Source organism: Amycolatopsis suaedae (genome assembly GCF_004214935.1).
GTDB lineage: Bacteria > Actinomycetota > Actinomycetes > Mycobacteriales > Pseudonocardiaceae > Amycolatopsis > Amycolatopsis suaedae.
This window is the reverse complement of sequence record NZ_SFCC01000016.1, coordinates 1-56387: the sequence shown is the minus strand read 5'-3', so window position 1 is coordinate 56387 and position 56387 is coordinate 1. Positions and strand designations below refer to the sequence as shown.

Annotated in this window: 55 protein-coding genes (1 of these 55 running past the window's edge); 37 read left to right on the top strand and 18 right to left on the bottom strand. The window is 72.5% G+C overall.

Features of this window, described 5'->3' with window-relative positions:
* Positions 1-194 carry the 5' portion of an NAD(P)H-binding protein gene (locus EWH70_RS28065; protein ID WP_130478542.1) on the bottom strand. Its footprint begins 649 nt before the window's first position, so only the first 194 of its 843 coding nucleotides appear in the window; its start codon is at positions 192-194; the stop codon falls past the left edge of the window.
* Positions 195-287: 93 nt separating this feature from the next.
* Entirely contained in the window at positions 288-545 is a 258-nt protein-coding gene (locus EWH70_RS28060; RefSeq protein WP_130478541.1) for a WhiB family transcriptional regulator, read from the bottom strand.
* Positions 546-1026: 481 nt separating this feature from the next.
* Here EWH70_RS28060 and EWH70_RS28055 point away from each other — a divergent pair, with 481 nt between their 5' ends.
* Positions 1027-6489 carry an ATP-binding protein gene (locus EWH70_RS28055; RefSeq protein ID WP_130478540.1) on the top strand — a complete coding sequence of 1821 codons (5463 nt, stop codon included), beginning with the start codon at positions 1027-1029 and terminating at the stop codon, positions 6487-6489.
* A 65-nt stretch (positions 6490-6554) separates the two neighbouring features.
* On the opposite strand, the gene EWH70_RS28050 is transcribed toward EWH70_RS28055, so the two are convergent.
* The gene (locus EWH70_RS28050; protein WP_130478539.1) at positions 6555-7388 is read right to left on the bottom strand and encodes an ABC transporter permease; all 834 of its coding nucleotides are present in this window, start codon (positions 7386-7388) and stop codon (positions 6555-6557) included.
* Positions 7385-8341, bottom strand: coding sequence for an ATP-binding cassette domain-containing protein (locus tag EWH70_RS28045; protein WP_130478538.1), 957 nt, complete (start codon positions 8339-8341; stop codon positions 7385-7387). The genes EWH70_RS28050 and EWH70_RS28045 overlap by 4 nt, the downstream gene beginning before the upstream one ends.
* A gap of 74 nt (positions 8342-8415) precedes the next feature.
* Here EWH70_RS28045 and EWH70_RS28040 point away from each other — a divergent pair, with 74 nt between their 5' ends.
* From EWH70_RS28040 to EWH70_RS28025, 4 genes are all read left to right on the top strand, one after another.
* On the top strand, positions 8416-9012 hold the full coding sequence (locus EWH70_RS28040; RefSeq protein ID WP_240687271.1) for a TetR/AcrR family transcriptional regulator: 597 nt from the start codon (positions 8416-8418) through the stop codon (positions 9010-9012).
* Positions 9013-9083: 71 nt separating this feature from the next.
* The gene (locus EWH70_RS28035; protein WP_420809100.1) at positions 9084-10100 is read left to right on the top strand and encodes a fatty acid desaturase family protein; all 1017 of its coding nucleotides are present in this window, start codon (positions 9084-9086) and stop codon (positions 10098-10100) included.
* Between the two features lie 52 nt (positions 10101-10152).
* Positions 10153-10677, top strand: a complete 525-nt coding sequence (locus EWH70_RS28030; protein ID WP_130478686.1) for a helix-turn-helix domain-containing protein — start codon at positions 10153-10155, stop codon at positions 10675-10677.
* Between the two features lie 14 nt (positions 10678-10691).
* Complete coding sequence (locus EWH70_RS28025; protein WP_130478537.1) at positions 10692-11270, top strand: PIN domain-containing protein; 579 nt, start codon at positions 10692-10694, stop codon at positions 11268-11270.
* A gap of 8 nt (positions 11271-11278) precedes the next feature.
* On the opposite strand, the gene EWH70_RS28020 is transcribed toward EWH70_RS28025, so the two are convergent.
* The 4 genes from EWH70_RS28020 to EWH70_RS28005 are packed head-to-tail and all read right to left on the bottom strand — an operon-like array spanning position 11279 to position 16442.
* Positions 11279-13033, bottom strand: a complete 1755-nt coding sequence (locus EWH70_RS28020; protein WP_130478536.1) for an ArnT family glycosyltransferase — start codon at positions 13031-13033, stop codon at positions 11279-11281.
* A complete protein-coding gene (locus EWH70_RS28015; RefSeq protein ID WP_130478535.1) occupies positions 13030-14244 on the bottom strand; it encodes a bifunctional glycosyltransferase family 2/GtrA family protein in 1215 nt (404 codons plus the stop codon). Before EWH70_RS28015 ends, EWH70_RS28020 begins: the two co-directional genes overlap by 4 nt.
* Positions 14213-15742, bottom strand: coding sequence for a sensor histidine kinase (locus tag EWH70_RS28010; RefSeq protein ID WP_130478534.1), 1530 nt, complete (start codon positions 15740-15742; stop codon positions 14213-14215). The genes EWH70_RS28015 and EWH70_RS28010 overlap by 32 nt, the downstream gene beginning before the upstream one ends.
* Complete coding sequence (locus EWH70_RS28005) at positions 15723-16442, bottom strand: response regulator transcription factor (RefSeq protein WP_130478533.1); 720 nt, start codon at positions 16440-16442, stop codon at positions 15723-15725. The genes EWH70_RS28010 and EWH70_RS28005 overlap by 20 nt, the downstream gene beginning before the upstream one ends.
* Positions 16443-16574: 132 nt before the next feature.
* Here EWH70_RS28005 and EWH70_RS28000 point away from each other — a divergent pair, with 132 nt between their 5' ends.
* The 6 genes from EWH70_RS28000 to EWH70_RS27975 all read left to right on the top strand — a co-directional run bounded on the left by EWH70_RS28000 (position 16575) and on the right by EWH70_RS27975 (position 23514).
* Positions 16575-16835, top strand: a complete 261-nt coding sequence (locus EWH70_RS28000; RefSeq protein ID WP_130478532.1) for a hypothetical protein — start codon at positions 16575-16577, stop codon at positions 16833-16835.
* Between the two features lie 67 nt (positions 16836-16902).
* Positions 16903-20484, top strand: coding sequence for a GH116 family glycosyl hydrolase (locus EWH70_RS27995; RefSeq protein ID WP_130478531.1), 3582 nt, complete (start codon positions 16903-16905; stop codon positions 20482-20484).
* Between the two features lie 11 nt (positions 20485-20495).
* A complete protein-coding gene (ligD, locus tag EWH70_RS27990) occupies positions 20496-21431 on the top strand; it encodes a non-homologous end-joining DNA ligase (RefSeq protein ID WP_130478530.1) in 936 nt (311 codons plus the stop codon).
* A gap of 70 nt (positions 21432-21501) precedes the next feature.
* A complete protein-coding gene (locus EWH70_RS27985) occupies positions 21502-22341 on the top strand; it encodes a MerR family transcriptional regulator (RefSeq protein WP_130478529.1) in 840 nt (279 codons plus the stop codon).
* 26 nt (positions 22342-22367) lie between these two features.
* Positions 22368-22907 carry a PadR family transcriptional regulator gene (locus EWH70_RS27980; RefSeq protein WP_240687270.1) on the top strand — a complete coding sequence of 180 codons (540 nt, stop codon included), beginning with the start codon at positions 22368-22370 and terminating at the stop codon, positions 22905-22907.
* On the top strand, positions 22894-23514 hold the full coding sequence (locus tag EWH70_RS27975; RefSeq protein WP_130478528.1) for a GyrI-like domain-containing protein: 621 nt from the start codon (positions 22894-22896) through the stop codon (positions 23512-23514). The genes EWH70_RS27980 and EWH70_RS27975 overlap by 14 nt, the downstream gene beginning before the upstream one ends.
* Before the next feature lie 10 nt (positions 23515-23524).
* On the opposite strand, the gene EWH70_RS27970 is transcribed toward EWH70_RS27975, so the two are convergent.
* Entirely contained in the window at positions 23525-24610 is a 1086-nt protein-coding gene (locus EWH70_RS27970; protein ID WP_130478527.1) for a GTP-binding protein, read from the bottom strand.
* A gap of 64 nt (positions 24611-24674) precedes the next feature.
* Here EWH70_RS27970 and EWH70_RS27965 point away from each other — a divergent pair, with 64 nt between their 5' ends.
* Complete coding sequence (locus EWH70_RS27965; RefSeq protein ID WP_130478526.1) at positions 24675-25313, top strand: class I SAM-dependent methyltransferase; 639 nt, start codon at positions 24675-24677, stop codon at positions 25311-25313.
* On the opposite strand, the gene EWH70_RS27960 is transcribed toward EWH70_RS27965, so the two are convergent.
* Positions 25299-26288, bottom strand: a complete 990-nt coding sequence (locus tag EWH70_RS27960; protein WP_130478525.1) for a PHP domain-containing protein — start codon at positions 26286-26288, stop codon at positions 25299-25301. The two genes, EWH70_RS27965 and EWH70_RS27960, sit on opposite strands and share 15 nt — an antisense overlap.
* Before the next feature lie 70 nt (positions 26289-26358).
* On the opposite strand from EWH70_RS27960, the gene EWH70_RS27955 reads away from it, so the two are divergent.
* The 8 genes from EWH70_RS27955 to EWH70_RS27920 all read left to right on the top strand — a co-directional run bounded on the left by EWH70_RS27955 (position 26359) and on the right by EWH70_RS27920 (position 34898).
* Positions 26359-27063, top strand: a complete 705-nt coding sequence (locus EWH70_RS27955) for an alpha/beta fold hydrolase (protein WP_130478524.1) — start codon at positions 26359-26361, stop codon at positions 27061-27063.
* Positions 27064-27151: 88 nt separating this feature from the next.
* On the top strand, positions 27152-28324 hold the full coding sequence (locus EWH70_RS27950; RefSeq protein ID WP_130478523.1) for an alginate lyase family protein: 1173 nt from the start codon (positions 27152-27154) through the stop codon (positions 28322-28324).
* A 661-nt stretch (positions 28325-28985) separates the two neighbouring features.
* Positions 28986-30401 (top strand): carotenoid oxygenase family protein, encoded by a 1416-nt coding sequence (locus tag EWH70_RS27945; RefSeq protein ID WP_130478522.1) that lies wholly within the window; start codon positions 28986-28988, stop codon positions 30399-30401.
* A 19-nt stretch (positions 30402-30420) separates the two neighbouring features.
* The gene (locus tag EWH70_RS27940; protein ID WP_130478521.1) at positions 30421-31473 is read left to right on the top strand and encodes an NAD-dependent epimerase/dehydratase family protein; all 1053 of its coding nucleotides are present in this window, start codon (positions 30421-30423) and stop codon (positions 31471-31473) included.
* Positions 31474-31479: 6 nt separating this feature from the next.
* A complete protein-coding gene (locus tag EWH70_RS27935; protein WP_130478520.1) occupies positions 31480-32487 on the top strand; it encodes a DNA topoisomerase IB in 1008 nt (335 codons plus the stop codon).
* Between the two features lie 54 nt (positions 32488-32541).
* Positions 32542-33189, top strand: a complete 648-nt coding sequence (locus EWH70_RS27930) for a response regulator transcription factor (RefSeq protein WP_130478519.1) — start codon at positions 32542-32544, stop codon at positions 33187-33189.
* A gap of 72 nt (positions 33190-33261) precedes the next feature.
* Complete coding sequence (locus EWH70_RS27925; RefSeq protein ID WP_240687269.1) at positions 33262-33666, top strand: ATP-binding protein; 405 nt, start codon at positions 33262-33264, stop codon at positions 33664-33666.
* Between the two features lie 86 nt (positions 33667-33752).
* Positions 33753-34898: a PP2C family protein-serine/threonine phosphatase gene (locus EWH70_RS27920; protein ID WP_130478518.1), complete on the top strand. Its 1146-nt coding sequence runs from the start codon at positions 33753-33755 to the stop codon at positions 34896-34898.
* On the opposite strand, the gene EWH70_RS27915 is transcribed toward EWH70_RS27920, so the two are convergent.
* Positions 34869-35282 carry an ATP-binding protein gene (locus EWH70_RS27915; RefSeq protein WP_130478517.1) on the bottom strand — a complete coding sequence of 138 codons (414 nt, stop codon included), beginning with the start codon at positions 35280-35282 and terminating at the stop codon, positions 34869-34871. The two genes, EWH70_RS27920 and EWH70_RS27915, sit on opposite strands and share 30 nt — an antisense overlap.
* Entirely contained in the window at positions 35279-35653 is a 375-nt protein-coding gene (locus EWH70_RS27910; protein WP_130478516.1) for an STAS domain-containing protein, read from the bottom strand. Before EWH70_RS27910 ends, EWH70_RS27915 begins: the two co-directional genes overlap by 4 nt.
* Before the next feature lie 149 nt (positions 35654-35802).
* Here EWH70_RS27910 and EWH70_RS27905 point away from each other — a divergent pair, with 149 nt between their 5' ends.
* Genes EWH70_RS27905 through EWH70_RS27885 form a run of 5 tightly spaced genes read left to right on the top strand, consistent with a single transcriptional unit; the run spans position 35803 to position 39802 of the window.
* Positions 35803-36630: an STAS domain-containing protein gene (locus EWH70_RS27905; RefSeq protein WP_130478515.1), complete on the top strand. Its 828-nt coding sequence runs from the start codon at positions 35803-35805 to the stop codon at positions 36628-36630.
* Between the two features lie 7 nt (positions 36631-36637).
* Positions 36638-36988 carry an STAS domain-containing protein gene (locus EWH70_RS27900; RefSeq protein WP_130478514.1) on the top strand — a complete coding sequence of 117 codons (351 nt, stop codon included), beginning with the start codon at positions 36638-36640 and terminating at the stop codon, positions 36986-36988.
* Positions 36985-37413, top strand: a complete 429-nt coding sequence (locus tag EWH70_RS27895) for an ATP-binding protein (RefSeq protein WP_130478513.1) — start codon at positions 36985-36987, stop codon at positions 37411-37413. Before EWH70_RS27900 ends, EWH70_RS27895 begins: the two co-directional genes overlap by 4 nt.
* Positions 37410-38408: a SpoIIE family protein phosphatase gene (locus EWH70_RS27890; RefSeq protein ID WP_130478512.1), complete on the top strand. Its 999-nt coding sequence runs from the start codon at positions 37410-37412 to the stop codon at positions 38406-38408. The genes EWH70_RS27895 and EWH70_RS27890 overlap by 4 nt, the downstream gene beginning before the upstream one ends.
* Positions 38405-39802, top strand: coding sequence for a PP2C family protein-serine/threonine phosphatase (locus EWH70_RS27885; protein WP_130478511.1), 1398 nt, complete (start codon positions 38405-38407; stop codon positions 39800-39802). The genes EWH70_RS27890 and EWH70_RS27885 overlap by 4 nt, the downstream gene beginning before the upstream one ends.
* On the opposite strand, the gene EWH70_RS27880 is transcribed toward EWH70_RS27885, so the two are convergent.
* Together EWH70_RS27880 and EWH70_RS27875 are read right to left on the bottom strand one after the other, a co-directional pair.
* A complete protein-coding gene (locus EWH70_RS27880) occupies positions 39789-40238 on the bottom strand; it encodes a MarR family winged helix-turn-helix transcriptional regulator (protein WP_205669290.1) in 450 nt (149 codons plus the stop codon). The two genes, EWH70_RS27885 and EWH70_RS27880, sit on opposite strands and share 14 nt — an antisense overlap.
* A gap of 5 nt (positions 40239-40243) precedes the next feature.
* Positions 40244-40702 (bottom strand): MarR family winged helix-turn-helix transcriptional regulator, encoded by a 459-nt coding sequence (locus EWH70_RS27875; RefSeq protein WP_130478510.1) that lies wholly within the window; start codon positions 40700-40702, stop codon positions 40244-40246.
* 154 nt (positions 40703-40856) lie between these two features.
* On the opposite strand from EWH70_RS27875, the gene EWH70_RS27870 reads away from it, so the two are divergent.
* Positions 40857-41429, top strand: coding sequence for a hypothetical protein (locus tag EWH70_RS27870; RefSeq protein ID WP_130478509.1), 573 nt, complete (start codon positions 40857-40859; stop codon positions 41427-41429).
* A gap of 104 nt (positions 41430-41533) precedes the next feature.
* Here the strand turns inward: EWH70_RS27870 and EWH70_RS27865 are convergent, their stop codons facing one another.
* Positions 41534-42439 (bottom strand): LysR family transcriptional regulator, encoded by a 906-nt coding sequence (locus EWH70_RS27865; RefSeq protein ID WP_130478508.1) that lies wholly within the window; start codon positions 42437-42439, stop codon positions 41534-41536.
* A 73-nt stretch (positions 42440-42512) separates the two neighbouring features.
* On the opposite strand from EWH70_RS27865, the gene EWH70_RS27860 reads away from it, so the two are divergent.
* A complete protein-coding gene (locus EWH70_RS27860; protein ID WP_130478507.1) occupies positions 42513-43400 on the top strand; it encodes an EamA family transporter in 888 nt (295 codons plus the stop codon).
* The gene (locus EWH70_RS27855; RefSeq protein ID WP_240687268.1) at positions 43357-44103 is read left to right on the top strand and encodes a GAF and ANTAR domain-containing protein; all 747 of its coding nucleotides are present in this window, start codon (positions 43357-43359) and stop codon (positions 44101-44103) included. The genes EWH70_RS27860 and EWH70_RS27855 overlap by 44 nt, the downstream gene beginning before the upstream one ends.
* Here EWH70_RS27855 and EWH70_RS27850 read toward each other — a convergent pair.
* Positions 44069-45190, bottom strand: coding sequence for an epoxide hydrolase family protein (locus EWH70_RS27850; RefSeq protein WP_205669289.1), 1122 nt, complete (start codon positions 45188-45190; stop codon positions 44069-44071). The two genes, EWH70_RS27855 and EWH70_RS27850, sit on opposite strands and share 35 nt — an antisense overlap.
* A 134-nt stretch (positions 45191-45324) precedes the next feature.
* On the opposite strand from EWH70_RS27850, the gene EWH70_RS27845 reads away from it, so the two are divergent.
* Together EWH70_RS27845 and EWH70_RS27840 are read left to right on the top strand one after the other, a co-directional pair.
* Positions 45325-45693, top strand: a complete 369-nt coding sequence (locus EWH70_RS27845; protein WP_130478505.1) for a YciI family protein — start codon at positions 45325-45327, stop codon at positions 45691-45693.
* A gap of 5 nt (positions 45694-45698) precedes the next feature.
* A complete protein-coding gene (locus EWH70_RS27840; RefSeq protein WP_130478504.1) occupies positions 45699-46904 on the top strand; it encodes an RNA polymerase sigma factor in 1206 nt (401 codons plus the stop codon).
* A 63-nt stretch (positions 46905-46967) separates the two neighbouring features.
* On the opposite strand, the gene EWH70_RS27835 is transcribed toward EWH70_RS27840, so the two are convergent.
* A complete protein-coding gene (locus EWH70_RS27835; protein ID WP_130478503.1) occupies positions 46968-47417 on the bottom strand; it encodes an Hsp20/alpha crystallin family protein in 450 nt (149 codons plus the stop codon).
* 104 nt (positions 47418-47521) lie between these two features.
* Between EWH70_RS27835 and EWH70_RS27830 the strand changes: the two genes are divergently transcribed.
* Both EWH70_RS27830 and EWH70_RS27825 read left to right on the top strand, forming a co-directional pair.
* Entirely contained in the window at positions 47522-48112 is a 591-nt protein-coding gene (locus EWH70_RS27830) for an HSP18 transcriptional regulator (RefSeq protein ID WP_130478502.1), read from the top strand.
* Positions 48113-48172: 60 nt separating this feature from the next.
* Positions 48173-48448 (top strand): DUF3040 domain-containing protein, encoded by a 276-nt coding sequence (locus tag EWH70_RS27825; protein WP_130478501.1) that lies wholly within the window; start codon positions 48173-48175, stop codon positions 48446-48448.
* Here EWH70_RS27825 and EWH70_RS27820 read toward each other — a convergent pair whose 3' ends face one another.
* Positions 48449-49450 carry a ferric reductase-like transmembrane domain-containing protein gene (locus EWH70_RS27820; protein ID WP_130478500.1) on the bottom strand — a complete coding sequence of 334 codons (1002 nt, stop codon included), beginning with the start codon at positions 49448-49450 and terminating at the stop codon, positions 48449-48451. It abuts the gene before it with no gap.
* Between the two features lie 301 nt (positions 49451-49751).
* Here EWH70_RS27820 and EWH70_RS27815 point away from each other — a divergent pair, with 301 nt between their 5' ends.
* From EWH70_RS27815 to EWH70_RS27795, 5 genes are read left to right on the top strand one after another with little or no spacing between them, the layout of a single operon-like run.
* The gene (locus EWH70_RS27815; protein ID WP_130478499.1) at positions 49752-50855 is read left to right on the top strand and encodes a serine/threonine-protein kinase; all 1104 of its coding nucleotides are present in this window, start codon (positions 49752-49754) and stop codon (positions 50853-50855) included.
* Entirely contained in the window at positions 50852-52417 is a 1566-nt protein-coding gene (locus EWH70_RS27810; RefSeq protein ID WP_130478498.1) for a hypothetical protein, read from the top strand. Before EWH70_RS27815 ends, EWH70_RS27810 begins: the two co-directional genes overlap by 4 nt.
* A gap of 2 nt (positions 52418-52419) precedes the next feature.
* Positions 52420-52878, top strand: a complete 459-nt coding sequence (locus EWH70_RS27805) for a hypothetical protein (protein ID WP_130478497.1) — start codon at positions 52420-52422, stop codon at positions 52876-52878.
* Positions 52875-55379, top strand: a complete 2505-nt coding sequence (locus tag EWH70_RS27800) for an Hsp70 family protein (protein ID WP_130478496.1) — start codon at positions 52875-52877, stop codon at positions 55377-55379. The genes EWH70_RS27805 and EWH70_RS27800 overlap by 4 nt, the downstream gene beginning before the upstream one ends.
* Entirely contained in the window at positions 55366-56247 is an 882-nt protein-coding gene (locus EWH70_RS27795; protein ID WP_130478495.1) for a hypothetical protein, read from the top strand. The genes EWH70_RS27800 and EWH70_RS27795 overlap by 14 nt, the downstream gene beginning before the upstream one ends.
* The last annotated feature ends 140 nt before the right edge of the window (positions 56248-56387 follow it).

Sequence of the window (56387 nt, the reverse complement as noted above, 5' to 3'; positions counted from 1 at the left end):
CCGAGCGTGGCGGGATCGGCGAGGTCGCCCGCGGCCACCTCGACGCCATCGGGGACACCGGTGGCGGTGGCCGGATTTCTCGTCAGCGCCCGCACCCGCTGCCCGCGATCGGCCAGTCCGCGTACCACCTGCCTGCCGACCGTGCCGGTCGCACCGGTCACCAGCACAATTCCGCTTACGTCGTAAACATTCATGCTTACATCGTAAACCGATCATCAGAACACGTGAAGGCCACCTTCATTACGTCACACGTGCTGAAGGTGGCCTTCACGTGCTTGTGCCGGGACTCAGGCCGCCGGGCGGTCCTGACGCGCGCGGCGCTGCAGAACCCGGCGTTCCCGCTGGGTCGTACCGCCGAAGACACCGTGGTCCAGCCCGTTGTCCAGGGCGTAGTCCAGGCACTGCGCCCGTACCGGGCAGCCGGCGCAGATGCTCTTGGCCTGGGCGACCTGACGCGCGCCCGGCCCCATGTCGGTCAACGGGAAGAAAAGCTCGGGATCGATGTCGCGACAGGCGGCCCGGTTCCGCCAATTCTCGTAGGTCATGGTGTGCCGCCTCCTTCACGTGGAAAAGGAATGGATGAGGTGAGCCCCGCCGATTGTGCGCTACGCGCGCACGCGTACGCAGGCCATTTTCGGCCATCCGGTCGGGGTCCACACCACCCAACGCCACCCGCCGGGCGAATGTTCCCTGACGTCCAGCTGCTCCGGGATGGGCTACCAACAACCCGCGGGCGCCAAACCCGGGTGCGCCCGTTATGGCGGGTTACGACAACTCGCCGGGTGTTCACCTTGCGAGAAAGCTCACAGGCTGGACGTCGAAGACGGACGCCAGCGCGCCGCGGCGAATGCGCAGGCCACCAGCGGTGACCACGCCGGTTTTGGAGGGTTCCTACAACTGCCGCCACGTCGCATGGGGTGCGCCCGACATTTCGCTACCCGGCGGTACACGAGAGTGTTCGATCTGAGGTCGCGTGCGCGCGCAAACCAGAAAAACGGTCAGTCGCAGCTGTGGGAGGCTCGCTCGGTGTTCAGTCGTGTCGCCATCGTCAACCGTGGTGAGGCCGCCATGCGGCTCATCCACGCCGTCCGGGAACTGGCCGCCGAGACCGGCAACCCGATCGAGACGGTCGCCCTGTACACCGACGCCGACCGCGCGGCGACCTTCGTGCGTGAGGCGGACGTGGCCCACTACCTCGGTGCCGCCGCCGACCGGCCCTACCTCGACCTCGCCGTCCTGGAACGTGCCCTGCGCGAGACCGGGGCCGACGCGGCCTGGGTCGGCTGGGGCTTCGTCGCCGAGGACCCGGCCTTCCCCGAGCTGTGCGAGAAACTGGGGATCACGTTCGTCGGCCCGAGCGCGGAGGCCATGCGCAAGCTCGGCGACAAGATCGGCGCGAAGCTGATCGCCGAGGAGGTCGGCGTCCCGGTGGCGCCGTGGAGCCGCGGTTCCGTCGACAGCCTGGAGGCGGCCACCGCCGCGGCCGAGCGGATCGGTTACCCGCTGATGCTCAAGGCCACCGCGGGCGGTGGCGGCCGGGGCATCCGGGTCATCACCAGCCCGGAGGAACTGGCCGACGCCTACGAGCGCACCAGCCAGGAGGCGCTGCGGGCGTTCGGCAGCGGCGTGGTCTTCCTGGAGCGCCTGGTCACCGGCGCCCGGCACGTCGAGGTGCAGGTGATCGCCGACGGGCAGGGCACGGCGTGGGCACTGGGCGTGCGGGACTGCTCGGTGCAGCGGCGCAACCAGAAGATCATCGAGGAGTCCGCCTCCCCGGTGCTGGCGCCCGAGCAGGCCCAGGAGCTGAAGGCGGCCGCGGAACGGCTGGCGCTCGCGGTGGACTATCGCGGTGCGGGCACCGTCGAGTTCCTCTACCACCCGGGCGAGAAGCTGTTCGCGTTCCTCGAGGTGAACACCCGGCTGCAGGTGGAGCACCCGATCACCGAGGCCACCACCGGTGTCGACCTGGTGAAGGCGCAGCTGCACGTCGCGGGCGGCGGGAAGCTGACCGGCCAGCCGCCCGCCGAGCTGGGCCACGCCGTGGAGGCACGGCTCAACGCCGAGGACCCGGACCGCGACTTCGCCCCTTCCCCCGGCCGCATCGCGCGGCTGGACCTGCCCGCGGGCCCGGGCATCCGGGTCGACACCGGGGTCAGCGAGGGCGACACCATCCCCGCCGACTTCGACTCGATGATCGCCAAGATCATCGCCTACGGCCGCGACCGGGACGAGGCGCTCGGCAGGCTGCGCAGGGCGATGGCCCAGACCACCGTGCTGATCGAGGGCGGCGCCACCAACAAGAGCTTCGTGCTGGACCTGCTCGACCGGCCCGAGGTGATCGACGGCTCCGCCGACACCGGCTGGATCGACCGGGTCCGGGCGCGCGGTGAGCTGGTCAGCCACCGGCACTCGGCCGTCGCGCTGGCCGCCGCCGCGATCGAGGCCTACCAGGACGAGGAGTCGATCGCGCTGCAGCGGCTGCTGGCCTCCGCCCACGGCGGACGGCCGCAGGTGCAGCACGAGGCGGGCCGACCGCTGGAGCTGAAGCTGCGCGGCGTCGGTTACCGGGTGCAGGTTGCCAGGGTGGACGGCAACCGCTACCGGGTGGCGATCTCCGCGGGCTCGGACGAGCCGGCGACCGCCGACGTCACCGTGGACCGCTTCGACTCGCACACCGGCCAGATCACCGTCAACGGCAGGCGGTTCCGCCTGGTGACCGGGACCCACGGCCCGATCCACCTGGTCGAGGTCGACGGCGTGACGCACCGGGTCAGCCGCGACGAGGGCGGCGTGGTCCGCTCCCCCGCGCCCGCGCTGGTCGTCGCGACGCCGCTGGAGGTCGGCGCGGAGGTCGAGGCCGGAGCGCCGGTGCTGGTGCTCGAGTCGATGAAGATGGAGACGGTGCTGCGGGCGCCGTTCAACGCCCGGCTGAAGGAATGTGTGGTCGCGGTCGGCAGCCAGGTGGAGACCGGCGCGCCGCTGCTGCGGCTGGAGCCGGTCGGCGACGGCGACGACGCACAGGACACCGACGGCGGCGACGTGGTGGAGCTGGACCTGCCGCGGGCACACCCGCTGCCTGCCAGGGACCGGGCCGAGCGCGGTCTCGCCGACCTGCGTGGCCTGCTGCTCGGCTTCGACGCCGACCCGCTCGACGAGCGCCGCGTGCTCGACGGCTACCTGGCCGCCCGGGCCGAGCTGGCCGAGGCGGGCCAGCGGCCGCTGGCCGACGAGATCGCGCTGCTGGAGGCGTTCGCCGACCTGTCCGAGCTCAGCCGCAACCGCCCGGCAGGCGACGAGCCCGCCCGCAACACCGCGGTGCACAGCCCGCGCGAGTACTTCCACACCTACCTGCAGAGCCTGGACACCGAGCGGGCCGGGCTGTCGGAGACGTTCCAGCAGCGGCTGCTGCGGGCGCTGCGCCACTACGGCGTCACCGACCTGGAGCGCACCCCGGAACTGGAGCACGCGGTGTTCCGGATCTTCCTCGCCCAGCAGCGGGCGGGCGCCGACGCCGGCGTGGTCGCGGCCCTGCTGCGGCAGTGGATCGCCGAGGAGCCGCCCGGCGCCGCGCTGCGCGACACCGCCGGTGTGTCGCTGGAACACCTGGTCGCCGCGACGCAGCTGCGTTTCCCTGCCGTGTCCGACCTGGCTCGGGGCGTGGTGTTCGCCTGGTTCGCCCAGCCGCTGCTGCGGCGCAACCGCGCTCGCGTCTACGCCGGCGTCCGCGCGCACCTGCGTTACCTTGACGCCCACCCGGACGCCCCGGACCGGGCCGAGCGCATCGCCGAGATGGTCGCCAGCGCCGAGCCGCTGGTCCGGCTGCTCGGGCAGCGGTTCGGCCGCAACGGCAACGACCCGGTGCCGATGCTGGAGGTGCTGACCCGCCGCTACTACGGCAACCGCACGCTGCGCGCGGTCACCGGGCAGACCATCGAGGGCTGCTCGGCGGTGGTGGCCGAGCACGACAACGCCGAGCGTGTCGTGGCCACCGCGGTCGACTTCGCCGACCTCGGTGCCGCCGTGCGGGCCATCGCCGGCCTCGCCACCGACGCCGACGTGGTCGCCGACGTCTACGTGAACTGGGCCGGTCAGCCCGGCGATACCGACGCCATGGCCGACCAGCTGCGTTCGGCGCTGACCACGCAGCCGCTGCCCAGCCGCGTCCGCCGGATCACCACCACGGTCGCCGGCCGCAGCGGCGCGGTGATGCACCACCACTTCACGTTCCGGCCGTCGACCGCGGGGCTCGCCGAGGAGCGGCTGATCCGCGGGCTGCACCCGCAGATCGCGCGCCGGATGCAGCTGGAGCGTCTCGGTGCCTTCGACCTCACCCGGCTGCCCTCGGCCGACGAGGAGGTCTACCTGTTCCGCTGCACGGCCCGCAGCAACCCGGCCGACGAGCGGTTCGTCGCCATGGCCCAGATCCGCGACCTGTCGGCACTGCGGGAGCAGGACGGCCGGTTCGTCGCGCTGCCCGCCGTCGAGGGCACGCTGGCCGCCTGTCTGGACGCCATCCGCCGCGCCCGCTCGCAGCAGCCGCCGAAGAAGCGGTCGGACACCAACCGGATCCTGATCTACGTCTGGCCGCCGAGTGAGCTGACCGAGGACGAGCTGCGCACCATCGCCCAGCGCGTCCTGCCGACGACGGCCGGTGCCGGGCTGGAGGAAGTACTGCTGCTCGCCAAGCAGCGGGACCCGCGTACCGGGGAGCTGCGGGAGATCGGCGTGCGCATGGGCGCCGGGCCGGGTTCACCGGTACGGCTGTCCGTCGGCGAGCCGCCGACCGAGCCGATCGAGCCGCTGGACGACTACCGGCAGAAGGTCCTGCGCGCTGCCGCCCGCGGCACCGTCTACCCGTACGAGCTGACCGATCAACTGGGCGAGTTCACCGAGTACGACCTGGACTCCGGCGGTGCCCTGGTGCCGGTCGACCGGCCGAAGGGGCAGAACACCGCGGCCATCGTCGCCGGCGTGGTGCGCACGCCCACCCCGCGGCACCCGGAGGGCGTCACCAGGGTGGTGCTGCTCGGCGACCCGATCAAGGCGCTGGGCGCGCTGTCGGAGCCGGAGTGCTCGCGGGTCATCGCGGCACTCGACCTGGCCGAGAAGATGTCGGTCCCGCTGGAGTGGTTCGCCCTGTCCGCCGGCGCGCGGATCGCCATGGACTCCGGCACGGAGAACATGGACTGGGTCGCGGCCGCGCTCAAGCGGATCGTCGAGTTCACCCAGGCGGGCGGTGAGATCAACGTCGTGGTGGCCGGGATCAACGTCGGCGCGCAGCCGTACTGGAACGCCGAGGCCACGATGCTGATGCACACCAAGGGCATCCTGGTGATGACCCCGGACTCGGCGATGGTGCTGACCGGCAAGCAGGCGCTGGACTTCTCCGGCGGTGTGTCGGCCGAGGACAACTACGGCATCGGCGGCTACGACCGGGTGATGGGCCCGAACGGGCAGGCGCAGTACTGGGCGCCGGACCTGGCCGGGGCACGCGACGTGCTGATGGCGCACTACGACCACACCTACGTGGTGCCCGGCGAGAAGGGACCGCGGCGCGCCGAGACGTCCGACCCGCACGACCGCGACATCAGCGACTTCCCGCACGCGCTGGTGGGCAGCGACTTCACCACGGTCGGCCAGATCTTCTCCGCCGAGCACAACCCGGACCGCAAGAAGCCGTTCGACATCCGGACGGTGATGCGCGCGGTGTCCGACGCCGACCACCCGGTGCTGGAGCGGTGGGCCGGTATGGCCGACGCGGAGACCGCGGCGGTGCAGGACGTGCACATCGGCGGGTGGCCGGTGTGCCTGCTCGGCATCGAGTCGCAGTCGATCCCGCGGCGCGGCTTCCCGCCCACCGACGGGCCGGACGCCTACACGGCGGGCACGTTGTTCCCCCGGTCGTCGAAGAAGGCGGCGCGGGCGATCAACTCGGCCAGCGGCAACCGGCCGCTGGTGGTGCTGGCCAACCTGTCCGGCTTCGACGGCTCGCCGGAGTCGCTGCGCAAGCTGCAGCTGGAGTACGGCGCGGAGATCGGCAGGGCCATCGTCAACTTCGACGGCCCGATCGTGTTCTGCGTGATCTCCCGCTACCACGGCGGTGCGTTCGTGGTGTTCTCCAAGGCGCTCAACCCGAACATGACGGTGCTGGCGCTGGAGGGCTCGTTCGCGTCGGTGCTCGGCGGGGCGCCTGCCGCGGCCGCGGTGTTCGCCGGTGAGGTGAACAAGCGCACCGCGGCCGACAGCCGGGTCGCCGACCTGGAGGCCGCGGCGGCCGCCGCCACCGGGTCGGAGCGGGCGGCGCTGGCGGCGAAGCTGGACGAGACGCGGACGTCGGTGCGGGCGGAGAAGCTGAACGAGGTCGGCGCCGAATTCGACAAGGTGCACAGCATCGAGCGTGCGGTGCGGGTGGGCTCGGTCGACGAGGTGGTCTCCGTGGCGCAGCTGCGCCCGCGGATCATCGAGGCCATCACCAGCCGCCTGGGCTGAGCGGCATCTGCCGTCAAGGGGGCTCTCCCGGCGTCTGCTGCCGTGAGAGCCCCCTTCAACGCACTTCAGCGGCTCAGGTTACGGAAGCGGTGCACCGACAGCGGCGCGAACACGGCGATCATGGCGACCGGCCAGACGACCGCCATCAGCTGAGCGTTGCCTGCGACCCAGGTGTCCCCGCCGAAACCGGGATTGCCGAACAGTTCCCGGATGGCGGCGACCGTCGACGACATCGGGTTGACCTCGGCGAGCCAGCCCAGCCAGTCCGGCATCAGGCCTGGTGCGACGAACGTGTTGGACACCATGGCGAACGGCAGCACCAGCGGGTACAACGCGGACGCGCCCTCGTTGGTGCGCAACAGCAGTCCTATGTAGACACCGACCCAGATCAGGGCGAACCGTAGCAGCAGCAACAGCCCCAGCCCGGCCAGCGTGGCCCACAGCCCGCCGTGACTGCGCCAGCCGACCAGCAGCCCGCAGCCGGCCAGCACCGCGAGGTCGACGGCGGCGCGGACCATGTCCGACACGCTGCGCCCGGTCACCACGGCCGAGGGTGCCATCGGCATGGAGCGGAACCGGTCGGTGGTGCCGCGCGCGGTGTCGGCGACCACCCCGGCGACGGTGAGCGTCAGCCCGAACACCATCGTCATGCCGAACAGGCCGGGCATCAGGAACTCGCGGTAGTTCCCGCCGCCGGGCACGCTCATCGCGCTGCCGAACACGTAGCCGAACAGCAGCACCGACACGACCGGGAACAGCAGCGCGCCGACCACTTCCTCGGGCGAGCGCCACCAGTGGGCCAGGCCCCGCCTGGCCATGACCGCGCTGTCGGCCACCGCCCAGCGCAACCGTTCGCCCGCCGTGGCCGGCACGGTCACGGTCGTCCGTGGCTCGCTCATGCCGCCGCCTGCTGGCCCGCGGGCTGACCGGTGAGCCCGACGAACACCTCGTCGAGCGTGGGACGCCGGATGCCGATGTCGACGATGGTGATCCCGGCGGCGGCGAACGCCGGGACGGTGGCGGTCAGCGCGTCGACGCCGTCGCCCGCCGGCACGGCCAGGCGCAGCACCTCCGGCCGCACCTCGGGTTCCGTCCCCGCGATCGAGGCCAGGATCCGGGCGGCGGCAGGCAGGTCGTCCTGGTGGCCGATGGCGACGTCGAGCTGGTTCCCGCCGAGCCTGGCCTTGAGCTGCGCCGGGGTGCCCTGGGCGATCGCCCTGCCACGGTCGATCACCGTGACCGAGTCGGCCAGCTGGTCGGCTTCGTCGAGGTAGTGCGTGGTCAGCAGCGCGGTCGTGCCCTGGGAGACCAGCTGCCGCACACCGTTCCACACCTCCATGCGGTGCCTCGGGTCCATGCCGGTGGTGGGCTCGTCCAGGAACAGCACCGGCGGGGCCATGATGAAGCTGACCGCGAGGTCCAGCCTGCGGCGCATGCCACCCGAGTAGTGCTTCGGCGGCTTCCCCGCCGCCTCGGTGAGGCCGAACTGCTCCAGCAGCTCGTCGGCCCGGACGCGGGCCTGGCGCTTGCTCAGGTGGTAGAGCCTGCCGAACATCTCCAGGTTGGCCCGCCCGGACAGCATCTCGTCGACCGCGGGCTGCTGCCCGGTCAGCCCGATGCGGTAGCGGACCCGCAGCGGTTCGCGGACCACGTCGAACCCGCCGACCAGCGCCCTGCCGCCGTCCGGCCGCAGCAGCGAGGACAGGATCCGCACCGCGGTGGACTTGCCCGCGCCGTTGGGCCCGAGCAGCCCGCACACCGTGCCGTAGGGAACCCGCAGGTCGAAGCCGTCCAGGGCCTGTGTGGCACCGAACCGCTTGCGCAGGCCCTCGGCGATCACCGCCGCGTCCATCGGCCACCTCCTCCACGTTGTTTACTTTGAAATGTATATCTGAGGATATACATCCTTGTGAGTACACTGCAACGGTGACCGACGATCCGAAGGAGCCCACCCGGCGGATGCCGAGGGCCCAGCGCAGGGAGCAGATCCTGGCGGCGGCCACCCGCGCGTTCGCCCGCGCCGGGGGTTTCGCGCCGACCAGCCTCGACGACGTCGCGGCCGAGGCCGGGGTGACGCGGATGATCCTGTACCGGCACTTCGACTCGAAGGACGCGCTCTACCGCGCGGTGCTCGACCGGGCGGGCACCCGGATGTACGAGGCGACCACCGTCGACGGGGAGATCACCGAGGACACGGTGCCGTACATGCTGCACTGGGCGGCGGCCGAACCGGACGGGTTCCGCCTGCTGTTCCACCACGCCGCCCGCGAACCCGACTACCGGGCCGACATCGACGAGGCACGGGAGGCGATGATCGCCGTGCTGCGGCCGATGATGAGCGAGTACACCGACAGCGAGGCGTGGGCGGGGTGGGGCGCGCGGCTGGCCACCATCATGGTCGTCGAGTCGATCATGGCGTGGCTGGACGCCGGCCAGCCGGACCCCGACCTCGCGGTCGACCGTGTGCTGCTGGCCGTCGACGGGATCTACAACGCACTGCGGGACTCCCCCGGACCGCGGTAGGGCGGGCCCCCGCAACGTGCCGGTGGTGCGCCGCATTCCGGCTGGGTGCCGTCCACACCAGACTCGGTGCGGTGAGCATCGACACCGCACCCGCGACCGGAAGCGACTACGCCCGGCTGTCGCGACGAGTCGCCGACGCCGGACTGATGGACCGCAGGCCCGGCTACTACCTGCTGCGCTCCACCCTGGTGGCCGGGCTGTTCGCCGGCACCTGGGTGGCCTTCTTCCTGATCGGCGACTCGTGGGCCTCGCTCGGCCTCGCCGTGTTGCTGGCCGTCCTGTTCGGACAGATCGCGCTGCTGTCGCACGACATCGCGCACCGCCAGGTGTTCCGCACCAGACGGCCCAGCGAGATCGCCGGCCGGATCGCGGGCAACCTCGGCATCGGGCTGTGTTACGGCTGGTGGATGGACAAGCACACCCGCCACCACGCCAATCCCAACCACACCGAACTCGACCCGGACGTCGACCCGGACATCCTGGTGTGGTCGAAGACGCAGGCGCGGGAGAGCAAGGGGCTACCCCGCTTCATCGGGCGTTACCAGGCGTACCTGTTCTTCCCGCTGATCACCCTTGAAGGCATGAACCTGCACTGGTCGGGTATCCGCGCCGTGGCCAAGCCGGGCCTGCGTGCTCGCGGCCTGGAGGCGGCACTGCTGCTGGCCCACTTCACGCTGTACCTGTCCGCGGTGTTCACCGTGCTGTCCCCGGTGAAGGCGCTGGTGTTCATCGCCGTCCACAAGGGACTGTGGGGGCTGTACCTCGGGTCGGTGTTCGCGCCCAACCACAAGGGAATGCCGCTGCTGTCCGGTGACGAGCGCCCCGACTTCCTGCGCAGGCAGGTGCTGACCTCGCGCAACGTCCGCGGCAGCGTCCTGCTCGACACCGCCATGGGCGGGCTGAATCACCAGATCGAGCACCACCTGTTCCCCAGCATGCCGTCCCCGCACCTGCGCCGCGCCCGGACCGTCGTGCGGGACTACTGCGCCGAGATCGGCGTGCCCTACCACGAAAGCGGCCTGATCGACTCGTGGGCGCAGGCCCTGCGCTCCCTGCACGAGGCAGGCGCACCCCTGCGCGCCCGGTGAGCTGGACGAACAAAACGAAACCTGCTACCTTTTGTTCGAGGAGGTGATCCGGTTGGACGGCACGCTGCGGCAGGAGACCTACCTGCCGGACCACGACGAGGGCACACAGGTGGCGAAGCTTCACGACTTCCTGAAGGCACACGAGAACGCGAGCGAGGACAGGCCGGACATCTGGTTCCTCAGCGGCACGACAGCCGAGGACAGGGTGGAGCTGCCCGGCGAGGTCTATCACGCGCTCCGGCAGGTCGTCGAAGCCATGCGTGAAGGACTCGCCGTCTCCGTCTCGCCGCACACCAGGTCGCTGAGCACGCAGCAGGCAGCCGAACTGCTGGGGGTCAGCAGGCCGACCGTGGTCCGGCTGCTGGACGATCAGGAGATTCCGTACGAGCGGGTGGGCACCCACCGGCGCATCCTGCTTCAGGACCTGCTCGACTATCGCCGGCGCCGCAGGGCGGAGCAGTACGCCGCGTTGGAGGCGACGGCTCTCGACGAGGACGAGGATCTCGACGAGACGCTGGACCGGCTGCGGGAGGCACGTCGCGCGGTATCGGCCCGCAGACGGAGGGAAGCGCACTGACGCGACTGTCCGCCATGGACACGGCGCTACTGGACACGTGCGTCCTGTGGCCCAGCCTGCAACGGGACTTCCTGCTCTCCCTCGCTGTCGAGGGCGCCTACCGTCCGATGTGGAGCTCCGCGATCCTCGACGAGCTGGAGTACGAGGAGGCTCGCAAGCTCGTCCGCCGGGGCGCCGATCCCGCGATGGCGCGGCGGCGGGCGGGCCGGCTCGTCCACACGATGCGCCGGGCGTTCGGCGACGCCGAGGTCCACGGCTGGGAACAGCTGGAGGGAACGTACGGCCTGCCCGACCCGGACGACGAACACGTGCTCGCCGCTGCGGTGACGGGCGGGGCAGGCGTCATCGTCACCCACAACATCAAGGATTTCCCCGCGGAACGACTGCCGGCGTGTCTGGCGGTCACGCTCCCCTCGGAATTCGCTACCGACCTGGTCGCCGCCTACCCCGCGCACGCGATCGCCGCCGTCGGCGCCATCGTCCGGCGGTCGGGCCAAACCGGGCGACGGCTCACCACCGGTGAGATCGTCGACCGGCTCGCCCGGCACTATCGGATGCACGAGGTGACCGAACTGCTCGCACCGATGCTCTGACACACCGGCTAACGCACCAGGACGTAGACGGTCCGGCCGCCGATGGTCTCGGCGGGGAAGTTCGCCGTCACCCAGTCGGTGATCCGGCTGCCGCCACCGGGACCGCCCCTGCCGCCCGGGCCGCCGCCCGGCACGAAGTAGTGGATCCGCCCCTGCGCCACGTACTGCTGGAACTGTTCCAGCGTGGGTGCCGGGTCCCGGCCGCTGAACCCGCCGATCGGCATCACCGGACGCCCGCTGGACAGCTGCAGCCCGCCCGCGCTCTGCGCGCCGTCGGTGGCCGCGGCCCAGTCCTCGGTGGTCGCCCGCAACGCGTCGATCAGCTCCGGTCCGGCCTGCCGGGGACCGGCGCCCTGCCGCTCCGGCAACCGCGGCCCCGACATCGGGATCGTCCCGTCGTGCGAGGTCGCGGCCGTGGCCGCGGCGAACCCGCCGGTGGCACCGGACCCGGCGAGCAACGCGGCCGCCGCCACCACGATCCCTGCCCGGCGGAACTGGTGGGCCCCCACGGCGACGGCGGTGCCCACAGCCAGCCCGGCCACCAGCACCGTCCAGCGGACCCACGGCTGCCAGCCCGGGTACCGGTCCAGCAGCACGTAACCCCACATCGCCGTCGCCCCGATCGCCAGCGCCAGCACCAGCCGCGCCGGGCGGTGGTCGCGGCCGCGCCACAGTTCGGTGGCCCCGATGCCGGTCAGCGCACCGATCGCGGGCGCCAGCGCCACCGCGTAGTACGGGTGCGTGATGCCCCGCATCAGGCTGAACACCAGCCCGGTCACCACCAGCCAGCCGCCCCACAACAGCAACGCCGCCCGGGTGCGGTCGGTCCGCGGCGCCCGCCGGGTGAACCACAGCCCGCCGGCCAGCACGATCAACGCGGCAGGCAGCAGCCAGGAGATCTCGCCGCCGAACGCGTCACCGAACATCCGGCCCAGCCCGGTTTCCCCGCCGAACGCCAGGTTGCCCGGGGCACCGCCACCGCCACCACCACCGCGGCCGAAGATCCGGCCGAGACCGTTGTAGCCCAGCGCCAGGTCGAGCACGGTGTTGTCGGCCGACCCGCCGATGTAGGGCCGGTTCCCGGCCGGCCACAGATCGGCGACCACGACGAACCAGCCAGCCGACACCACCACCGCCGCCCCGGCCGCGGCCAGGTGCGCCAGCCTGCGCCAGATCCCGTGCGGCGCGGCCACCAGGTACACCAGCGCGAACGCCGGCAGCACCAGGAACGCCTGCATCATCTTGGTCAGGAACCCGAAACCGATCGCGGTGCCCGCCAGCAGCAGCCACCCGAGGTGCCCCCGCTCGAGTGCGCGCACCACGCAGTACGCGGCCGCCACCAGCAACAGCACCAGCAGCGCGTCGGGGTTGTTGTAGCGGAACACCACCGCGGCCACCGGGGTCAGCGCCAGCACCGCCCCGGCGATCAGCCCCGCGGCCGGACCCGACCAGCGGCGGACCGCGGCGCAGGTCAGCGCCACCGACGCCACCCCCATCAGCGCCTGCGGCACCAGCATGCTCCAGCTGGAGAAGCCGAACAGCCGCCCGGACAGGCCCATCACCCACAACGCCGCGGGCGGCTTGTCGACGGAGACCGTGTTGCCCGGGTCCAGCGAACCGAAGAACCACGCCGTCCAGTCCTGGCTGCCTGCCTGCGCGGCGGCGGCGTAGAAATCGTTGGCCCAGCCCGAATCGCCCAGGTCCCACAGGTACAGCACGGCGGTCCCGGCCAGCAGTGTCCACAACAGAACGCGGTACCTCATCGGCGGAACACCCAGCCCCGCAGCAGCAGGAACCGCACCACGGTGGCGACCAGGTTGGCGGCCACCAGCACCACCAGCTCGGCGGTCCGCGCCGGCGTGGTGACCGCGTGCAGCACGGCCAGCGACCCGCTGGTCAGGCCCAGCCCGAGCACGAACACCAGCAGTCCCTGGACCTGGTGCCTGCCCGCACCCGCCATGCCCCGCACACCGAAGGTGAACGCGCGGTTGGCCGCGGTGTTGCCGACCGCGGTGAGCAGCAGCGCCACCAGGTTCGCCGCCTGGGCACCGAGCCCGGCCCGCAGCACGACGAACAACAGCAGGTAGGCCAGCGTGCTCAGCACGCCGACGGCGGCGAAGCGCGCCAGCTGCCGCACCAGCCCCGGTGGCACCCCGGGAACCGGCACCGGTTCCCGGCCCAGCTGGTCACGCAGCCTGGCCACCGGAATGGCGCCGGTGGTCAGGCCACGCGCCAGCCGGGCGATCCCCCGCAGGTCGGCCATCGCGGTGGCGACCAGGTCGACCCGGCTGTCCGGGTCGTCCACCCAGTCGACCGGCACCTCGTGGATCCGGGCACCCGCCCGCTGTGCCAGCACGAGCAGTTCGGTGTCGAAGAACCAGCCGGTGTCGGCGACGTGCGGCAGCAGCTCCCGGGCGACGTCGGCGCGGATGGCCTTGAACCCGCACTGCGCGTCGGTGAACCGCACCGCGAGGGTGCCGCGCAGCAGCAGGTTGTAGCAGCGTGACACCAGCTCCCGCCTGGCGCCGCGCACCACCCGGGCACCGCGGGCCAGCCTGCTGCCGATGGCGATGTCGGAGTGCCCGGACAGCAGCGGCGCGATCAGCGGCGGCAGCGCGGCGAGGTCGGTGGACAGGTCCACGTCGAGGTAGGCCAGGACGGCGGCGTCCGACGCCGTCCACGCGGCGTGCAGCGCGTGCCCGCGTCCCTTGTCCTCCAGGCGGAGCACGCTCACCTCGGGCAGCTCGACGGACAGCATCCCGGCGAGCAGCTGCGTCCGGTCGGTGCTGGCGTTGTCGGCGATGGTGATCCGGAAGCGGTACGGCAGCTGCTCGGCCAGGTAGGAGTGCAGCCTGCGCACGCAGGGCACCAGGTCGTCCTCCTCGTTGTGCACCGGCACGACGACGTCGAGCACGGGGCGCGGGCCGGAGATGTCTACCGGGCTACGGCCGGGATGCTGTGCGGTGGCTGTCATGCCCCGACGGTCGCGGCACGCCCTGGGGTGGCGTTGTGCCGCCGCTGTGCGCGGGCTGTGAATGCGGCAGCGCGACGGTGAACGTGGTGCGGCCGGGCACGCTGGCCGCGGTGACGACGCCGCCGTGTGCCTGCACCACGGCGGCCACGATGGCCAGGCCGAGCCCGGTGCTGCCGGCGGCCCGCGAGCGTGACCCGTCGCCCCTGGCGAACCGTTCGAACACCTCGGGCAGCAGGTGCGCGGGAATGCCGGGACCGTCGTCGTTGACCGCCAGCACGATTCCACCGTCCACTGCGGACACCCTGGTGGTGACCGCCGTCCCGGCCGGGGTGTGGGTGCGGGCGTTGGCGAGCAGGTTGGCGACGACCTGGTGCAGCTGCGCCTGGTCACCGAGGACCCGCACCGGCTCGGCGGGCAGTTCCAGCCGCCACCGGTGCTCCGGCCCGGCCACCCGGGCGTCACCCACCGCGTCGGCCACCAGCCGGGTCACGTCGACCGGCGCCCGCTCCACCGGGCGCCCGGCGTCCAGCCTGGCCAGCAACAGCAGATCGGCGACCAGCGTGCCCATCCGGCGCGACTCCGAGGTGATCCGGCCGATGGCGTGGGCGACGTCGGGAGGTACCCGCTCGGCACGGCCGGCCAGCTCCGCGTAGCCCTGGATCGCGGCGAGCGGGGTACGCAGTTCGTGGCTGGCGTCGGCGACGAACTGGCGCACCCTCGTCTCGCTGGCGTGCCGCGCGGCCAGCGCCGTGCCGACGTGTCCGAGCAGGCGGTCCAGCGCGGCCGCAACCTGCCCGACCTCGGTGCGCGGGTCGGGTTCGGCGGTGCCGACCCGGGCGGGCAGCACCACCTCGCCCCGGTGCAGCGGCAGTTCGGTGACCCGGCGCGCGGTGTCGGCGACCTCGTGCAACGGCCGCAGCGTGCGCCGCACCAGCGCCGTCCCGGCCACCGCGGCGATCGCCATGGCGCTCACCATCACCCCGCCCATGATCAGGCCGACGGTGAGCAGGATGTCCTGCGTGTCGCTCATCGGCAGGCCGGTGACCAGGACGTTGCCGCGCACGGTGGTCGACGCGAGCATCCGGTAGGACCCGAGCCCCGGCAGGTCGACCGTCACCGGGACGCCGGTGGCCGGCACGTCCCGCAGCGCCGCGATCTGGGCGCCGTCCAGCACGTGGGCACGCCCGGTCCCCCGGGTGAGCCTGGTCGCGTCGTACACCGAACCGTCGCTGCCGAGCAATCCGGTGACGGTGCCGTCGCGCTGGCCCGGCGCGTTGATCGGCGGCGGTGGCAGCGGACCGTCCCCCGGGTGCTGGACGAACACGATGCCGCGATGGCTGGCCTCGGCGAGCTGGGTGTCCAGCTGGCCGACGAGGAACGCCCGCAGGGCCAGCAGTGTCGCCACGGCGACCACCGCGCACACCAGCGCGACCAGGCCGAGCTGGCCCGCGACCAGCCGGGTCCGCAGCGAGCGACGGTCAGGCCGGTTTGAGGACATAGCCCGCGCCCCGCATGGTGTGGATCATCGGCGGCCGGCCCGCGTCGATCTTCTTGCGCAGGTAGGAAATGTAGAGCTCGACGACGTTGGCCTGGCCGCCGAAGTCGTAGTCCCAGACGCTGTCCAGGATGCGGGCCTTGCTCAGCACCCGGCGCGGGTTGCGCATCAGGTACCGCAGCAGGTCGAACTCCGTCGCGGTCAGCCGGACCGGCTCGCCGGCGCGGTACACCTCCCTGGTGTCCTCGTCCATGGTGAGGTCGCCGACGACCAGCGTCGCGTCGGCGTCACGCGCGGTGACGCCGCTGCGCCGCACCAGCCCGCGCATCCGCAGCACGACCTCCTCGACGCTGAACGGCTTGGTGACGTAGTCGTCCCCGCCGGCGGCGAGCCCCGCGATGCGGTCCTCCACGGCGTCGCGCGCGGTGAGGAACAGCACCGGCAGCACGGGCAGCTCCGCACGCAGCCTGCGCAGCACCTCGAGCCCGTCGATGTCGGGCAGCATCACGTCGAGGACCACCGCGTCCGGCCGGAAATCCCGGGCCTCGCGGACGGCGGACAGGCCGTCCGCCGCCGACCGCACCGACCAGCCCTCGTAACGCAGGGCGAGGGTGACCAGCTCGGCGAGCACGGGCTCGTCGTCGACGACGAGCACTCGGATGGGCTGACCATCTGGACGTCGCAGGGCTGCTGACGAGGGCATGGCCGTGATGCTGACGACCGTTCGTGACGGATTCCTGTGGCCAGGCTGTGGACAACCTGTGGATCGGCGCTCACACGAGCGGCCCAGCCGCGACACAGCCGGTTCACAGCGCCCGCGCCGACGGTGGTGCGCATGGAACAGACGAACGAGCAGCACCACGTGTGGGGTAGCCCGCCTCCTGCGGACCGGCCGCGCTGGTCGGTCCGCAGGACGGTGGCCACGATCGCCGTCGCCGTGGTGGCCGCCGCCGGTGGCGCGGTGGCGGTGTGGGCGGCCTCGGCCGCCGGGCCGGTCACCTCCCCCGGGCCCGGCCCGGTCGTAATGGGCCCCGGTCCCAACGGCGCCGCGTACTGCGCGCCGCCGGACGGTCAGGCTCCCCGTTCTGGCCGATAGACAACGTCGCGCCGCGGTGGGTACGTTCGCGAGTAATCGATTACCCGACCTCGGCGCGGAGGCTCACATGCCGGTTTCGTGCTGCCCGGACGGCGACTGCGGGCACGGCCACACCGGTCCGAGCCGCCGGACGTTTCTCACCCTCGGCCTGGCCGGGCTCGGGCTGGTGGCGGCGCCGGCCGGGGTGGCCCGCGCACTCGGCCTGGATCCCGCCGGCCTGGTCGTCGTCCCGCCGGACAAGGGCCTGTCCGAGGAATCGGTGCGGGCACTGCTGGCCAGGGGCGAGCCCACCGAGTACACCGGGCAGGCGCTGCGGCTGATCGGCATGCCGGTCGGCGGCGGCTGCGGCGGGCAGGTCTACCTCGCCGGCGACGGGCGGCTGTGGGCGTGGGACGTGTTCAACCCGGCCGGGTACCCGTTCGGCGGCGCCACCTGGGACGGCCCGCACTACGCGCACCCGCTGACGGCGAGTTCCCCGTTCCGGCAGGCGTTCACCCTGCGCACCCGCTCGCCGGAGCACGACCGGACGGTCACGGTGGACCAGACGGGGTTCGCGGATGTCCGGTTCGTGGGCCGCTACCCCATCGGCACCACGACCTACCGCGACCCGGCGTGCCCGGTGGCGGTCACGCTCGAGGCGTTCTCGCCGTTCGTCCCGCTGGCCACCGACGACTCCACGCTGCCGGCGACCGTGCTGGCGTTCACCGTGCGCAACACCTCCGGCAGGCCGGTGCGGGTCGACCTGACCGGTACCAGCGAGAACCCGGTGTGCCTGGACACCCGCAAGCGGCAGCCGGTCACCCTCAGCGGGTCGGCGTTCGCCGTCGCGGGCGCACGCGGGGCGGAGTTCGGCGCGGCCGAGGCGGGCCTGCCCAACCCGCAGGACATCGTGTTCGAGGACTGGGAGTCCGGCTTCGGCGACTGGACGGTCACCGGCACGGCCTTCGGCGACGGCCCGGTGACCGCGGACGAGCTGCCCGTTCACGTGCGCCGCTTCGGCGACCTGAACCTGTATGGCGACCGGTTCGTCACCTCCTACGACTTCCGCTCCGGCGCGGGCGACACCGCGCGGGGCACGCTGACCAGCCGGGAGTTCACCATCGAGCGGCGTTACGTCGCCGCGTCGGTCGGCGGCGGCGCGCAGCCGGGCACGGCGTGCCTGAACGTCGTCGTCGACGGCCGGGTGGTCGCCTCGGCCACCGGTGCGAACAGCGAGCCGATGGTCGCCGCCATGCTCGACGTCGGCGCCCACCTCGGGAAACGGGCGCGGATCGAGATCGTCGACACCGCGACCGGCCCGTGGGGGCACGTCAACGTCGACGTCATCGTGTTCACCGACGCTCCGGACATCCTGTTCGAGGACTGGGAGAAGGGCAGCTACGACAACTGGACGGTGACCGGCGAGGCGTTCGGCGACGGCCCGGTGCGCCCGCAGGACACGCCGGACTTCTTCCGCAGGCCGGCCGGCGAGGTGACCGACCTGAACGTGCACGGCACGTACTTCGTCACCTCGCACAACTACCGCCTGCCCGGCAACCCCGACGCGCACCGCGGCCGCATGGTCAGCAGGGAGTTCACGATCGAGCGGGCCTACGTCACGGCCTGGGTCGGCGGCGGCGCGTTCCCGGAGGACAGCTGCCTGAACGTGCTGGTCGACGGTGAGGTCGTCGCGGTGTTCACCGGCAGGGAGATGGAGCCGCTGACCGCGGTCTCGGCCGACGTGCGGGCGTGGCGCGGCCGCACGGCCCGCATCGAGCTGGTCGACACGTCGTCGATTCCGTGGGGACACGTCAACGTCGACCGGATCGTGTTCAGCGACCGGCCCGTTCGCCGGATCCCGGTGGACCGGTGGCCGGATCTGGGCACGTTCGCGCTGGCGGCACTGGAGCCGGAGGCCACCGTCCAGGCAGCGGCGGCCGACTGCGTGGTGAACGTCCCGTTCACTCTCGCACCGGGCGGTGAACGGACCGTTCGCTTCACCCTGTCCTGGTTCTTCCCCACGCCCGACCGGGGCACGGTCGCCTGGGTGAGCGGCGGCGCGGAGCTGAAGCGGCACTACGCGACCCGGTTCGGTTCGGCCCGCGAGGTGACCGCTCACCTGGCCACCGGACGCGAACGGCTGGAGCGGCGCACCCGGGACTGGGTCCGGACCTGGTACGAGGACTCGTCGCTGCCGCACTGGTTCCTGGAGCGGACGCTGTCGACGGCGTCGACGCTGGCCAGCGGTACCTGCCACCGCTTCTCCGACGGCCGGTTCTACGGCTGGGAGGGCATCTACTGCTGCGCGGGGACCTGCGGTCACGTGTGGAACTACGCGCAGGCCGTCGCCAGGCTGTTCCCCGACCTGGAGCGCGACACCAGGGAGCGGGTCGACCTGGGGCTGGCGCTGCTGCCCAGCGGGGAGATCAAGAACCGCGGTGAGATCGCGGGCGAGGGCTGGTTCGCCGACGGGCAGTGCGGCACGATCCTGCGGGTCTACCGCGAGCACCAGATGGCGCCGGACGGGTCGTTCCTGCGGCGGGTCTGGCCCGCCGTGCGCAGGGCACTGGACTGGGTGATCCGCGCGGACGGCGACGGTGACGGCGTCCTGGAGGGCAGCCAGTGGAACACGCTGGACGCCCAGTGGTTCGGCGAGGTGCCGTGGATCAGCGGGCTGTACGTCGCCGCGTTGCGGGCCGGTGCGGCGATGGCCACCGAGCTGGGCGAGCGGGCCGACGCCGCCCGCTACACCCGGCTGGCCGAAGCCGGGTCGCGGTACCTGGCCGACCAGTTATGGAACGATCAGTACAAATACTTCGAGCAGCTGGTCGACCCGGCCCATCCGACGGCGGTCAACTCCAACCGCGGCTGCTTCATCGACCAGATGTACGGCCAGACCTACGCCGCGCAACTGGGCCTGCCCCGGGTGTTCCCCAGGGACAAGGCCCGCACGGCGCTGGCGAACCTGTTCCGTTACAACTTCCTGCCCGACCCGCCCGCCCACCGGCCGCCGGGTATCCCGCCGGGGCGGGTCTACGCCTCGCCCGGCGAGGCGGGCACGCTGATGTGCACCTGGCCGCACGGCGGGTCGACCGAGAGCGGCAAGGACGGCCCGGTCGGCTACTTCAACGAGGTGTGGACCGGGCAGGAGTACCAGTTCGCGGCGCACCTGTTCGCGGAGGGCATGGTGGCCGAGGCACTGGCGGTGACCAAGGCCGTCGACAACCGGTACCGCGGCGAGAAACGCAACCCGTACAACGAGATCGAGTGCAGCGACCACTACGCGCGGGCGATGATGAGCTTCGGCACCTACCTCGCCGCCTGCGGCTACGAGCACCACGGCCCGGCCGGCCACCTCGGGTTCGCTCCCCGGATCACGCCGGAGGACTTCCGTGCCGCGTTCACCGCCTGCACCGGCTGGGGGCTGTACCGGCAACGCCGCGCCGGTGGCAGGCAGCACTGCGCCGTCGAACTGCGGTACGGGACGCTGCGGCTGTCCAGCCTGGCGCTGGAGGTCCCGTCGCCGCCGCGTGCCGTGCGGGCGGCGGGGCGGCCGGCGTTCGCTGTGGAGGGCGAGGGCGTCACCGGTACGCGGATCGTGTTGCGGTTCGGCGAACCGGTCACCCTGACCGAGGGTCGTAGCTTCGAGATCGAGGTGGAGTTCGGCTAGCGTCTGTGGCCATGACCACGTCGTCGGCGGTCGAACTCGAGGTGGGCAGGCGCACCGTCCGGATCTCCAACCCGGACCGGGTGTACTTCCCCGCCACCGGTGAGACCAAGCTGGACCTGGCCCGCTACTACCTGTCGGTGGGCGAGGGCATCGTGCGCGCGCTGCGCGAGCGGCCCTGCATGCTGCACCGGTTCCCGTCCGGTGTCGCGGGCGAGAAGGTGCACCAGAAACGGATCCCGCACGGCGCGCCGCCGTGGCTGGAGACCGTGCGGGTGAAGTTCCCGCGCTACAACCGCTACGCCGACGAGCTGTGCGTCACCGAACTGGGCAGTGTCATCTGGGCGGTGCAGATGTCCACTGTGGAGTTCCATCCGTGGAACTCCCGCCGCGCCGACACCGAGCGTCCCGACGAGTGGCGGATCGACCTCGACCCGATGCCGGAGTGCGGGTTCGGCACGGTCCGCCGGGTCGCGCGGGTGGCGCAGGAGATCCTCGACGAACTGGGCTACACCGGCTGGCCGAAGACCTCCGGCGGCAACGGGCTGCACATCTACGTCCGGATCGAGCCGCGGTGGGGCTTCTCCGAGGTGCGCCGCGCCGCGCTGGCCTTCGCCAGGGAGGTCCAGCGGCGGGCGCCGGACGAGGTGACCACGGCGTGGTGGCGCAAGGACCGTGACCCGAAGACGCTGTTCGTCGACTACAACCAGAACGCCCGCGACCACACCATCGCCAGCGCGTACTCGGTGCGTGGCGTGGCCGAGGCGCTGGTGTCGACGCCGATCACCTGGGACGAGGTCGACGACGTCGAGCCGGGCGACTGCACGATGCCGGCCGTGTCCGCCCGGTTCGCCGAGCTGGGCGACCTGCACGCGGGCATCGACGACGAGGCCTACAGCCTGGAGCCCCTGCTCGAGTGGGCCGACCGCGACGGCCTGGACGACGGCTAGGTTGCACCTGCCGTAGCGGCATGTGGTCCAGTGGACTCGCCCCCGATCCCGTGAGGAAAGGTCCCTGCTCGTGCCTTCGTCGTTCAGGACACCCCGGCAGGTCAAGATTGGTGACCTGGCGGCCATCGCCGGCACCACGCCACGAGCGATTCGCCACTACCACGAGATCGGCCTGCTCCCCGAGCCTGAACGGGGCGCTGACGACCGCCGCCGCTACGGGTACGAGGACATGATCCGCCTGCTGTGGATTCGCAGGATGGCCGACGCCGGGATCGCCCTGGACGACATCCGTGCCGCCTTCACCACCGCGGACGCGGACAGCGGAGACGGTATCGCGGACACCCTGGAGCGGCTGGCGGAAACCCTCGCCGAACAGGAGGCGGAACTGCGGCGGCAGCGCACCGCCGTGCGGCGGATGCGCACCGAGGGCAGCCGGATGGGCCTGCTCTCCGACGTCGTCACCGAACGCCTCAAGGGCCTGCCCGAAGATTCCCTGCGGCAGGCCGACCTGGACAGCCTGCTGGTCACCGAGCGGATCTTCGGCCCGCTCGGCGCGGCCGTCCAGGCCACCCGCTTCGCCGTCCTGGCCACGCACCCTGCCCTGCGGGCGGACTCCGACCGCATCGATGCCGCCGAGGAGGCACTCGACGACAGCGTCGCCGTCGACGATCCACGGGTGGCTCAGGTGGCCGCCGAGCGGCACGCCTTCGAAAACGCCCTGCACGCCGCCATCGAGGAGTCCGGCCTGGACAAGGCCGACGACGCCCTCTTCGACACCTGGGACAGCGCCGGCGGGCGGGAGGCCGGTTCCATGAGCGCGGTCGAAGCCGCCGGCAAGATGCCCTACGACTTCTCCCCGGCCCGCCTGCGCTGCATGGAACTGGCCGCGGAGCTGTCCGCCCAGGCCTGACCGTATTCTAGCGCTAGAATAGCCGGGTGGAACTGACGCCAGCCGAGCTCACCCTGCTGGGCCTGCTCGTGGAGAAGCCACGGCACGGCTACGAGCTGGACGAGGTCATCAGCGCCCGCGGCATGCGGGAGTGGACCGAGATCGGCTTCAGCTCGATCTACTACCTGCTGACCCGCCTCCGTGACCGCGGCCTGATCGCCGAGGCCGGCACCGGCCGTCCGGCCCGGGGCAAGGCCCGCCGGGTGTACGGGCCCACGGCCGAGGGGCGCCGGGCGTGCGCGCGGGCCGCCGAGGCGGCGGTCGCCGAACTCCGGCCGGTGTTCCCGCCCCTGCTGGCCGGTCTGGCCAACCAGCCTGCCGTCGAGCCCGGACGGCTCCGCGCGGCACTCGATCGGCGTGCCGAGGCCCTGGCGGAGAGGATCGCCGCCGTCACCGCGGCCCGTGACGCCCAGCCGGACCTGCCCGCCTTCGTCCGCGCCATCTTCGACCACTCCCTCGGCCAGCTGACCGCCGAACAGGGGTGGCTGGCCGGCTACCGGAAGGAACTCGGCCGTGACCCGCTATGACGTCAAACGCGAACTCCGGCGGTGCTACGCGCCGACCAACACCGCCTGGGCCCTGGTCGACGTGCCCGCCCAGCAGTTCCTCGCGGTCGACGGCCGGGGCGATCCCAACACCAGCATCGACTACGCCCGCGCCGTCCAGGCGCTCTACGCCGTGGCGTACACGATCAAGTTCACCAGCAAGCGCGAGCTCGGCCGGGACTTCGTCGTCGGCCCGCTGGAAGGCCTGTGGTGGTCCGACCGGCCCGAGGTGTTCACCACCCGCGCGAAGGACGCCTGGAACTGGCGCATGCTCATCAGCCAGCCGGACTGGATCACCGCGGACCTCATCGACGACGCACGGCAGGCCGCGCTGGCGAAGAAGGACCTGCCCGCGATCGCCGGGGTCCGCCGCGAAACCCTGCACGAGGGAACCAGCGCACAGGTCCTGCACGTCGGCTCCTACGACGACGAGGGGCCCGTGCTCGCCGAACTCCACCACGAGTACCTCGCCGCCAACAACCTCACCTTCGCCGGGCACCACCACGAGATCTACCTCGGCGACCCGAGGCGGACCGAGCCCGCGAAGCTGCGGACGGTCCTGCGCCAGCCGGTCCGCCCCGCCGGGTAGTCCTGGCGGCTCAGTCTGCGGTCATCCGGTGCACCGGCACCGGATAGCCGGGCCGGAACACCACGCCGGTGCGCTCGCCGCTGCTGGTCGCGGCGGCCGCGTCCGCGGCGGCCACGCAGCGGTCGATCAGCGCGTCGAGGTTGTCCGGACTGGTCCGCACGCGGGCGTTGAGCACCAGGTCGCCTTCGCGTGCCGGGCCTGCCTGGCGCTCGTCGAAGCTCGGCGGCGCGCCGGCACTGGTGAGACTGGCCTTCGTGGAGCCGCCCGCGGTACGCAGCCGGAGTTTGACGTGACCGACGGCCAGACCCGCGAGCTGGGCGCCGCGGCGGAACGCCAGGAGGAATTCGTCCACCCAGGACGCGGGCACGAAGCCGGTACCGACCGCGTCGAGCCGCAGCCGCTGATTGGTCCAGGCCAGCTCGGCCTCGGCCGCGCCGTAGCGGTCGTAGTCGACCTCGGACGGCACCCGCGCGGGTGCCGCGGTGACGTTCCACTGCCCGGCCAGGCGGCGCAGCCCGTCACCGGTGCGGGCCGACAGCGGCACGACCGTCGCGTGCGGGAACCGGTGACGCAGGCGCGCCCGTACCCGGGCGACGACCTCGGCCGGGTACGCGTCGATCTTGTTCACGGCGATGACGTCGGCCTCGTCGAGCTGGTGCCGGTACAGGTAGGCCAGATCCGACTCGGTGTCCTGCTCACCCAGCTCCGCGTGCCGGGCGGGATCGACGAGCACGGTCAGCGGCGCGACGGTCAGGGTGTCGCCGAGCAGGCGCCGCAGCGGCCGGACGACGGTGGCCTGCAGATCGGCGCAGCTGCCGACGGCCTCGGCGAGCACGACGGTCGGCCGCACCGTCGTGCGCAGCCGGGCGATCACCTCGGCGAGATCGTCGAAACGGCAGCAGAAACAGCCACCGGTGACCTCGTCGACGGTCGCCACGCCGGCCGCGTGCGCCAGCTCGGTGTCGACCAGATCGACGCCCTGGTCGTTGGTGATCACGCTGACCTTCTCGCCACCGGCCTCCAGCAGCCGTCCCGCCGCGAGCATGGTGGTGGTCTTGCCGGCACCGAGGAAGCCGCCCAGCGGCACGAAAAGCATCGCCAGGACAGTAGTCCCGTCCGGCGACGGCCGGAAGCGTCCGGCCGGGGCATACGATCACCGCATGTCCGACGACGGCGCAGACGCGCACACCAGGAAGCTCGCCGCCGCGGACCCGGTGGGCTGGTTCGAGCGGCTCTACACCGAGGCCGAGCAGGGCCAGGCCGTTGTCCCGTGGGACGTCGCCGATCCGCACCGGCTGCTGACCGAGTGGGCCCGCGACCGGGCCCCTGCCGGGCGTGGCCGGGCGCTGGTCGTCGGCTGCGGTTTCGGCCGTGACGCCGAGTTCGTCGCCGGGCTGGGGTTCACCACCGTGGCGTTCGACGTCTCGGAGACCGCCATCCGGGCGGCTCGTTCGCGTCATCCCGGTTCGCCGGTCCAGTACGTCGCCGCCGATCTGCTGGCTCCGCCACCCGGCTGGCCCGGCTCGTTCGATCTCGTCGTGGAGAGCCTGACCGTGCAGGCAATGCCGGTCTCGCTGCGCCCCGAGGCCACCGCCGCCGTCGGCAGGCTGGTCGCGCCCGGCGGGACGCTGCTGGTCATCGCCGCGGGAACGGACACCTCGCCGGAGGACGGCCCGCCGTGGCCGCTGACCCGCGCCGAGATCGACGCGTTCGCCACCGAGCGGCTGCGTCCGGTGCGGGTGGAGGCACTGCGGGACGACGAGCTGCGCTGGCGTGCCGAGTTCCTAGCGGCGGGCTAACAACTTGTCCGCCGTCAGGGTGTTGATCACCCGCTCCGGCTCGACACCGCACTCCAGTGCCCTGGCACAACCGTAGGGTTGCCAGTCCAGCTGGCCCGGCGCGTGCGCGTCGGTGTCGATGGCGAACTCGCACCCCAGCTCGACCGCCTGCCGCAGCAGCCTGCGTGGCGGGTCCAGGCGCTCGGGACGCGAGTTGATCTCCACGGCGACCCCGTGTTCCCGGCAGGCCTCGAACACCGCCGCGGCGTCGAACTGCGACTCCGGCCGCCCCCTGCCCACGACCAGCCTGCCCGTGCAGTGGCCGAGCACGTCGACCAGCGGGTTGGACACCGCGGCCACCATCCGCCGGGTCATCTCGATCTTCGGCATCCGCAGCTTGGAGTGCACGCTGGCGACCACGATGTCGAGCTGATCGAGCAGTTCTTCGTCCTGATCGAGTGAACCGTCGTCGAGGATGTCGACCTCGATCCCGGTGAGGACGCGGAACGGGGCGAGTCGTTCGTTGATCTCGGCGATCACCTCGAGCTGCTGCCGCAACCGCGCGGCGGACAGCCCGTTGGCGACGGTGAGCCGGGGCGAGTGGTCGGTCAGCACCATCCACTCGTGGCCGATGTCGCGGGCGGCGACGGCCATCTCCTCGATCGGGCTGCCACCGTCGGACCAGTCGGAGTGGGTGTGGCAGTCGCCGCGCAGCGCGGCCCGCAGCGGCCCGCCGTCGGGCAGCGCGGGACGTTCCAGCCGGTCGAAGTAGGCCGGTTCGCGTCCCGCGGCGACGTCGTTCACCACCGCGGCGGTGGCCTTGCCGATGCCGGCCAGCTCGGTGAGCGTGCCGCGGGCGATCCGGTCGGACAGCTCGTCGTCGGACAGGCCCTCGATGATCCCGGCGGCCTTGCGGAAGGCTCGTACCCGGTAGGTGGGCGCCCCTGCCCGTTCGAGCTGGAAGGCGATCTGCCGCAGCGCCCACACCGGATCCATGGGTCACTGCCTACCCGATCCGCGCACGCGGCGCCACGTGGTTGTCGGGGTCGGCGGCTACCGTCGGGCCATGGACGTCATCCTGATCCCCGGACTCTGGCTGGACGGGGCGTCGTGGGACGCGGTGCTGCCCGCGTTGCGCGACGCCGGGCACCGGCCGCACCCGGTCACCCTGCCCGGCATGGAGTCGCGGAGCGCCGACCGTTCGGCGATCGGCCTGCGGGACCACGTCGACGCGGTGGTCGCGCTGATCGACTCGCTCGACGGCAGCCCCGCGGTCGTCGGGCACTCGGGTGGCGGTGCCGTCGCGCACGCCGCCGTCGACGCCCGCCCCGGGCGGGTCAGCCACGCCGTCTACGTCGACTGCTGGCCGGTCGGCGACGGCGACGCCATCAACACCGGGCTGCCCGCCGACGGCGCCGACCTGCCGCTGCCGGACTGGTCGTTCTTCGACGACGAGGATCTCGTCGACCTCGACGACGAGCTGCGTGCCCGGTTCCGCGCCCGTGCCGTCCCCTCGCCCGCCCGGGTCGCGAGCGACCCGCAGCGGCTGACCGACGAACGGCGTCTCGACGTGCCGGTCACGATCGTCGCGTGCGAGTTCCCGAGCGGTTCGCTGCGCGAGTGGATGGCCGCCGGTGAGCCCAGGCTGCGGGAGCTGAGCCGGATCCGGCAGGTCGCCTACACGGATCTGCCCACCGGTCACTGGCCGCAGTTCACCAGGCCGGCCGAGCTGGGCCGGGCGATCGCGGGGGCCCTGCCGGATTGGTCTTGACCAATCCAGATCCAGGCGCCACAGTGGATGGGCGTCTCTGCTCTCCACCCGCCGCCGGAGCGAGGCACTGACACTCCGGAGGCGATCCATGTCCCCTGCACGCCTGCTGTCCGCCGTCTGCGCGGTACTCGTCCTGCTCTCCGCGGCGATCGTGCCCGCCGCCGCGGCTCCGCCGACGTTCCGCCATCCCGGCGTGTTCGTCAGCGCCGCCCAGCTCGACTTCGTCCGCGGGCGGGTCAACGCCGGTGCCCAGCCCTGGGCCGGTGCGTACAACCAGATGATGAGCCACTCGCTGGCTTCCCTGTCCCGCAACCCGAAGCCGAGGGCCGTCGTCGAGTGCGGCCCGTACTCGAAGCCGAACCTGGGCTGCACCGACGAACGCCAGGACGCCATCGCGGCCTACACGATGGCACTGGCCTGGTACATCACCCGGGATTCGCGCTACGCCGCCAAGGCGATCTCCATCATGGACGCCTGGTCGGCCACCATCCGCGACCACACCAACAGCAACGCCCCGCTGCAGACGGCGTGGGCGGGCACGTCGTGGGCCAAGGCGGCCGAGCTGATCCGGCACACCGGCGCCGGCTGGTCGCCGGCCGGCGTGAACCGGTTCGCCACGATGCTGCGCGAGGTGTACCTGCCCGAGATCATCAACGGCCGGGCCGCCACCAACGGCAACTGGGAACTGACGATGATGGAGGCGTCGCTGGGCATCGCGGTGTTCCTGGAGGACCGCTCGGCCTACGACCGGGCCGTCGCCAAGTTCCGCACCCGGGTTCCGGCCTACATCTACCTGACCTCGGACGGCGCCCTGCCGAAGACGCCGCCGGGCAGCGGGATCGACACCCGCGACGAGATCATCCGCTACTGGCACGGTGAGACCGGCTTCGTCAACGGGCTGGCCCAGGAGACCTGCCGCGACTTCACCCACACCGGGTACGGCATCGCCTCGATCGCCAGTTTCGCCGAGACGACCCGGCATCAGGGCCAGGACATCTACCCGGAGATCCAGGACCGGCTCCGGCACGCCATGGGCTTCCACGCCCGGTTCGAACTGGGCGAGTCGCCCGGTGGCCTGTGCGACGGCACCATCAAGCGCGGCCTCGGCCCGGTGCTGGAGGTCGGCTACAACGCGCTCGCGGGCCGCATGGGCATCCCGATGAACAACACCCAGCGACTGGTCGAGCAACGCAGGCCGGAGGGCACGAACATGCTGTTCGCGGCCTGGCAGACGCTGACGCACGCGAACAACCCGGCCTGACCCGGCGAAAGCTCGTGAAGGCCACCTTCATTACGTGTGACGTCAGGGTCCCGGCAAAGTCCGGTGCCAGGCGAGCGAGGGAGCTTTGCTGGCGAAGAAGGGGAGTAAAGCTCCCTCGCTGCCTTACGGGTGTGGCTGGTGGGGCTGGTGTGGTGATCTCGATGCCGTGAAGGGGGCCCTCACGGCGTCTCATGCCGTGAAAGCCCCCTTCACGGCATGAGCCCCAGAGCCCGGCAAAGTCGGGAGTCGTGGTGTCATTCGCGTTCCGGAAGGCGAGACTCGCGCTCCGGCCCGGCAGAGCCGCGAGCGGCCCGTTCGGCCACTCGACCACGGGCTGGTCTCGCGATCTGGAACCGGCATGCCGGGCAGTGGGACAGGTAGGCGGGAACGTGCAACTCGCGGGTCCGGAACGGTCGACTCGCGGGTCGGGAACGGAGGACTCGCGCGAACGGCCCGTTCACGCGGGCGACCGGCACCACGTGAGAACCCGCTCCACATGGTGAGTTCTGCATGCCCGGCGTTCGGTGTGAAGGCCGAGTTTCTGTCGTCTCACGTGGTGATGGTGGCCTTCACGTGCTCTGAGCCGACGCCGCCCCGGAGGTTGACAGGACGCGACCTCCCAAGGTTTAGTAACAGTGTTACCAAACCTTGGGAGGTCCCCATGAGCGAGCACGCCACCGCCACGGCCGCCTACCTCGCCGGGTTCACCACCCTGGACAACGAGGTCCGCGACGCCGCGCTGCCGGTCGAGGGCGAGATCCCCGGCTGGCTGCAGGGCAGCCTCACCCGCAACGGCCCGGCCCGGTTCGAGGCGGGCGAACGCGGGTTCCGGCACTGGTTCGACGGGCAGGCAATGCTGCACCGCTTCGCCGTGGCAGGCGGCGCGGTGACCTACACCAACCGCTTCCTGCGCACCGACAGCTTCCGGCAGACCGAACAGGGCCGGATCGGCTTCGGCGAGTTCGCCACCGATCCGTGCCAGTCGCTGTTCGCCCGGATGTTCACCCGCTTCAAGCTGACACCGAACTCCTCGGTCAACGTCGTGCCGATGGACGACGGCTTCGTCGCCATCGGGGAGACGCCGATCGCGGTGCGGTTCGACCCGGACACCCTGGAGACGGCCGGCGTCGCCGGATACACCGATCATCTCGATGGCCCCATCACCACGGCGCACCCGCACCAGCACCCGGGCAGCGGCGACCTGGTGAACTACGTGCTGCGGTTCGGCAGGCGCAGCCGGTACCAGATCTACCGGCAGCGGGACATGGAACGCCGGCTGGTCGCGTCCGTGCCCACCGCACGCCCCGGCTACCTGCACAGCTTCGCCATCACCGGCCGCTACGCCGTGCTCGTCGTGTTCCCGCTGGTGGTCAACCCGCTGGCGCTGCTGCTGCCCGGACGGCCGTTCATCGAGAACTACCGGTGGCGCCCGGAACTGGGCACCCGCTTCGTCCTGGTCGACCTGGACTCCGGCGCGACCGACACGCTCACCACCGACGAGCCGATGTTCGCCTTCCACCACATCAACGCCTTCCACGACGGCGAGAAGATCGTGGTGGACCTGTGCGCCTACCCGGACAGCTCGGTCATCGACGCCACCTATCTCGACCGGTTACGCGACCCGCGGGACCCGGTGCCGGTCGCCCGGCCCACCCGGTACGTGCTGGATCCGGCCGGCCGCACGGTGACCGGCCGCAGGCTGACCGACGAGACGATGGAGCTGCCGCGAATCAACTACGGCACCCGCAACGGCGCCGACTACCGCTACGCCTACGGCGTGGGCAACCGGGACCAGCGTGGCGACGACTTCCTCAACCAGCTCGTCAAGCTCGACGTGCACACCGGTGTCACCTCGGTCTGGCGGCAGCCCGGCTGCTACCCCGGCGAGCCGGTGTTCGTGCCGGCGCCCGATCCGTCCGCCGAGGACGACGGCGTGCTGCTGTCGGTGGTGCTCGACGGCGCCCGGCAGCGGTCGTTCCTGCTGGTGCTCGACGCGGGTTCGTTCACCGAGCTGGCCCGCGCCGAGGCACCGCACGCGATCCCGTTCGGCTTCCACGGCATGTTCAGGCACGACTAGCCTGGGTATCCCGGACGGCATGACCGGACTGCGCGTGGTGGTCACCGGGGCCACCGGAAACGTCGGAACCGCGGTCGTGCGGGCACTGGACGCCGACGACCGGATCGAGACTGTGCTGGGGCTGGCCCGGCGCCCCGCGGAGTGGATGCTGCCCAAGCTCGACCTGCACACCACCGACCTGGCCGACACCCCGGCGGAGACACTGACCGGGCTGTTCCGCGGGGCCGACGCGGTGATCCACCTGGCGTGGCTGTTCCAGCCCACCCGGGATCCGGCGCTGACCTGGCGGTCCAACGTCCTGGGCGCCATCGCGGTGTTCCGCGCCGCGGCCGCGGCCGGGGTGGGCACGCTGGTGCACGGTTCCTCGGTCGGCGCCTACTCCCCCGCTGAGTCCACTGTGGACGAGGACGGCGCCACGCACGGCTGCCCGACGGCCGCCTACTCGCGGGAGAAGGCCTACCTGGAACGGTTTCTGGACGCCTTCGAGCTCCGGCACCCGGACACCCGCGTGGTGCGGATCCGGTCGGCGTTCGTGTTCCAGCGCGGCGCGGCCAGCGAGCAGCGCCGGTTGTTCGCCGGACCGTTCGTGCCCGGCAGCCTGATCCACCTGCTGCCAGCCGTACCCGACGTTCCCGGCCTGCGGTTCCAGGCGGTGCACAGCGCCGACCTGGCCGACGCCTACCTGCGGGCCGTCTGCTCGGACGTCCGCGGCGCGGTCAACGTGGCCGCCGATCCGGTGATCGACCCGGAACTGCTGGCCGGCCTGCTGGACGCCCGGACCGTACGCATGCCGGCGTGGGCGCTGCGGTCACTGGTCGCCGCCGCGTGGCGGCTGCACGCCGTGCCCGCGTCGCCCGGACTGGTCGACATGCTGCTGGGCATGCCGCTGATGGACTGCGGCCGGGCCAGGGACGAACTGGGCTGGCAGCCCCGGCACACCGCCACCGAGGCCGTGGCCGAGCTGATCGAGGGCCTGCGCACCGGCGCCGGATTCCCCACCGCTCCCCTGGTTCCGAAGCTGCGCGGCGGGCGCGAGGCCGAGCTGCGCACCGGCGTCGGCGAACGACCGTAGGTCCACATGCGACTGCAGCGCAGTGATCCGGCGTCCCCCGGCCTGCGGCGGCACCGCCGTGGCAAGGGGTTCCGCTACCTCACCGCCGACGGCGAACCCGTCCGCGATCCGGAAACCCTGGAACGGATCGAGAAGCTGGTGATCCCGCCCGCCTGGCGGCGGGTGTGGATCTGCCCGCGCGAGGACGGCCACATCCAGGCCGTCGGTGTCGACGACGCCGGGCGCAAACAGTACCTCTACCACCCGCGCTGGCGCGCGGCCCGCGACGAGGAGAAGCACGACCGGGTGCTGGCGCTGGCGAGGATCCTGCCCGCGTTCCGCGCGGCGGTCACCGCCGACCTCGACGCGAAGGGCACCGGCAGGGAACGGGTACTGGCCGTGGCACTGCGCATCCTCGACCTGGGGGTCTTCCGCACCGGCGGTGAGGAGTACGCGGCGGAGAACGGCACCCACGGCGTGGCCACCCTGCTACGCGAGCACGTGACCGTGCGCGGCGACGAGCTGCGGTTCGCCTACCCGGCCAAGGGCGGGCAGCCGAGGGAGGTACGCATCCGGGACGGCAGTCTGGCGGTGGCCGTGCGGGCACTGCGCCGCCGCACCGGCGCCGACCGGCTGCTGGCCTACCGTCAGGGCCGCGGGTGGCACGAGGTGCGCTCCGACGACGTCAACGAGCGGTTCAAGGAGCTGACCGGACCCGAGTACACGGCCAAGGACCTGCGGACCTGGACGGCGACGGTGCTCGCCGCTGCGTCGTTCGCCGAGTACGACCCGCCCTCCAGCGAGCGGGGCAGGCAGCGGATCCGGGCACGGGTGATGCGGGAGGTCGCCGAGCAGCTCGGCAACACCCCCGCGGTGACCCGCAGATCCTATGTGGACCCCCGCGTGGTGCGGCGGTTCGCCGACGGCCGCACGATCCGGCCCGCGCTGCGGCGGATCGAGCGGCAGCGGCTCGACGGCGACGAGGAGCGGGAGGCGATCGAGCGGGCGGTGATCCGGCTGCTCACCAGCCGCTGAGTACCGCTTGGCGATTCACCCACCATGGCGTGTCCGTGCCGATACGATGAGCCGATGAGCTCACCACCGGCTGACCGGCTGATCCGGGTGCTGTTGGTGGAGGATCACGAGATGGTGGCCGACGCGATCGCACTCGCCCTGGAGCGCTCGCCGGACGTCGAGGTGGTTGCCAAGGCGCGGACGCTGTCCGTGGCACTGGACGACGCCCGCCGGTGCAAGCCCGACGTGGTGCTGCTCGACCGCAGGCTGCCCGACGGCGACGGGATCGGCGCGATCGGCCGCTTCCAGCCGCTGGGCGCCCGGGTGCTGGTGCTCACCGGTGAGGCGACCACGCCGATGGCGATCCGGGTGGCCGAGGCCGGGGGCGCGGGGCTGCTGCTGAAATCGTCCGGGCTGGACCGGCTGGAGACGGCGGTACGCCAGGTCGCCGACGGCGACGCCGTGTTCGACCCGGGTCTGCTCAGCGGCGTACTGGCCGGGCTCACCGGCCGCGGCACCGCCGTGACCACCCCGCTGACCGCACGCGAGCACGAGACACTGCAGCTGATGGTGGAGGGGGTGGCGACCGGCGAGATCGGCGAGCGGCTCGGCGTCGCCCGCAACACCGCCCGCAACCACGTGCAGCGCGTGCTGGTCAAGCTCGGTGCCCGGTCCAAACTGGAGGCCGTCGCCATCGCGCGCCGCGAAGGGCTCATCGACTGACGCATTCGCACTAGCCGCGGTGGTCACGGTGCGTCTCGCCGGTGGCCGCGCCGGTCCCGGACAATGAACGCCGTGACGACCACCCCCGCGGTGCGGTGCGCCGCGCTGCGGCTCCCCGAGGCCGAAACCGGTCTGGCACTGGCCCGCCGGTTCACCCGCGAGACGCTGCGTGGCTGGCGGCTGGACGACGTCGTGCCGGACGCCGAGCTGGCGGTGAGCGAACTGGTGTCCAACGCCCTGTGCCACGCCCACGGCGAGCCGCGGCTGCGGCTGTCGCTGACCGGCAGGGGCGTCCTCGTCGAGGTCGACGACAACAGCCCCGTCCGCCCGGTCGTGCGTACCGGTGGCGGTGACGGCGGCTGGGGCCTGCGTATGATCAGTCGGCTCAGTCTGGGCTGGGGGGCCACCCCGCTTCCACACGGCGGCAAGACGGTCTGGTGCGAGCTGCCGGAAACGGCCGGCCCGCTGTCCGCCTGAGTGCGTCCCACCGCTTCGGGTGTTCAGCAGCCAGCACCCTCTTTCTGTACTGCCGTACGCCGGCCCGGACCCGGAGAGAGACCGCGTTGAACCACCCCACGGACAGCCGCCTGGCCACCTTCGCCACGGCGCTGCTGGAAGTACCGGCCCACCTGGTCGCCGCCACGGCCCGCACCGTCCTGCGGCGGGAGTTCGGCGTCGGCGACGCCGAGCTGTACCTCGCCGACTACCGCGAGACCACGCTGGTGCCGGCGATCACGCCGGATGCCACGCCGCTCCCGGTCGCGGGCACGGCGGCGGGCCGGGCCTTCACCACGCGCACGGCGGTCACCGACGGCGACACCGTGTACCTGCCGGTCCTGGTGCGCTACAACCGGCTCGGCGTGCTCGGCGTGTCCGGCGCCGACCCGGGCAGCCACGACCTGTTCGCCACCGCGGCGGCGCTGCTCGGTCACGAGCTCGTCGTCGCCGACACCGCCACCGACCGGTTCCGCAGGGTGCGCCGCCGCCAGCGGCTGACGCTGGCCGCCGAGATGCAGTGGGACCTGCTGCCCGGCCGCCGCATCGGCGACGGCCGCTTCGAGCTGGCCGGGCACCTGGAACCCGCGTACGCGGTGCACGGCGACAACTTCGACTGGTCGCTCGACTCCGACGAGCTGACCCTCACCGTCACCAACGGTTCGGGCACCGGGGTGGGCGCGGCGATGCTCACCGGACTGACCGTGCACGCCATGCGCAACGCCCGCCGCGCCGGGCTGGCGCTGGCCGACCAGCTCGCGCTGGCCGGGCAGGCGGTGTGGGCCGAGTACGGCGGCAAGCAGCACGTCGCCACGCTGGCCCTGCGCCTGCACCTGCCCAGCGGGCGGCTGGCCGTCGCCGACGCCGGATCCCCGGCGCTGTACCGGCTGCGGGGCGGGGACGCCGAGCGGATCGAGCTGGACGCCCAGCTGCCGCTGGGCATGTTCGACGGCGTCGAGTACGACCTCGGGCAGCTGGCCCTGCGGCAGGGCGACCGGCTGCTGGTGCTCAGCGACGGGGTGCTGAACGCGGCCACCACCGCTGGTCGCTATGTCGACACCGAACTGGACCGGGTGCTGGCGGAGGTGGCGCGGCTGTCCCCGGCCGACGCGGTGCATCTGGTGCTGTCCAGGCTGGTCGCGTTCCACGCCAGCGCGGAACTGGCCGACGACGCGGTCGCCGTTCTACTGGAGTGGCGCGGCGGCCAGCGGTAGCTCGGCCCAGACGGTCTTGCCGCCGGGGCGCTGGTCGACGGCCCAGCGACCGGCCAGCGCCTGCACCAGGATCATGCCCCTGCCGTGCGGCCGGTCCGGGCTCTGCTCACGCACCACCGGCCGGCGGGACGAGCCGTCGGTCATCTCGATCCGCACCCGGCCCTCCCGCGACGACAGCCGCAGCGACAGCGGCGGCTCGCCGTGCAGGACGGCGTTGCTGACCAGCTCGGTGACGAGCAGCAGGACGATCTCGGTGGTCTCGGTGGTCGCATCGAGGCGGCGCAGGACGGGTTCCACCGCCGCACGCGCCCGGGCCGCCGCGGCGGGATCCGCCGTCAGCGCGAGGTCGAGCAGCGGTTCCGCCCCGGAGCCGCCGGGACTCATGAGCCCGACGAGCCCGCTGAGTCCGCTCCGTCGGCCATCGTGATGTCGAACAGCGGCAGGAGACCGGCGATCTGCAGGATCCGGTGTGCGAAACGGTCCACGTTCACCAGTTTCACCTCCCCGCCGCGTTCCTGCACGGCGGAATGCGCCCGGACCAGGGCGCTCAGGCAGGCGGAGTCGAAGAACGACAGGTTGGCGAAGTCCACCACCAGCCGTTTCGCGCCCGACTCGATCAGTTCGGCCATCGCCGCGTCGAGCTGCGGGGCGACCCCGTGGTCGATCTCGCCGGCGAGGACGACCTTGCCCTCGGTGCCGTTCAGCTCGGTACGCACGGCCGTCGAGTTCGAGTTGCCCGCTGCGCTGTCTGCCATCTGCTGGTTCTCCCGGTATCGATCTCGTCGGTGGCCCGACTCGGCGTACCCCCATGCTGGTATACCAACCCGCCGTGCCCTAAGTTTGCCATGAGGCAAATAAATGCTGGTGCAGGGTCGCTGCACCACGTCGTCTGGAGCTGTACTTCATGACACTCATCACCGACAGCGTGGCCGATTTCCTGGACGCGCACCAGCGGGAGGTGATCGAGGCGTGGTCGCGGGCGTCGGCGTTCCGGTCGGTCGACCCCACCACCGCCACCGAGGAAGCCACCGAGCTGCTGGCCGGCCTCGCCCGGGCCGTCCGCGCCGGAGCGGCCGACGACCCTGCCTCGGAGGGTTTCGCCGGCGTGCGCACGCTGCTGCGGCTGCTGGTGACCCGGTCCGGCGGCGGCCCGCGCCCGGACGTCAGCGAGTTCAAGGACCCGCTGCTGGCACTGTGGAACCGCTGGGAGGGGCCCGGCCCGGACGACCGGCTGGCCGGAGCGGTGCTGCTGTCGACGGCCGTCGACACCCTGCGGGTGGTGCTGGTCGAGCTGGAGCTGAGCAGCGGCGCCGACATGATCTCGGCACAGCAGCAGCAACTGACCGAGCTGTCCACACCGGTCATCAAGCTGTGGGACCGGGTGCTGGCCATCCCGCTGATCGGCACCCTGGACAGCATGCGCAGCCAGGCCGCGACCGAGCTGCTGCTGGAGGAGATCGTCACCCAGCAGGCACGGGTGGCGATCCTGGACATCACCGGCGTGCCGACCGTCGACACCATGGTGGCCCAGCACCTGTTGCGCACCGCGATGGCGGCCCGGCTGATGGGGGCGGAGTGCATCATCAGCGGTATCCGCCCGCAGATCGCGCAGACCATGGTGCAGCTGGGCATCGACCTCGGCGAGGTGGTTACCAAGGCCAACCTGGCCCACGCCTTCGCCTACTCGCTCAACGTCATCGGGCTGGCCGTCACCCAGGCCGAGCACGGGTAGGCGGCCCGTGCACAACACCTCAGTCATCAACCTCGACGGGGTCCTCCTGGCGACCCTGGAGGGTGAGCTGACCGACGAGGCAGCCGCCGGGCTACGCACCGAGCTGGCCAGCCGGGTGGTCGCCACCTCGGCATCCGGGGTGCTGATCGACGTGTCGTCGCTGGACATCGTCGACTCGTTCCTCGCCAGGGTCCTGCACGAGATCGCCGCCGCCACGGCGCTGCTGGCGGCCGAGACCGTCGTCGTCGGCATGCGGCCCGAGGTGGCGATCACGCTCGTGGAGCTGGGCCTGACCCTGCCGGGCCTGCGTACCGCGCTGACCGTCGCGGACGGACTCGCGCTGCTGGGGAAGCCGTGACCGACGTCTCGGCCACCCGCGAGGAGGTGGCGATCACCGCCGAGGTCGACATCGTCGCGGTGCGGCAGGCCGTCCGCGAGGTGGCGGTGACGGCCGGTTTCTCCCTGGTGGAGCAGACGAAGCTGGTCACGGCCGCCAGCGAGCTGGCCCGCAACACACTCGTCCACGGCGGAGGCGGGCACGCGGTGCTGGAGGTCGAGCGGACGGCCGGCACCACGGCGCTGCGGCTGACGTTCGTCGACACCGGCCCCGGCATCACCGACGTCCAGCAGGCACTGCAGGACGGCTACAGCAGCGCGGGCGGGCTGGGCCTGGGGCTGAGCGGCGCCCGCCGGCTCGCCGACCACTTCGACCTGCGGACCGCGCCGGGCGCCGGCACTACGGTGACCGTGACGTTCACCTCCGGCAGACGGGCATTGCGGTGAGGGGAACCGCGCTGGCCGTACGCGAGCAGGCCCACGTCGGGCAGGCCCGCCGGTACGCGGTGACCACGGCCGGCCGGGCCGGCCTGCCGAGGCCAGAGCAGGACCGGATCGCCGTGGTGGCCAGCGAGCTGGCCACCAACCTGCTCAAGTACGCGATCGACGGCATGTTCACCGCGGTCCCCCGCTCGGGTGGAGTCGATCTGCTGGCCACCGATCGCGGCCCGGGTATCCCCCGGCTGGCCGAAAGCATGCGGGACGGCTACTCCACCACCGGTACCCTGGGCACCGGCTTGGGAGCGGTGCGAAGGATGGCCGACCGGTTCGACATCTACTCCGGAACGGAGGGGACGACTGTGCTCGCGCGGTGGCACCCCTCCGGCGCCGAGCCACGCGGAATCCGGTTCGGTGCCGTGCTCTACAGCGCGCCGGGTGAGGACATCAGCGGCGACGCCTGGGCCGTCGTCGACCACGAGGACCTGACGACGGTGGCCATCAGTGACGGCCTCGGGCACGGCCCCGCGGCGGCGCGGGCCAGCGAGCTGGCCATGGCGCGGGTCCAGGCCGAGCCAGGTGCCGAACCGGAGCAGCTTGTCCGGGCCATGGCAACGGATCTGGCGGTCACCCGCGGCGCCACCGTCGCGCTGGCCCGCATCGACCGGGCCGCGGGCACGCTGCGGTTCACCGGCGTCGGCAACACCACCGCGCGGCTGTACTCCAGCCGCACCAACACCAGCACGCAGCTGGTGTCCGCCGCGGGGTTCGTCGGCGACGGCGCCCCGGTCCGCGACCGGGTGCGCTCGCAGACCCACGCCTGGACCGTCGACAGCAAGCTGGTCCTGCACACCGACGGGATCGCGCAGCGGTGGAAGGCCGAGGACCGTCCCGAGTTGTTCGGCCACGACCCGGCCGTCGTCGCGGGCTGGCTGCTGGGTCAGTACTGCCGCGGGCGGGACGACGCCTGCGCCGTCGTGGCGGCGGGAGGTGAGCACCGGTGAGTCTCGCCGAGGAACTGCGCAGGCTGCTGGAGAGCCGGAACCTGCCCGACGAGGTGTGGGCCCGGCTGAGCGCGGAACTGGCCGGAGCCGGTGAGGACAGCGCGGTGCGTGCCGTGCTGAGCGAGCTGGCGGAGACGGTCGCCGACCAGCGCAGGGAACTGGGCTGGCATCAGTCCGAACTGGAACAGACCAACGCCGGGCTGCTCGCGCTGCACGCCGACATCGAGCGGCAGCGGCAGCGCACCGCGTTCCTCGACGACGTGAGCAGGGCCGCGGCCGCCTCGCTGGACGCCGCCGCGATGCTCGACGTGGTGGCCGCGCTGCTGCGTGCCCGCGGGTTCGCCGAGCACACTCGCGTGTGGACGGTGACCGACGACGGCCCGCGCTGCTCCGGCGAGCCCGCCGCCACGCCCGACGCGACGACGCTGGCCGCGTTGTCCGGCCACAGCATCGAACGCGACGGCGCGCACCGCGTCAGCGTGCCGCTGGCCGCCGGAACGCACGTGCAGGGCGTGCTGGACCTGCACCGCACGCGGTCGGAGTTCACCGGTGACGACATCACGCTGGCGCAGGGAATCGCCGACCGCGCGGCCACCGGCCTGCACAACGCCACGCTCTACGAGCGCGAGCACGAACTGGCCGAGCGGCTGCAGCACGCGATGATGCCCAAACTCGTCCCGCACGAGGACCTGGAGCTGGTCGCCCGGTACCGCTCGGCCACCCGGGGCGTGCACGTCGGCGGCGACTGGTTCGACGCGATCGCCCGCCCGGACGGGACGGTGGTGCTCACCGTCGGCGACGTCACCGGGCACGGGCTGGACGCCGCCGTCGTGATGGGCAGGCTGCAGAACACGCTGCACGCGTACGCGCTGGAGGGCCACGGGCCCGCCGAGTCGCTGCGGCTGGTGCACGAGCTGCTGCGGGGCTGGGCGACCACGCTGTTCGCCACCGCCGTCGTCGCCGAGATCGACACAGTCAGCGGCACGATGCGCTGGGCCAGTGCGGGACACCTGCCGCCCATGGTGGAGGACGCGGGCGGCATCCGGTATCTGGAGGCCGAGCACGCGCCGCTGCTGGGCATCGCGCTGACCGCGCCCATCCCCGAGCACGAGTACCGGCTGTCGCCGGGCGCGGCCGTGCTGTTGTTCACCGACGGCCTGGTCGAACGCCGCTCCAGCAACATCGAGGCGGGCATGGCCGCGCTGGCCCGGGCGTTCACCGACTCCCGGCCCGGTGACCTGGAGGCCAGGGCCGAGTACGTGCTGCGGTCGATGCTGGGCCGCCACGACCACGAGGACGACGTCTGCCTGCTGCTGTGCCGGTGGGCGGGTCATCCCGGCGGCCCGCAGGCGCCGGACGGCCCGCAGGTGGTCGCCGCGGTCAGTCGTCGTTAGCCCGCGCCGCCGCCCTGGCGAACTCGGTCAGTCCCTCCAGCAGCGCCGTGCGCTGTTCCGGCGACATCGCCGCGAGGATCTCGCCGAGGTGGCGCTGCCGCGCCCTGCGGACGTCGTCGAGCAGTTCGCGCCCGGCCGGGGTGAGGCTGACGGTGGTGGCCCGCCGGTCGCTGGCCCCGGCCTGCCGGGCGAGCAGGCCGGTGGCCTCCAGCCGGTCGCACAGCCTGCTGGCCGACGACGGCAGCGCGTCCAGCAGGGTGCCGAGCCGTCCGACGGTGAGCGGGCCGTGGGCGTCGACGGCGAACAGCGCCCGCAGCTGCGGGACGGACACGGTGCCGTGGGCCTGCTCCTCGCCGCGGGCCCAGGCCAGCACCAGCGACTCGGCCGCCGCGCCGATCTCGCCGGCGAGCCAGTCGTGGGAATCCTTGTGCCGCACCGGAATTACGCCGTGCCGTCCTCGGCGCGCGCCGGCCGTGGCCCCGCCGCGGCGTCGGCGAAGGCGGCCAGCCCGGTCAGCAGTGCGCGGCGCCCGTGCGGGCTCATGCCGTCCAGTACCGTCCGCAGGTCCTGTTCCCTGGCCAGCTGGAGCCGGTTCAGCAGCCGCAGGCCTTCGGCGGTCACCGCGACCTCGACCTCGCGGCGGTCCACCGTCCCGGGGACGCGGACCAGCAGTCCCGCGGCCTGGAGGCGATCGCAGAGGCGGGTGGTCGACGACGGGGTCGCCCGCAGCAGTGCCCCCAGCGTGCCCAGGGTCACCGAACCCTCGCCACGCACGGTGAGCAGGACGTGCAGCTGACGCGGGGGAATGCGCGGCCGGGTGGCGGCGGTACCGGCGTTCCAGCGGTCGACCAGGGGCTGGGCCAGCAGATCCAGCAGGGCGGCAGCGCTGCGAACCGCCATGGCGAGCACCCCCACTTTCCCTGGTCACCGGGGTCTTTCGGCAGTGTAGTGGCTGGGCGGGCGAGGTGGGACACACCTGTGGCGATCCGGTGTTTGCCGGGCACCCCACCGGGGTACAGAGGCCGGTGAGATTCTCACTGTGAGGAGTTGCCCGTTGAACCCCCTGCCTGGTGCCGTTCCCCGTGAGTTCGACATCGCCGTGGTGACCGAGAAGTCCCGTTCCGACAACCACACCGTGCTGACCGTGTCCGCCGCGGCCGACTCCGGACCGCTCACGCTGTGGCTGTCCCACGACCCCGGTGTGCCCGCGTCGGCCACCCAGCTGGATGACGCCCTGCGGTGTCACGGCTGGCTCGCCTACCGGCCGGATCTGGACCGGTGGGTCACCTACGACGGCGCGACCGAGGTGTACGCGACCCGTTCGGCCCGCGTCCTGGAACTCGCCGACGCGCTGGTGGCGCGCAACGCGGTCACCGGGCATCCGCTCGCCGACGCGGTCGGCTGGCTGCGCCGCGGGTTCACCGTCGAGCAGGCGATCGGCTGGGCCGACGCCGCCGTGCTCTACCCGGCCGACGCGGCCGTGCTGGCCAGGCTGGACCTCGCGCCCTACGGTGCCGAAGTCGCCGGTGGCGCGAAGCCGGTGGGCACGGCGCCGTCGGCGTGGCCGGCCCGGGTGGTGCGGCGCGACCCACGGGTGCCCCGCTCCGGCCCGGCGCTGCCCGCCTGAGGGGTTCGCGCGGGCGGCGGGCCGTGGCGTTGCACCACGATGCCGGGCCCCTGGCACCAGACGCCGTGAGGGCCCCCTTCACGGCATGAGAGCGCGGGCACGGGTCACGGCACGGGGCCGGCCTCGCGCAGGGCGGTCAGGACCGCCGCCACCGCCGGATGGTCCGCCGAGCCGCGGCGGACCGCCGCGACGATGGCCCGCCGGGGCGCGGGGTCGCCGCGCAGCGGCACCCGCACCACGGCGTGGTCGGCGGGCACCGGCACCAGCCGGGGCAGCAGGCAGACGCCGAGCCCCTCGGCCACCAGCCGGGACACCGCGTACCACTCCTTGACCTCGTGGGCGACGCGCGGCGTGAAGCCCGCGGCGGCGCAGGCGGCCACCAGCAGGTCGTGCGAGTCGTTGTCGCGTACCTTGACCAGCCAGTCCTCGCCGGCCGCCGCCGCGAGCGGGACGGCGGCGCGGCCGGCGAGCGGGTGACCGGCCGGGACGAGCAGGTCCTGCGGGTCCTCGACCAGCACCTGCCGGTCGAACCGGGGATCGCCGGCCGGCGGCGAGGCGGCGGCCGGGAGCACGACGGCGACGTCGGACTGCCCGGACAGCAGCAGCCGGTAGCACTCGCCGGTCTCCTCCTCGGCCAGCCGGACCCGCAGCCGCGGATGCCGCTGCCGCAGGATCCGGACGGCCGGGGCGGCGAACGCGGCCAGTGCCGAGGACACCCCGCACAGCCGCACCGTCCCGCCGACCGTGCCGGTGAGCCCGGCCAGGTCGGCCCTGGCCAGCTCCCAGCGCCGGGCCAGCTCGTCGGCGTGGGCGAGCAGCGCGTGTGCCGCCGGGGTGAGGACGACCCCGCGGCCGTCCCGGGCGAGCAGTTCGACGTCGAGTTCGCGGGCGAGCTGCCCGAGTTGCTGGGAGACCGCGGACGGCGTCACGTGCAGGGCCCTGGCGGCCTCGGTGACCGTGCCGCGGTCGGCCAGCACCCGCAGCACCTGCAACCGGCGCAGGTCGATCATTCAGGTGATTCTACAGAGTAATCCATCAAAACTTTCGCTGGTGCTCAACGGTTCGCGTGACGAACCTGGACACATGCTCCCCGCTCCCCTGCTCGTCCTCGCCGCCGCCGTGTCCACCCAGACCGGGCAGGCACTCGGCAAGGGACTGTTCGACTCGGCCGGCCCGCTGGGCGTGGTCGCGCTGCGGCTCGGGTTCGCCGCCCTGGTGCTGCTGGCGGTGCACCGGCCGCGCCTGCCCGCCCCCGGGCAGCGGCTGGCGGTCGCCGGGCTCGGGCTCGCGGTGGCCGGGATGAACCTGGTGTACCCGGCGATGTGGTGGCTGCCGGTGGGTGTCGCCAGCACCGTCCAGCTGCTCGGACCGCTGACGGTGGCGCTGCTCGGCTCCCGCCGCCCGGCCGACCTGGCCGCCGTCGGCGCCGCCGGGGCCGGGGTGTGGCTGGTGAACGACCCGGCGGGCAGCTCGTCAACGCTGCCGTGGCAGGGGCTGCTGCTCGCCGGGCTGTCGGCGGCGTCGATGGGGGCCTACGTGGTGCTGGCACGCCGGGTCGCCGCGGAAAGCGGAGGCGGCGGCCTGGCACTGGCGGTGGCGATCGCCGCCGTGCTCGCCGTCCCCGCCGGCGCCGCCGGGGACGGCACCGCGCTGCTCGCCCCGGCCGTCCTGCTGGCCGGCGCGGTGGTCGCCGTGGTGAGCGCGGTGCTGCCCTACACGCTGGAGCAGGCCGCGCTCCGGCGGCTGTCCGCGGCGACGGTCGGCGTACTGCTGGCCGCCGAACCGGCCGTCGCGGGCGTCGCGGGGCTGCTGGTGCTGGACGAACGTCTCGGCTGGCCGCAGTGGCTGGGCATCGGCTGCGTCAGCGCGGCGACGGCGGTGGTCGCGGCCCGGTCCACCCGGGCCCGTGATGGCATACAGTCGGGTCATGACAACCGGCTCCGACGAGCACGTCGGGTTTTCCTTCGGTGACGAGTTCACCCGGCTGACGGCGACGGTGCTCGGCGCCACGAACGTCGGAGACGTGCTGCAGCGGGTGGTGGACGCCACCGTGCGGCTGATCCCCGAAGCCGACATCGTCAGCATCACGCTGCGCGAGGACCGCGGCCGGTTCCACACCCCGGTGGAGACCTCCCCGGAAGCCACCAAGCTGGACATGATCCAGTACGACACCGGGGAGGGCCCCTGCGTGGAGGCGGCCCGGCCGGAGGGCACGACGATCGCCGCCAGCGCCGACGTCGCCGCCGACCCGCGGTGGCCGCGGTTCGGCAAGGCCGCCGCCGAGCTGGGGGTGGGGTCCGTCGTGGCCGCGGCACTGCTGCCCGGGCCCGGTTCGCCACGGCTGTCCGGCGCGCTGAACGTCTACTCCCGGCGGGTCAACGGACTCGACAGCCTCGACCGCGACGCCATCCTGCTACTGGCCACGCACGCCTCACTGGCGGTGGCCGAGACGCAGGCGGTGACGATGGCCGACCTGCAGGCCGCCCAGCTGCGCGAGGCCATCGACAGCCGGGACGTCATCGGGCAGGCCAAGGGCATCCTGATGAGCCGCCGCGGGGTGAGCGCCGACGAGGCGTTCGACATCCTGCGCCGCGCCTCCCAGGAACTCAACGTCAAGCTCGTCACGCTGGCCGAGACGCTCACCGAACGGCACGGCGAGCTCGAACTTCCCTGAACAGCCCGCGGATGTCGCCCACCAGCAGCTCGGGCACCTCCGATGCCGCGTAGTGCCCGCCGCGGTCGTGCCGCGTCCAGGCGACGACGTTGTGATGGTGCTCGGCGAACGACCGGACCGACGCCAGATCGCCGGGGAACTGCGACACCCCCAGCGGCACCACCGACGGCGCGTCCGGCCGGGGCTCCCTGCCCTCCTCGGCGTAGATCCGGATGGCCGACCCGCCGGTGCCGGTGAGCCAGTGGATGGTGACGTGGGTGAGCAGCACCTCGTCGTCCAGGCCGTGGTGGTGCATGGCCTGCGCGTTCCAGCCGAGCAGTCCCACCGGTGAGTCGGCCAGCGCGTGCGCGAGCGTCTGCGGCTGCTGAGCCTGCACCATGCCGTAGGCCGCCTCGTTGTCGAAGTAGTGGTTCATGGCGTCCCACACCGCGCGTTCGGCCGGCGACAGCTTCTCGATCCAGGCCGGGTCGTCGTCCGGCGGCGGGTCCCAGGTCTGCGTGACGTGCGCGCCGACGACCCGGTCCGGCTCCAGCCTGCCGAGGTCGACGGTGATGCCGGAACCCCAGTCGTTGCCCGCCGCGCCGTACCACTCGTAGCCGAGCCGCCGCATCAGCTCGGCCCAGGCCCGCGCGATCCGCGCCGGTCCCCATCCGGTGTCCGGGGTGGGCCCGGAGAAGCCGAACCCGGGCAGCGACGGCACCACCAGGTGGAACGCGACGGCCGGATCCAGGCCGTGGGCGCGTGGATCGCTGAGCGGGCCGAGCACCTCCAGGTATTCGGCGACCGAACCGGGCCAGCCGTGGCTGAGCACCAGCGGCAGCGCGTCCGGCTCCGGCGAGCGCACGTGCAGGAAGTGCACGTTGGTGCCGTCGATCGTGGTGGTGAACTGCGGCCACGCGTTGAGCCGCGCCTCCCAGGCCCGCCAGTCGTAGCGCCGCCAGTGCTCGACCAGTCCCCTGACGCGGGCCAGCGGCACGCCGTAGCCGGTGTCGCCGCCGGCGGGTTCGGGTGCCCAGCGCACCCGCGCCAGCCGGTCGGCCAGGTCGGTCAGGTCCTCGTCGGGGACAGCGATGCGGTACGGCCGCATGTCGGCTCCTCTCGTCCGGTTCTCACCGGGGAGTCGGAGCCGTACCGGGCGATCGGACATCGGCAGCGGAAGAATGTCCGGTCGCGGGGTGCGGCTCCGACCTTGGAGTGATCCACCGAGCGAAGGAGCGACACGTGAAGTACATCCTCTTGGTCCAGGCAAGCCAGCGGGCCCACGACGAGCTGGCCCGGACACCGGACACGGCCGAGATCGAGGCGTTCATGCTGAAGTTCAACGCCGACCTGGAGGCGTCCGGCGAGTTCGTCGACGCGCAGGGGCTGGCCGCGCCGGTGCACCGCAGGCGGGTCGAGGCCGGTGCCGGGGCCCCGGTGGTGACCGACGGGCCGTACCCCGAGACGCAGGAGGTCCTGGCCGGTTACTGGATCGTCGACTGCTCCGGCTTCGACCGGGCCACCGAGATCGCCGCGATCCTGGCGAGCGGGCCCGGCCCGAAGACGGCGATCGACGTGCGGCCGATCGCCGGGTCAGAGCCGGAACTGTGAGCACTGTGAGCACGGCCGAGATCGAGGGCCTGCTGCGCGAGCTGGCGCCGCGGGTCCTCGGCGCGGTCGTGCGCCGGTACGGGCAGTTCGACCTGGCCGAGGACGCCGTGCAGGAGGCGCTGCTCGCGGCGGCCACGCGCTGGCCTGCCGAGGGCGTGCCGGCCAGCCCGGCGGGCTGGCTGGTCACCGTCGCCACCCGCAGGCTCACCGACCTGCTGCGTGCCGAGCGGTCCCGCAGGCTGCGGGAGGAGGCCTGGGAGCCCGCTCCCGAGGTGCCCGACGCCGACGACACGCTGGTCCTGCTGTTGCTGTGCTGTCACCCGGCGCTGACCCCGGCGTCGCAGATCGCCCTGACGCTGCGCGCGGTCGGCGGTCTGTCCACAGTGGAGATCGCCAGGGCGTTCCTGGTGCCGGAGTCGACGATGACCCGGCGAATCAGCAGGGCCAAGCAGACGATCGCGCGCAGCGGACTGCCCTTCCGGCCGCCCACCGCGCCCGAGTGGCCCGCCCGGCTGGCCGCCGTGCGGCACGTGCTGTACCTGGTGTTCACCGAGGGCTACGCGGCGACGTCCGGCCCGCGGCTGCACCGCGCCGACCTGGCCGCCGAGGCCATCCGGCTGACGCGGCTACTGCACCGGCTGGTGCCCGGCGAACCGGAGACGGCCGGGCTGCTGGCACTGATGCTGCTCACCAACGCCCGCCGGCCCGCCCGGACCGCGCCGGACGGCTCACTGGTGCCGCTGGCCGAGCAGGACCGGTCGCGGTGGGACCGCGACGCGATCGCCGAGGGCGTCGCGCTGGTCACCGGCGCGCTGTCGCACGGTCCGGCCGGGCCGTACCAGCTGCAGGCCGCGATCGCGGCGGTGCACGACGAGGCGCGGAGCTACGCCGAGACGGACTGGCCGCAGATCGTGGCGTTGTACGAGGTGCTGATGCGGACCGGGGGTGACAACCCGGTCGTCGCGGTCAACCACGCGGTGGCCGTCGCCATGGCTGACGGCCCCGCCGTGGGGCTGCGGCTGCTCGCCGGGCTGGAGTCCGACCCGCGCCTGGCCGGAGACCACCGCCCGGTCGCGGTCCGCGCCCACCTGCTGGAGCGGGCGGGCGACCCGGCGGGGGCACGGGCGGCCTACCTCGCCGCGGCGAGGCTGACCACCAACGTGCCCCAGCAGCGCTACCTCCACGCCGCGGCGCGCCGCCTCGGCGCGTGAAGACGAACCCGCGGGCCGCGAGACGAGCGCTCGGGCGGCCCGCGAGGCGGGGAATTCGAGCTGTCAGCTCGAGATGGTCTTGCGGTCGTCCCGGCCGGTGATGGCGATCTTGCGTGGCTTGGCCCGCTCGGCGACCGGGATGCGCAGGGTCAGCACGCCGGCCTCGTAGTTCGCGGCGACGTGGTCGGTGTCCAGGGTGTCGCCGAGGAACAGCTGGCGGGAGAACACGCCGAGCGGCCGCTCGGCCACCTGCATCTGGACCGTGTCGCCGTCGGAGTCCTTGCCGCCGACCGGGCGGCGCTCGGCGCGGACGGTCAGCACGTTGCGCTCGATGTCGACGTCGATCGCGTCCGGGTCGACGCCGGGCAGGTCGAAGGCGACCACGAACTCGTCGCCGTCACGGTAGGCGTCCATCGGCATCGCGGCGGGCTTCGACCAGGTTCCCTGCACACCACCGAAGACCTGGTTGGCCAGCCGGTCCAGCTCGCGGAACGGATCAGTGCGCATCAACATGTCTGCTCCACCTCCTGGTTCTGGTCGTCTGGTGTCAACGCGCACCACCGTTGTAACATGTCATCACAACGATGACAAGTGCGGCGTCGTCGAAAGGATGACATATGGCGGATCAGGAGTTCTCCCTGCCCGAGTCGCTGGCCCTCATCCAGGCCGCCCGCCTGCTCGCCCGCGACGGCGGGGAGCTGGGACCCGAGGCCGTCGCGGCCCTGCTGCCCGCGCTGGAGGAACTGCGCCGGGTCCGCGACGAGCTGGCCAGCTGGGAACCGGAGCTGATCGCCGCGGCCAGGGCGGCCGGGTCGAGCTGGGCCGCGCTCGCGCCCGCGCTCGGGGTGGCCAGCAGGCAGGCGGCCGAACGCCGGTTCCTGCGGCTGCGTCCGGGTGGCGAGGCCACCGCCGAGGGGCGGGTGCGTGCCGAGCGCAACCGCAGGGCTGGCGACCGGGCGGTGTCGGCGTGGGCCCGGGAGCACGCCGCCGAGCTGCGGCAGCTGGCCGCCGAGGTGAGCAGCGTCGACGGCCCGGGCGCGGACCGGCTGCGCACGGCGCTCGGCGAGGACGACGCCGCCGGGCTGCTGGCTCCGCTCGCGGAGCGCCGCCCGCACCTGGCGGACCGGCACGCGAGACTGGCCGACCGCATCGGCACCGTCACCGACGACGCCGACCGCGTCCGCAGGGACGCCGGCGGGCAGGTGTGATCCGCGCGGCCGCTGGGTACCCGCCGGTCACCAACGGTGGCCACCCTGCGGGAGCGGATCATGTTCAGCCAACACGAGCGGCGGCAACTGGACGAGATCGAGGAGTGGTTCGAGCAGTCGGACCCCGAGCTGGCACGGATGCTGCGGGAGGGCAAATACCAGGCGGCCACGCGTCGGCTGGTGGCCTGCACCGGCTTCGCCGTGGGTGCCCTGCTACTGCTCACCGGGGCGCTCAGCCTGAGCTTCGTGCTGATCTTCTTCGGTGTCGCGACCGTCGCGGGCACCCTGGGCTGGCAGCTCGTGTCGGCCGCGCACAACGGCTGGCCGGGCCCCTGATCAGGCCCCGGATCTCAGGACGGCGGCCCGCTCCACCCGCCGGGCCAGCAGCACCGCGACGACCGCGGCGGCCGCGAGCACGGCGGTCCCGCCCCAGACCATCGCCTGGGTGACGTTCAGCGGCGCCCCGTGGTGCGCGCCCGGCGTACGGCCGCCGTCGCTGCCGCTGACCACTGCGTAGACCACCGCGGCGGCACCGAGCAGCACGGCCAGCAGCGCGGCGGCTCGCCGCAGCACCGCCACCGGCGACAGCCCGGCACCGAACCGCTCCGCGGGCCGCGCCGGTGTCAGCAGCCTGGCCAGCAGCAGGCCGAGCACCGGCAGTTGCAGCAGCCACAACGTGTCCCTCGGCCAGCCGTCGAACCAGACGTTGGTGCCGTAGAGCAGCGTGTGCCAGACACTGAGCACGTACACGACCAGCACGAACCGGTGCAGCGCCCGCCAGATCCGCGCGCCCAGCCGGGCACGGAAGTAGTAGGCCAGCCCCAGCGGGATCGCCAGGTACAGCGCGAGCAGCCCGATCAGGATGGCGATCTTGCCGGTCCCGCTGGCGTAACCACCGGGGACGAACGTCTCGACGAACGCCCGCCACAGGTTGCCCGGCCAGCCCGCGCCGGTCTTGTTGGTGCGCACGCGCTCGGCGAAGAACAGTGCCGCGTGCGCGAACATCAGCGCGATCGTGGTCAGGCTGGTGCAGCGGTGCCAGCGCTCCAGCCGGGACACCGGGACCGGCAGCCACCGGGGCGGCTTCGCCGAGCGCATCAGGCCCAGCATCGTCGTCAGCCACGCCCACAGCAGCCCGGACCAGCCGAACGCCTGGCACAGCCAGTACATCCAGTAGGCGCCGGCGTCGGCGAGGTCGGGCATGACGGCCACCGTCGCCGACGAGCCGTCGGCGACCCGGTAGTAGAGGAACGCGAAGATCGCGCCGGTGATGACGAGCGCGGCCGTCGCGTCGGGAACCGCGGCCCGCAGATCGCCGCGCAGGGCTGCCCGGTCCATCCCACCTCCACGCCGAGATTGGTCTAGTCCTTTGTAGCGTTCACCGTCGCCGGTGTACACCGCCATGAACAGCAGGTCGTGTGGAAGCGCCGGAAAGTTCCCGGGACCGGTCCCGTGCGTGGGTGCCTAGTCTCTTCACCATGGTGGCAGCTAGCGGACAGCACGCGTCGACACGAGTATTGCCGCCCCAGAATCGGTCTGACTACGATGGCTATCGCCGTCGCCCCCGGTCACGGAGGCCACGGCACGATCTTTGCCCGACGGGGGACCACGTGCGCGACGAGACCGGCAGGGCGGCCCGGTGACGCTGCTCGAACCCGGTCAGCCGATCGGCACCAACTACACCGTCGAGCGTTTCCTCGGGCAGGGCGCGTTCGCCGAGGTCTACCGCGTCAAGCACCGCTACTTCGGCCGCCAGGCGATGAAGGTGTTCAAGCGCATCGGCACCGTCGAGGAGACCGAGGAGATGCTCGGCGAGGCGATCATGCTCTCGCAGATCGGCCACCCCAACATCGTCCGCGTCTTCAACGCCGACACCGTGTCGACCTCGGCGGGCGAGTGCGGCTTCTTCACCATGGAGTACGTCGCGGGCGGCAACCTGGAGAAGTTCTGGGCCTCGCACTACGACCGGTTCGTCCCGATCGAGGTCGTCGTCCAGATCCTCAAGCAGATGTGCGACGGGCTGGCCGTCGCGCACTCGGAGACGCCGCCGATCATCCACCGCGACATCACCCCGCAGAACGTGCTGATCGGCTACGACACCGACGGCCTGCGGGTCCGCATCAGCGACTTCGGCCTGGCCAAGCGAGCGGACCCGCTGACGCTGCTGGCGAGCACGAAGGGGACGCTCGCGTTCAAGGCGCCGGAGTCGCTGATGGACCGGCGCGGCGACTCGCGTGCCGGTGACGTGTGGGCCATCGGCACCATCGCCTACCTGCTGCTGACCGACACGCTGCCCTACGAGGACTCGGCCAGCCCGTCGTCATTCTTCGGCGCGCAGTACCGGACGCCACCGCGGCCGCCGCAGCAGTTCAACCCGGACGTCGACGACACGCTCGGCGACATCGTGCTGCACTCGCTGGAACCCAACCCGCGCAACCGGGTCCCGCACGCCGGGGCGCTCGGCGCGCAGTTCGCCGCCTGGCTGTCCCGCCGTGAGCTGCGGCCGGTGCGGGAGAGCCGGAAGCTGCCGCAGACGTCGAAGGAAGCACTCGGCGGCGCCCACTCCCCCGTCGACGAGGCCCGCGCGCGGTCGCTGGCCACCAGGGCACTGGACCTGTCCGGGCAGGCGAGTTCGCTCAACGAGGCGGCCGACGTGATGGAGGAGGCGTTCAACCTGTTCGCCCCGCTGCGCACCGAGTACGAGCACAAACTGACCCTCTGGCGCAAGGGAGTCGTCGGATGAGCCAGGCAACCACCCCCGCCGACGCCGCACTCGACACCGCGCTGGAACCGCTGACCGGGCGGGCGTTCTACCGCAACAACATCTTCCGCATCACCGGCCTGGCACCGGACGCGCCGGCCGCGCAGGTGCGGCGCCGCAGGGAGGAGGCGGCGCTGGCGGCCCGGCTGGGCACGCCGTTCGCGGCGCCGGCAGGCGACCTGCCGCTGGACCCGCCGCCGGATCCGGACGACCTGCGCGGCGCGTTCGAGTCGCTGCGTGACCCGGTGATCCGGTTCGTCCACGAGATGTTGTGGCTGTGGGACGAGGAACGTCCCGGCGACACCCGGCACGAGCAGCACAACGCCGCGATCCGGGCACACTGCGCGGCACTGGAGTCCGCCGACCCGGGTGCCGCGGCCAACGCCGACAGCTGGGCCGAGGCACTGCGGGCCTGGGCCGGGTCGCTGGAGGACGAGCAGGTCTGGGAACGCGCCTACCGCCGGGCCAGGGAACTCGACGACCCGCGGCTGACCATCGGCACGGTCCGCAAGCTGCGCTACCGCCTGCCCGCCCACATCGTGTCGGCCACGGTCTCGCTGGCCGTGCGCGACGCCGAGGACGGCGACGAGGCGGGCGCCGACCGTTACCTGGAACTGCTCGACGACTCGCCGTTCGACGACGACCTGGTCGACCGGATGCTGCGCGACGCCGTGCGCGGCCGCGAGGAGCGGATCGGCACCGCCTGCCGGGAGGCCGAGAACATGGCGGGGAGCGATCCGAAGCGGTCGCTGGCGGCCGGTGAGGAACTGATCAGCAGGACCAGGCTGGACCTGCTGGTCGTGGAGACCCTGCTGGGCAGGGGCGACAGCACGACCGATGCCGTGTACGACGCGGTCGCCGTCGCCACGAACCTCTGCGCGGTCAGCTACTGGAAGGCCACCAGCGAGCACTCGGCCACGATGCCGCTGCTGCGGGCGGCGCTGGAACGGGCGCGGGACACCGGCACGATCGAGCTGATCAAGGGCAACATCGAGGTCATCGAGCCGGACGCGGTGATCGAAGAGGCCTCCGGGGTACTGAAGTCGGTGTACGGCCTGTGTCAGGCGGGCAAGGTCGACGCGGCACGCGACCGGCTCATGGCGTGGCGCGGCCGCACCCGCGACGAGACGCTGCGACGTCAGCTGTCCACCGTGCTCGCCGACCCGAGGGCGATCCGCGGGCCGGTGGCGCGTGCGCCCCGCGACCTCGCCCCGTTCGGCATCGGCACCACGACCATGGGCATGCGCGATTTCGCCAACGACGGCAGCTACATCGCCACCCGGTGGTTCCTGCTGTTCATCCCGATCGTCCCGCTGGCGTCGTACCACCAGGACGCGCGGTTCGTCTACGGCAAGGTTCCGCTGAGACCCGCGGCCCGCACCTGGCGGACGCTGGTGCTGCTGGCTCTGCTGTACCTGTTCGTCGACCTGGTCGACGGTGACGGCGCCTGGCACTGGCTGGCCGTCGCCGTCGCGGCCGGTTCCTACCTGCTGACCCGCTTCCTGCGTGTGAACGCGTGGGTGCGCATCGCGGAATCGAGGTGAGTGTGTCCAGGCTTTCCCGTGCGCTCGAGGGGTTGCGGCAGCGGCGCTACCCCGGCGAGTTCCGCATCGACCCGCCGCGCTGGCCGTCCCCCTCGGAGACGTCCACGCCGCAGCCGGCCGCGCCGCCCGCCGACCACCTGCCGGACAGCGCGCTGGCCGACATCGCCACCAACCTGTGGCGCGGCAGGCGCAAGCTCGCGCAGAACGGCGACGGCTCCCGGGCCCGGCGGCACCTGCAGGCGGTGTTCGAGCAGCTGGACGAGGCCGGCGTGGTCATCAAGGACCACGACGGCACCCTGTACGACCCGGGCCTGACCCTCGAGGTGGTCGCCTACGAGGAGCGGTCCGTTCCGAAGGCGACGGTCGTGGAGACCGTCCGTCCCTCGGTGTACCGCAACGGCCGTTGTATCCAAATAGGACAGGTCATCGTCGCCCAACCCGGAGAAGGACAGACCCCATGACACGCGAGACGATCGACTTCGGAATCGACCTCGGCACCACCAACAGCGCCATCGCGGTCGCCAAGGGCGCCGACGGCGTGGTCATCCGCAACAACCTGCAGCGTGAGTTCACGCCGTCCGCGGTGTACGTCAGCAAGCAGGGCAAGGTCTACGTCGGCGACCGCGCGCGGGAGCGGGTCGAGTCCGACCCCGCCAACACCTCCGCCGAGTTCAAGCTGCAGATGGGGGTGCGTGGCGAGCACAAGCGCTTCGACGCCGCCGGGCGGAGCATGACGCCGGAGGAACTGTCGGCCGAGGTGCTCAAGTCACTGCGTGGCGACGTGCAGCGGTCGATGGGTGAGGAGATCAGCTCGGCGGTGATCACCGTCCCGGCCGCGTTCGAACTCGACCAGTGCGACGCGACGCGGCGGGCGGCGGAGCTGGCCGGGCTCGGGTTCGCGCCGCTGCTGCAGGAGCCGACGGCCGCGGCCTGGGCCTACAGCGCGCAGAACGCGCCGGACCGGGCGTTCTGGCTGGTCTACGACTTCGGCGGCGGCACGTTCGACGCCGCCGTCATCGAGGTGCGTGACGGTGACTTCACCGTCGTCAACCACGCGGGCGACAACTTCCTCGGCGGCAAGCTGATCGACTGGGGGCTGCTCGACGGCACCCTGATCCCCGCCGTGCAGCGCGAGTTCGGGCTGGCCGACCTGCGCCGGGACAACCCGCGGTGGGCGGGCAACATCGCCAAGCTGAAGCTGGCCGCGGAGAACGCGAAGATCCAGCTGTCCACAACGGACGCCGTGGACGTCGACGTCGTGCTCGACGACGGCACCGGCGACATGGTCGACTTCACCTGGGAACTGACCCGGGCCGACCTGGAGCGGGTGTCCCGGCCGCTGTACGAGCGTTCGATCGCGTTGTGCCGCAGGGCGTTGTCGCAGAAGAACCTCGGCCCCGGCGACTTCGAGAAGGTGCTGCTGGTCGGTGGCACGACGCTGGCCCCGGCACTGCGGGAGATGCTGGCCGATCCCACCGAGGGACTGGGCATCCCGATCGACCACAGCCTCGACCCGGTGACGGTGATCGCCCGTGGCGCGGCGATTTTCGCCGGCACCCAGCGTCGGCCGCAGCCGCAGCGGGTGGCCACCGAGAGCAGGTTCGTGCTGGAGTTCGAGCACGAGCCGGTCGGGCAGGACACCGAGCCGCTGGTCGGCGGCCGGGTCAGGGCCACCGGTGAGCGTGACTGGTCCGGGTTCACCATCGCGTTCCGCAACGACGCCGCGCAGCCGGCCTGGCACAGCGGTCAAGTGCCGCTGTCGGCCGAGGGCACGTTCGTCACCCGGCTGCGGGCCGAGTCGAACGCGAGCAACACCTACCAGGTGGAACTGCGCGACCAGCACGGCACGCTGCTGGAAACCGACCCGGCCAGCATCGGCTACCGGCACAGCATCGGACCGCTCGGCGCGGCGCCGGTGCTCAGTCACTCGGTCGGTGTCGGGTTGACCGGCAACGAGGTTGAATGGTTGCTGCGCAAGGGAACCGAGCTTCCGGCGAGCAAGCGGGTGGTGCTGCACACCACCGTCGACGTCCGCCGCAACAGCCGCACCGGCCTGATCCGGGTCCCGCTGCTGGAGGGCGAGTGGACCCGCGCCGACCGCAACACCCCGATCGGACGGCTCGACATTCACCCGCACGAGGTGAAGCGGGACGTCCCGGCGGGCAGCGAGATCGAGGTGCACATCGACATCGACCGCAGCTTCACGCCGCGGGCCGAGGCGTACGTGCCGCTGCTGGACGAGGAGTTCGAGATCGAGATCGAGCTGGGCCGGTCGGCCGCGGTGGACGGGGCGGCGCTGCTCACCGAGGTGAGCGAGCTGCGCAGCCGGTACACCGAGCTGCGGTCGCAGGCCCGCGGCACCAGCGCCGCGCAGGCCGAGACGCTGCTCGACGAGTTCGACTCCAGCAACCGGATGGACCGCATCGTCAGCTCCGCCCAGCGGGCCGACGTCGACCGGGAGGCCGCCGAGGAGTGCCAGTCGCAGCTGCGGGAGGCGCAGAGCCTGCTCGACGAGGTCGAGGGCGCGCTGGAAATGCCCGCGCTGGAAGGTGAGGCCAGGGCGCTGCTGGACTCGGTGTCGGAGATGGCCCGCGACTGGGGAACGTCGGCCGACCAGCGGGAGGTGGCGAGCTGCCGTTCCGCGATCGAACAGGCCATCAGCGCGGGCGACCGCACGGTGCTGCGTCAGCAGATCACCGTCGTGCGGCGGATCGGTGTCCGGATCCTGCACGAGACGGGCCGTCTCGACGCGGTGATCTTCGGTCAGCGGGAGCAGGAACTGAGCAGCAGTCCCGATCCCGCGGTCCAGCAGGCACTCGCCGAGGGGCGGCAGGCGCTCAACACCGGCGACAGCGGCAGGCTGCAGGCGGTCAACCGGAAGCTGGACGCGTTGATGCCGTCCGGTGGCGGGGAGCAGATGATCGACATGACCAGCACTGTGCGGGCGGGTGGGCACCATTAACGTCGAGAGGGAGCTGGCGCAGGCCGGCGACGCCGCACGCAAGGGCCATCACGGTCAGGCGAGGCGGATCCTCGCCGAGCTGGGTGGCGCGGACAGTTCCGACCCGAAGGTGCTCGACCTGCTCGCCAGGGTGCACGCGCAGCAGGGCGACCTCGGCGCGGCCGACGACTGCTGGCGCCGCGCCCAGGAGCTGGACCCGTCGCTGCCGGGCCCGGACGAGGGCAGGCGGCGCATCGCCGAGCTGAACGCCCGCCGGTTCCGCCGCAGGCGTGGTGCGGTCGCGGTGCTGGTGATCGTGGTCGCGGCCGCCGGGGTCGGCGTCGGCTGGTGGGTCAGTTCCCCCGCGGCCGCCCCAGCTCCGTCCGACGGCCTCGGCCAGATCGCCGCCGACCAGCGCGGCCTGTCCGAGCGGGTCGACGAGATGGCGCGGACGCTGGAGCACCGGGGCCGGGTGCTGGCCGACGTGCGCACGGCGCTGGCCGGTTCGCCGGTGCAGGTGCGCGACGAGCAGGGTGGGCTGCTGCTGGTGTTCCCGCGGGGCCTGTTCAGCTCGCTGGACCGGCTCTCCCCCGACGGCCGTGCCGCGCTGGCCGACCTGGCCGGGCGGCTGCGCCGGGTGAACGGCCCGCTGGCGCTGCGGGTCATCGGGCACACGGAGAACGCGCAGGTGTCGCCGAGCAGCGGCTTCACCGACAACCCGGACCTGGCGCTGCGCCGCGCCCGGGTCGCGGCCGAGGAGATGGCTTCCGCGGGCGGGCTGCCGCTGTCCGGCTTCGGCCTGGCCGCGGGCGACCCCGCCGGTCCCCCGTTCCCCGCCACCGAGCCGGACCGCAACCGCACGGTCACCCTGCTGGTCCACCCGGCCTGATCCGGCGTCGGCGACCGTACGCGAAACTCCCCCAATGCCACATTGGGGATTTTTCATCCTGTTTTGGCTGGTCAGTGGGTGTGGGTGGTGCTGGTGGGGTGGTGTTGTTCGTGGTGGGTGAGGACGAGTAGGGCGCGGAG

Excerpts from the sequence above, each read along its gene's own strand:
- EWH70_RS27800 (WP_130478496.1), top strand. The coding sequence starts at position 52,875 with ATGACACGCGAGACGATCGACTTCGGAATCGACCTCGGCACCACCAAC.
- EWH70_RS28005 (WP_130478533.1), bottom strand. The coding sequence starts at position 16,442 with ATGCCCTCGTCAGCAGCCCTGCGACGTCCAGATGGTCAGCCCATCCGA.
- EWH70_RS27855 (WP_240687268.1), top strand. The coding sequence starts at position 43,357 with ATGACAACCGGCTCCGACGAGCACGTCGGGTTTTCCTTCGGTGACGAG.
- EWH70_RS27915 (WP_130478517.1), bottom strand. The coding sequence starts at position 35,282 with ATGAGTCCCGGCGGCTCCGGGGCGGAACCGCTGCTCGACCTCGCGCTG.
- EWH70_RS28000 (WP_130478532.1), top strand. The coding sequence starts at position 16,575 with ATGGAACAGACGAACGAGCAGCACCACGTGTGGGGTAGCCCGCCTCCT.
- EWH70_RS27905 (WP_130478515.1), top strand. The coding sequence starts at position 35,803 with ATGACACTCATCACCGACAGCGTGGCCGATTTCCTGGACGCGCACCAG.
- EWH70_RS27955 (WP_130478524.1), top strand. The coding sequence starts at position 26,359 with ATGGACGTCATCCTGATCCCCGGACTCTGGCTGGACGGGGCGTCGTGG.
- EWH70_RS27835 (WP_130478503.1), bottom strand. The coding sequence starts at position 47,417 with ATGTTGATGCGCACTGATCCGTTCCGCGAGCTGGACCGGCTGGCCAAC.
- EWH70_RS28015 (WP_130478535.1), bottom strand. The coding sequence starts at position 14,244 with ATGACAGCCACCGCACAGCATCCCGGCCGTAGCCCGGTAGACATCTCC.
- EWH70_RS27865 (WP_130478508.1), bottom strand. The coding sequence starts at position 42,439 with ATGATCGACCTGCGCCGGTTGCAGGTGCTGCGGGTGCTGGCCGACCGC.
- EWH70_RS27960 (WP_130478525.1), bottom strand. The coding sequence starts at position 26,288 with ATGGATCCGGTGTGGGCGCTGCGGCAGATCGCCTTCCAGCTCGAACGG.
- EWH70_RS27970 (WP_130478527.1), bottom strand. The coding sequence starts at position 24,610 with ATGCTTTTCGTGCCGCTGGGCGGCTTCCTCGGTGCCGGCAAGACCACC.
- EWH70_RS27810 (WP_130478498.1), top strand. The coding sequence starts at position 50,852 with ATGAGCCAGGCAACCACCCCCGCCGACGCCGCACTCGACACCGCGCTG.
- EWH70_RS27950 (WP_130478523.1), top strand. The coding sequence starts at position 27,152 with ATGTCCCCTGCACGCCTGCTGTCCGCCGTCTGCGCGGTACTCGTCCTG.
- EWH70_RS27935 (WP_130478520.1), top strand. The coding sequence starts at position 31,480 with ATGCGACTGCAGCGCAGTGATCCGGCGTCCCCCGGCCTGCGGCGGCAC.
- EWH70_RS28020 (WP_130478536.1), bottom strand. The coding sequence starts at position 13,033 with ATGAGGTACCGCGTTCTGTTGTGGACACTGCTGGCCGGGACCGCCGTG.
- EWH70_RS28045 (WP_130478538.1), bottom strand. The coding sequence starts at position 8,341 with ATGGACGCGGCGGTGATCGCCGAGGGCCTGCGCAAGCGGTTCGGTGCC.
- EWH70_RS27910 (WP_130478516.1), bottom strand. The coding sequence starts at position 35,653 with ATGGCAGACAGCGCAGCGGGCAACTCGAACTCGACGGCCGTGCGTACC.
- EWH70_RS27830 (WP_130478502.1), top strand. The coding sequence starts at position 47,522 with ATGGCGGATCAGGAGTTCTCCCTGCCCGAGTCGCTGGCCCTCATCCAG.
- EWH70_RS28025 (WP_130478537.1), top strand. The coding sequence starts at position 10,692 with ATGGACACGGCGCTACTGGACACGTGCGTCCTGTGGCCCAGCCTGCAA.
- EWH70_RS27965 (WP_130478526.1), top strand. The coding sequence starts at position 24,675 with ATGTCCGACGACGGCGCAGACGCGCACACCAGGAAGCTCGCCGCCGCG.
- ligD (WP_130478530.1), top strand. The coding sequence starts at position 20,496 with ATGACCACGTCGTCGGCGGTCGAACTCGAGGTGGGCAGGCGCACCGTC.
- EWH70_RS27820 (WP_130478500.1), bottom strand. The coding sequence starts at position 49,450 with ATGGACCGGGCAGCCCTGCGCGGCGATCTGCGGGCCGCGGTTCCCGAC.
- EWH70_RS27945 (WP_130478522.1), top strand. The coding sequence starts at position 28,986 with ATGAGCGAGCACGCCACCGCCACGGCCGCCTACCTCGCCGGGTTCACC.
- EWH70_RS27875 (WP_130478510.1), bottom strand. The coding sequence starts at position 40,702 with ATGGCGGTTCGCAGCGCTGCCGCCCTGCTGGATCTGCTGGCCCAGCCC.
- EWH70_RS28010 (WP_130478534.1), bottom strand. The coding sequence starts at position 15,742 with ATGTCCTCAAACCGGCCTGACCGTCGCTCGCTGCGGACCCGGCTGGTC.
- EWH70_RS27940 (WP_130478521.1), top strand. The coding sequence starts at position 30,421 with ATGACCGGACTGCGCGTGGTGGTCACCGGGGCCACCGGAAACGTCGGA.
- EWH70_RS27860 (WP_130478507.1), top strand. The coding sequence starts at position 42,513 with ATGCTCCCCGCTCCCCTGCTCGTCCTCGCCGCCGCCGTGTCCACCCAG.
- EWH70_RS27995 (WP_130478531.1), top strand. The coding sequence starts at position 16,903 with ATGCCGGTTTCGTGCTGCCCGGACGGCGACTGCGGGCACGGCCACACC.
- EWH70_RS28050 (WP_130478539.1), bottom strand. The coding sequence starts at position 7,388 with ATGAGCGAGCCACGGACGACCGTGACCGTGCCGGCCACGGCGGGCGAA.
- EWH70_RS27930 (WP_130478519.1), top strand. The coding sequence starts at position 32,542 with ATGAGCTCACCACCGGCTGACCGGCTGATCCGGGTGCTGTTGGTGGAG.
- EWH70_RS28060 (WP_130478541.1), bottom strand. The coding sequence starts at position 545 with ATGACCTACGAGAATTGGCGGAACCGGGCCGCCTGTCGCGACATCGAT.
- EWH70_RS27825 (WP_130478501.1), top strand. The coding sequence starts at position 48,173 with ATGTTCAGCCAACACGAGCGGCGGCAACTGGACGAGATCGAGGAGTGG.
- EWH70_RS27850 (WP_205669289.1), bottom strand. The coding sequence starts at position 45,190 with ATGCGGCCGTACCGCATCGCTGTCCCCGACGAGGACCTGACCGACCTG.